Source organism: Rhizobium sophorae, assembly GCF_013087515.1.
Classification (GTDB): domain Bacteria; phylum Pseudomonadota; class Alphaproteobacteria; order Rhizobiales; family Rhizobiaceae; genus Rhizobium; species Rhizobium sophorae.
In genome coordinates, this window is record NZ_JABFCN010000002.1 from 1 (window position 1) to 56647 (window position 56647).

A 56647-nucleotide genomic window follows, 5' to 3' on the forward strand; every position below is an offset into this window, starting at 1 on the left:
ATGCAGCAACTACTTCGCCAATGCCGGATACGCTTCCGTCAAAACCTGAAAGGCTCTAGGGCCGTAGCCATCACTGTTGCGGGCACGCGCCGTTGCACCCGACACTTTCGCGAGCACGGCTACATCCTTTAGAGTCGGCAATTTCCGAACCACTTCACCTTCACACTCCAAAGAATGACGCCCCGTCCCATACGATCTCAAGACAAAATCGAAGTCTCTGACGTTTTCAGTCAGCACGCTCGCGCCCATCGGCTTGCCTGCGGGAAAACAAGAGCGGCATTGCCGAAACAGCGCTTATGTCCTCCCCTTGGCATTTCGAGGTCGAGACCTGAAGCCCTTTCGAGGCCGGATCCTATATGCTTGATCCAAGGCTCTGAACTGCAGTCAGTGTTCGGGCAATCCGGCTTGCCGCAATCCCTCGGCCGTTCGATCTGCCCATTGCGGTACCCCTTGAAACACGGGCCGCGCCAGATAGCGCTGGATCGTGAAGCCTGGCTCGAATGCCAGCACCTTCCTTGCGGCCCATCGAGCCGTCGTCAGATCACCACTCATCGCCGCCCAGGCAGTCATCATTCGGTAGGGCCACGTTACCTCTGGATGTTTGTTGACTACCTCCCGGGCAATGGCAACAGCGTCGGAAAGGCAGCCTGCCATGGCCAATGAAAGGGCGAACCCCATCCTCATGTTGAACGCAAGCGGGTCAGCCGGACTGAGCGTCAACGCGCGCTCGAACCGATCCCTGGCGCGATCAGGCTCACCTTTGTAGCTTGCAACCCAGCCAAATCTCGCCCATGCCCAGGCATTGTTCGGATCGAGCGCCAGCGCGCTTTCAAGGTAAGCCGAAGCACGCTCCTGATCGCCGCAGTGGCTCAACGCTCCACCTGCCGCTGTCAGGGCAGCCGGATCATCGTCGATGGAGCCCGCCGCAGCCTCGATAGCCCTAAGGGCGCGTTCCAGGTCCCGCTCCGGTTCTTCGGTCCAGATATAGCCGAGGTTCTGCGCATGACACCATGCGAGAAATGCATGGGCCCGGCCGTAAGCAGAGTCGATCGCGATGGCATCCTCTAGTAGCGGTATTGCCCGCCTGACAGCATCTTTGTTGTGACCCCAGAGGTGCGGGTAGGCGCGCATAACGAGGTCATAGGCGCGCAGATTGCTAGGCGGCTTGCGCTTCGACAGCTCGATTTCCGCGGTTCGAATGGCTGGATGGATTGCGCCCGCGACCTGCGCTGCGATCCTGTCCTGGAACTCGAAGATATCCTCAGTCGCGCCTTCATAACGCTCGGACCAAAGCTGGGTCCGCATCTCCGCATCGACCAGTTGCACGGAAATACGCAGCCGATCCCCTCCCCTGCGGACAGTCCCTTCGACGACGTAAGTAACTCCAAGTTCCCTGCCAACGTCACGCACGTCGACGAAACGTCCCTTGTAGGTGAAGGCGGACTGGCGGGCGATCACAAAAAAATCCCGAACACGGGAGAGGGCGGCGGTGATTTCCTCCACGACGCCGTCCACAAAGTACCCGTCGCTCTGACCACTGAGGTTGTCGAAGGGCATGACCACGATCGACGGCTGGTCCCTGCCGAAGCGGATCGCAAGTGATGGCCCGGATCCCACGTCACGCCCCTCAGGCGTCGCTTGCGGCCAGTCGACCCGAAACACAGAAATCGGTCTCGGGATGTTCTTCAAGGCCCGATCGCCAAGGCTGGTCAGCGTGAACGGTACCTTGCCGTCGAGATGTTCGCGTACCGACCCGGATATGCAGATGCCTGACGGCGCGGCCATCTCCTGCAAGCGCGCCGCGATGTTGACGCCATCGCCTAGCAGATCGTCGCCTGACACAACCACGTCACCAAGATTGACGCCGATGCGAAATTTCAAGCGCCGATCGATCGGGAGGTCTTCCGAGACGCTGACCACGCTACGCTGGATTTCAACCGCGCACCGGACCGCCTGGACAGCACTCAGGAACTCCGCGACAAGGCCGTCACCTGCGCTGCCGAAGATACGGCCACCATGCTCGCGCACCAACTCGGCGATCCGACTGTGGCACAAATTGAGTGCACGGACCGTGCTCTCCTCGTCCAGCGCCGTAAGGCGGCTGAAGCCGGCAACATCGGTGGAAAGGATGGCTGCAAGCTTTCGATCCACAGCGGTGACACTCCTGCGACGAGCAATATCGTTGCGTAAATATGCGCGCGTTGAGCAAGCAATTACATTGAGAACGGCGGTTTTTGCCACCGAATGCAGACGTCCCAACCGCCCCGTCAAGCCGCCATTGACGTTCACACTTCTCCGATGTGGCGACACGAATCAGGCCTGGCCGGCTCGCACCGGTCGACGAAGAAGCTACGTGCGAGACGTAGCAGCTAATAGCCGGTCATTTCAAGATATCCGACACCTGACGCGGAGCCTGTGAAGTTAATCGGCCCCTCCCAATAAGGCGTAGAGGTCGCCATCCAGGACTGCTCGTTCAGCGGTTTCGTCGTGATATCGAGCGACTTACCCGGCACGCGTATACGCCACTCTACCGGCATCCGGCGCCCATCGACCGTTGCCTTCCGCGTCGGCTCCAGTTGAACGTCGTCTTTCGACAAAGGTGTCGTTCGGCCATCCGCGGATATCCAGTTCGCGGAGATGAACCCGTCCTTGTCATCACGCAGGCGAAAAGCCATCAGCTTGTCACCCGAATCCAGATGCAGTGAGAACCAGTCCCATCCGGTCTGATTGGACGCGAGCGGCTGCGACGACCACTCTCGATCCAGCCAGGCTTTGCCGGTGACTTCGACCGGCGCTCCGGACATCGAGATTGTCCCCGCCACCTCATAGAAGGGCTGCGAGTAGTAGTAGCTCGCCTGTCCGTTCGCGGACTTCACGGAAAAGCCGTTGTCACCCTGAAGAACGAGCGGCCCGTTGGCCCTGAGGTCTAAGGAATAGCTGAAGTCTGTCCCGCCGGCGGAGACTGAAAGGTTGCCAAAGGCGTCAGAGCCGGTTCGCGCGCTACCCTCCATCAGCCAGTCGTCTATCCACGCCCGAAATGGCGTTGCGGCAACGCCCGCCTGCCCGACCCCTCCCCGGCCCAAGCGCTCCGCAACATACTGATGGCCTTGAGTGGTGATCGCTGCGTGCCCGATCCAGATCTGCGGATCCGCAAAACCTGCCTTGTCTCCCGGAGCCAGCGCAGAGCGAAAGAGCGTCCACTGCGCTCCATATTGCTTGCCGTCGTCACCGGTGAGATTGGCGGTCACATACCACCACTCGATGCGATAATCAGGATGAGCGCCGTGATCGGCGGGGAAAGAAAGAAAAGAGCCCCGCGCAGGGACCGCAAAACCTTGCGCATCCGATCCCAATCCGGCGAAGCCTTGCGCAAATGTCTGACCGCTTACGCTGATCATAGCCGCCGCTATCAGGACAGAGACCGACTTCCTACCGTTCATTGGCGAAAACCCTCAGCAGGTCGGCAGGATTGATCGAGGCCAAACGCCGAACCGGCACCAGCACCGACAGCAATGCAGCGACGAGAGCAATTGCACCCAGCCAAAGCCAATCCATTGGAAACACCATCATTGGCAATCGCCAACCAAAGGCCTCCACGTTCACGATCGCAAGCAGGACCCATGCCAGGGCAAGACCGACGGGGATCGCAGCCACAAATGTTGCCAGCCAGAGTGCAAGTGTCCGGGCAACCTCATAGAGCGCAAGATCCCGTCGCCGCACACCCATTGCCCACACCGGAGCGAGCTGAGGAAGCCGAATGCCAGACAGCGTCAGGAGACTTGAGAACATCGCAAATCCTGCCACAGCAAGGGTAAGGACGTTCAACGCGCCCGTCACCTTGAATGTCTGATCGAAGATGGCTCTCGATTGCCGCTTAAGCGACGCCTGGTCAACGATTGCGCTATCTGGCAGACCAAACTCTTCGACCAACTGGCGCTTGAGATCCTGGGCTCGCTCGGGAGCCACTCGGACACCGTAGCGAAGTTTCGGGACATCGGGGTAGTGGTCGACCAGGCTATTGATGCCGACGATCACTTGTCCATTCGGGTTCCCATAGTCCGAGTACACGCCGACCACGGTTGTGCTCCAGCCTCCAGGCATGAACAACGGCTGCCCGATCTTTGCTTCGACGCGACGCCACATCTGTTCATTGATGAGAGCACCCTGCCCGGCGGCGATCTTATCCCAAACGTCATTGTCGGAAGCGATCAAGGGCCAGTGCTCCCGGTAGGTCGAATCGTCTGCGACACCAAAGATCTGGATCTGTTCGCCATGCACCTCGCCGTCGACACTCCAGATGGGAAGGAGCGCCGTAGAGCGTTGCGGAAGCCATCCCCTAAGCCGCGCAGCTTCCTCCTCATCCTTGGCGGTCACGTAAAGCTCGGCGGCTAGGCGCTGATCCAGCCATCCGACGAACGTCAGCCGGAAACTGGATACCATCGTGCCAACACCGATGTTCGCCGACAATGCCAGCAGCAGAGCCATCAAAGCCAGCGACAGGCCGGGAAGCTGTATGCGGGTGTCGGCCCAGAACCATTCCATGAGGACGCTCCGTGCCAATTGCTGCGCTTTGGTCAGGATGACGGCAAGAAGTCCAGGTAGCACCAGAGCTGTTCCAAGAAGCAGGCAGCCAAGTACCGCAAAACCCGCCACCAGCCCGGACGCGGTAATCGCCAGGATAGCAGCCAAGATCAGCAGGATTCCACCCGCGCCGGCTTGAAAGGCAAGCGATCTGGCCGACTCTCTTGCCCAGGCTCGCGGCTGGGCGGCGGCCAAAATCGGCAGCTTCCAAACCCGCCACAGGCTCTGAGCTGACGAGACAGCGGTTCCTCCGAGAGCAATCGCCAATCCAGCCAGCCACCACTCCGGCCGAATGGATAGCGAGCCTGACACATTTGCGCCGTAGAGGCCCCTGAGGGTCGCGGCGACGCCCGGCATCAGGAGCAATGCAATGACGTAGCCGAGTATGACGCCGATCAAACCGGATATCAGCGCCAGCACCGAAAGCTCGATCAGGAGTATCGTGGTCAATGCTCGAAGCGAGAGACCAAGCGACCTGAGTGTACGAAAAGTGCCTCGACGCTGTTCAAAGGTCAGGCCCGTGGCCGAATACACGATGAAGAGCCCGACGATGAACGAAAGGAAGCCGAAGGCGGTCAAGTTGAGGTGGAAGCTGTCTGTGAGGCGATCGACGTCCGGTTGTTCAGCCGGTTCGCGGATCGTCAATCCCGCCTGATCTATTGCTTCGGCGGAAATCTCTTGATCGGCTGCGACCACCAAGCGGTCGATCTTCCCGCGGTTGTCGAGTAATCGATCAGCGACCGCTATGTCGACGAAGGCAGCACCGTCGGGAACCTTGCCATCGACTTTGATGTTCATGTCCGTGGCGCCACGGAGCCGCTCGGCAGTGGCGCTCGACACAAGCAACTGTCCGCGGCCTGAAAAGAAGGCCGATAGGTCCGGGTTGCTGGTGAGGGTCTCGTTCCGGTTGTCCCTTGGCATGGTCAGAGGTTCGATACCAACCAATCTTATCCTTGTGCTTCCAAACCGGTAGTTGCCCTCAATCACCGGCGAAACATTCAGACCCGCTCGACGTAGGCTGCCATAGACCTCAGTCGCTATGCCGTCACCGTCCTTGCCGACGATCTGCCGGAGGTTGCCTTGCTCCAGAACCGAAGCCGCTCGGGCATAGCTCGCCTTAGCCTCGGCGTTGATCGCCTGAACGCCGGACCAGAGAGCCGTCGCAAGCGCAATCCCCATGACCAGCGTCAGAAGCTGGACAGGTCTCCGACGCCAGTGCGACAGCAGGGCAACGAATGCAACGAAGTTCATTCGGCAATCTTCCCACCGCGAAGGACCACCGTTCGGTCAAGACGAGCTGCTAGCCTCGTGGAGTGAGTGACGAGAAGCAGAGCCGATCCCACTGTCCGGGCGAGGCTGAGCATCAGATCGAGGACCGTATCGCCTGTTTGCTCATCCAGGTTGCCCGTTGGCTCGTCCGCAAGGATGAGAGGAGGTCGAGCAGCCAAGGTTCGCCCGATTGCAACGCGTTGCTGTTGGCCTCCGGAAAGCTGCTCGGGATATCGGGCGGTATATTCTTCCAGCCCCAGTTTCTCGACCAGCTGCGCTTCCCAAGCGTGATCGTACCGGTTTGCAAGCTTGGCGTGTAGAGAGATGTTGGCCGCGACGCTCAGGGATGGAATGAGGTTAAACTGTTGAAAAACAAGGCCGACCCTGGTTCTCCGGTATCGGGCCCGTTCGTTTTCTGCAAATAGCGCCAGATCGCTGCCATCCATCACGACCGAGCCGGTGTCTGCACGGTCGAGCCCGCCTGCCAGATGCAGCAATGTGCTTTTGCCACTGCCGGACTCTCCAGTGAGCGCAACACTTTCGCCCGCAGCGACTTCCAGATCGACACCCTTCAGGATTTCGATCGGTCCCTCGGCAGTGGGATAGGACTTTCTAACGCCTGCGAGGGTGAGGATCATGTCGGTCTTCTCGAACACGGAGTTTGCAGAATGCAAAGACCACCGGTGACCTAAGAACTTTCGAGGGGGATCGCAAGATCCGTGCCAGAATTGGGCGACCGGCGACCAGGGTCGGGCTTGAGAGAACCGAGGATGTCATGGATAACACTGGGCGATCCTCCTCGGCGCGCTTGCCCTCGCATCGTCGAAGGTAGCCGGCTTGGTCGCCAAGATTCACAGTGATCGTTGGCGTTCATGCCGCCGCGGCGACATTTGCTCCCATACGGCGAAGCTTAGCGGCGGCATCGTTGATCTCGTCCTCGTCGGCGGCGATGATCAAATCGTAACCCTTTGAAGCAGCGATCTTGGCGAGTTCAAGGCCGATACCGCTCGATGCGCCTGTGACAACGGCGAGCCGATCTTCTTTTCTGTGCTTCCCATTTCATCCTCTTCTTCCCTTATGGTTTGAGAACGACCTTGATGCAGCCGTCCTGCTTGTCACGGAAGGTCTTGTAGAGATCCGGTCCCTCTTCTAGCGATGCGCGATGGGTGATGATGAAGGATGGATCAATCTCCCCATTTTGAATTCGCTCCATCAGCAGTGGCAGATAATGCTGGACAGGCGTCTGGGCCATGCGGAAGGTCAGGCCGCGATTGATTGCCGAGCCCATCGGAATCTTGTCGAGAAAGCCGCCATACACACCGACGATGGATACGGTGCCGAAATTGCGGCAGCAGTGGATCGCCTGGCGAAGCACGTGTGGACGGTCCGTTCCCATGAAGGTCGCGACCTTGATGCGGTCGATGCGCGAATCCCAGCTTGCCGAGGGCTCGGCCTCGGTCCCAACGGCGTCGATACAGGCGTCTGCGCCGCGGCCGTTGGTCAGCTCCATGATCCGGTCGTAGATGTCCTTGTCCATGAAATCGAGTGTGGTCGCCCCAGACCTTTCGGCGAGCGCAAGCCTCTCAGCGACAGTGTCGATCGCGATCACGCGTTCGGCTCCGAGGATGAAGGCCGATTTGATCGCCATTTGTCCGACCGGTCCACAGCCCCAGACGGCGATGGTATCGCCAGGCTGGATATTGCAGAAATCCGCCGCCATGTAGCCAGTTGGGAAGATGTCAGAAAGGAACAGAACCTGCTCGTCGGAAAGATCATTCGGGACCTTGATTGGTCCGACGTCAGCGAAGGGAACGCGCAGGTATTCGGCCTGACCGCCACTGTAGCCGCCGAGCAAGTGCGTGTAGCCGAACAGGCCGGCGGGGGCACTACCCCACAGTTTCTTTGCTTTTGATGGATCGGGATTGCTGCGCTCGCAGCCCGAGAAATATCCCCTTATACAAAAGAAGCATTCGCCGCAGGAGATAGTGAAGGGAACGACGACACGGTCGCCGACTTTGAGTTTCCGATTGTCCTTTCCGACCTCGACGACCTCACCCATGGTCTCGTGTCCCATGATATCGCCGCTACGCATGTCGGGCATGATGCCATTGTACAGATGCAGGTCGGAGCCGCAGATGGCGCAGGCAGTGACCTTGATTATCGCGTCGCGACCATCCTCGATGTGCGGATCAGGCACGCTTTCGCATCGGATGTCGTGCTTGCCGTGCCATGTAAGTGCCTTCATGTCGTCCTCCCGATCAAGTGTTTCGGCGGCGCCTGAGCGCCGGCCTTCGGACGACAACCATGTTATGCAGAAGTTGTTCCAGAATCGGGGAACGGTCGGATGGCGGCGGCGCCATCGGCAACACCACATCGAGGCCAATTTCGCGCCGGGTCAGCAATTGGCATCACATGGACCGTGATGGTAACATCGGGCAACGATTCCGTGGTTCCTGCCGGTGAGAATCCGGCTGCAGTGGTTCGGCGGCATCTTTTCCCCGTTCGTGCTACAAATGGTCCTCATAAAATCGTGTCGTAGGGGGTCCCGATCGTTCAAGGGCCGTCAGACAAATCCCCTTGGCGATCACCGGGCTCCACCGTTTGCGCCGCCAAGGCACCGTTATACAGAGGTAGAGGGGCAGATGGGACCTCAATGTCGATAAGGAGCCCTTCATCCGACCAGGTTTTCTCGAGATGCCCTTTAAGCTGCTTTTCGACCATTGCGCCGACGATCACCGTGCCAAAACCTCGTTTGGCTGATTTAGGCGGAGCGTCGACGCCCACCTCTTGCCATCGGATGCTAAAGCCCGCCCCGGACGGTCCGGGCTTCCAACTGATTGAAAGTCTGCCTTGCGCAACGGCAAGTGCACCGTGATGGGCTGCGTTGACGGCGAGCTCATGGAACACGAGCGCGAGGGGCTGGACGAATGGCGCAGGCATTTTGATATCCGGCCCGCTAAAGAAGGTGCGAGTGGTCGCGAACGGTGTCACCTGTTGGCGAATGAGTTCCTCAAGAGAAATGCTTGTCCATCTCCGTGCAGCAAGCAAGGTATGGGCACGGGCGAGCGCCTGCACGCGATGTTGGATAGCGGCGGCGTAAAGGGCGGGGTCATCGGCGTTGCTCAAGCGGACGATGCTATCGACGATCGCCAGGACGTTCTTGGATCGGTGGTCGACTTCCATCAGCAGGCGGTGCTCGGAGGCTTCCAATGCCTCGATACGCCGGTATTCCGTCATGTCGATTTGAGATCCAAAGAAATACAGGATCCTTCCGTCATCCCCATGGATAGGACTTAGATGCAAGCGATTCCAGAACTGCTCACCGCTCTTCTTATAATTGAGGATCTCGACGCTGACCTCGCGCTCGCCGGCTATAGCCGCATGAATTTCGGCCACAGCAATCGGAGACGTCGCGGGACCCTGCAGGAAACGACAGTTGCGGCCTAGCACTTCTTGGGATTCGTAACCTGTCAGTTCAAGGAATGCCTTGTTTGCAAGGGCGATTGGCAGATCGGGCTTACGGGCGTCAGTGACAACCATTGGCATCCTGGTGCGTTCAAATGCGATCGCTGCCAACTCCTTCCGATCGGCTGAAGCTGCTTTTGAAGATGCGGAAGGCAAATCCCCGTGAAGTTTTTCTCTCGAATGGCCTGTCATGCTTCCACGCTCACTGTAAGACGTCGGCTGATAACGTGGCTTGCGTATCTTTGTTTCCGAGAAGGTTGTGTGGCTTAAGCGATTGCTCCTCCGGGACTTGCCGGACAACGTGTCACGGCTTCGGCCTTTGCCAACGCGACGGCGTCCGGTATAAAATCAGGATGAGGCCTTTCAGCCTTGCAGGCCCTGAAAGGATCGAGCGCACCATATGATCATGAAACTCTTTTCCAGCTCCAGCCGCTCCCGAGAGCGTTTTCTCGAAGCGATCCTGCAGAGTGCGATTGAGTATGCGATCATCTCGACAGATCTGGATGGCCTGGTGACCACTTGGAATGAGGGCGCGCGACGGATCCTCGGATGGGACGAGGCTGAGATTATCGGCAAGCCCGCCGCCGTAATTTTCACGCAGGAAGACCTGCAGGCGGGGATTCTCCAACGGGAGATGACCACGGCTTTAGCGGAGGGCCATGGCAATGACGAGCGCTGGCACGTTCGCAAGGACGGATCGTTGTTCTGGGCGTCCGGCCAGATGATGGCGTTGACGTCGGACGACGGCGAAGTCGAGGGCTTTGTAAAGATTCTGAGGGATCGCACCGAGCAGCGAGAGAATGAGGAGCGACAGCGCGTCCTCATGCATGAACTCTCGCACCGCATGAAGAATACGCTGGCCGTCGTCTATCACCAGCCAATCCTTCCGAAACGCTAGTTCTCTGGAAGATGCAGAGCAGTCGATCTCGGCACGTATCAATGCTTACTCGAAAGCGCACGACATTTTACTTCAGCAGAACTGGCTGGGCACGAGCATGGCGACGATCGTCGAAGCTACCGCGATTAATCTCGGATTTGGGACGTCAGGGCGCTTCAAAGCGAGCGGTCCTGCAGTTGAATTGGGTCCACAGGCGGCCCTTTGCTTCTCCCTCGTGCTACACGAGCTCGTCACCAACGCCAGCAAGTATGGTGCGCTGTCGGTAGATACAGGAACGGTCGAAATCGAATGGTCCGTGCGAGACGAGGTGGGCGCTCCGAGCCTGAACTTCACTTGGCAGGAGGTTGGAGGTCCGGCGGTGAAAGCTCCTAGCAAGAAGGGGTTCGGCACACGGCTCGTCAGCTCCAGCCTGTCTGCTTTCGGAGAGGTTTCTGTTGATTACGCCCCGGCCGGGCTCATCCTGAGGCTGGAAGCGCCGCTTCAAAAACTGCAAAATAAGAACTATTCCGACGCCGAGGAATAATTTGATTGCAAAGCTAGGAAGGCCGGCGCTCGAGAAATCAAAGACATCGATGATGTCACCGCGAGGCGGTTGAATCTTCTTGGTCCAGGCAACAGCGAGCCCATGGCCGATGTTTGTTCAGGCTTTCAGCCTGATTTTTTGCTTCGTCGCAGAATAGGGACTAACGCGAAAACCGCAACGTCAGGCGTCGGTGCATAGTTGTCGTGGCGATCATGGCCGCGATCTTGACGTCGAATTCAAGATCTACTGTCAGTTACGAATTGCAAATCGCCTACACCGTTTTGCTTCAGCTCATCGAAATCGAAGGCCGCCAGAACCAGGATGTCACATAGATTCCAGGCCCACAGGTTGTCCTCGAGGCCCTTGTAGCGAGCGGAATTCCTGGGCGTTCGACCCTGCTCCGTCGATCCAGACGGGTGTCATATCCCGGTTGCTCGCCCGCCAGGTTTTACGTCGATTGCCCTCCGTCCGAAGCGCTGTGTTCGCGTGGAACGAATAGCAGCATCAAGACGTTCGGTAGCGCGAATTAGAGGAGAATATTGGGAAGTACTGCAGACAAGATTAAGGGTAGGACGAACGAAGTTGCCGGCAAGGCACGGCAGGCAGCGGGAAAAGCGCTCGACAATCATGTGGAGCAGGCCAAGGGCGCCGGCCAGGAAGTCACAGGTAAGGCCCTGGCTGCCAAGGCCGACGCCAAAGATACCGTGAAGAAGGTTGTCGATAAGGCCTAGCGCGCCTTTCAGCATAGTTTCCCCTTAAGCCCGCGCTGGTCGCGGGCTTTTTTACGAAAGAGATTTCCCATGAAGCTCGTAGCAATCGCCGCAGCAGCCGTCCTTACCGGTCTTCTGACAGAAAACGCCTCCGCGCAGGCGGTCGAGGACCCCGCTGTCAATGCCTGTAAGAATACCGGCCTGCTCGCCCTCCGTGAGCGTTCTCCGGATATCACCGATCTCGTCATGGACATGGAAAGCCTTGCCATCAGCAAAGCCGACACCAAGGTCGAGGACGTGGCGATAAAGACCGTGCTCCTCGGAGAAGCCTATATCGCCCGAAAGGAAAAGACCGGAAAGCCGGACAGGTTCGTATGCTTACTCGGCGACAAAGGAAAAGTCCTGCTGACGTTTTTTACCGCACAGTAGCTTCGGCAACGATATCCCCTTAGGACATATTTGGCGCGTTAGGACCCGGAGTTGAAATACCGGGCGGGGCGCACCAGAAGGCGCATTTTAAGTGAGGGCTTCACGGCAATGAGATGCAAACTTAGATCGACTTCAAACGCGGGCCTTCAACGGAAATGGTTGCGCTGCAAGCACCAAACACACCACGCCGAATAGTCGTGATCAGCGACTTCCAGGACGGCGATTGGCGTGACGCCCAATTCGAGACGGTAGCCTGGTTTCGGCAGCAGTGGTTGTCGGGCAATCGCGGACCTGTTCCGGCGATGACCGTCGACCCGAAACAGAATGTCGAGGTCGTGGGTGGCTACATCGAGCGGCTCCCTCTTGCAGCCCTCAAAGGAGGCCTTGCCGACCGCGCGGAGATTTGGACTCACCGCCGCGGTGCATCGCCACAGATCCATCGGCCCGATGGCAGCCCATTCTTGCTGCGCCGGTCGTTTCAGATGAATGGGCCTGACGCGCCATTCGCATCTAATGATATGCTGGGCCATATCGAGGCTTTCGGACCACCGTCGATCTTGTGCGTATGGGGCCTTGGCGTCAGCGAAGACATATTGCTGGCGTGCCCCGACAGTTTCAAAATTTACAATTCGATCGACGCACCGGCGTTGCGCGTGCCATCTGAGGTGAGCCGCCATTTCGACCTTATTCTCACCGGCGCCGCGTGGCAGTCGGAAGCAGTGCGCGTTCTACATCCCGATATGCGCACCGCTGTCATGCCGATTGGACCGGAGTTTGCTTCGGAGGTAACGTTCAGGCCCCTGGGTCTGGAAAAGATCTATGACGTGATCTACGTCGCTGCTGCTCAGCCTTACAAGCGGCATGACATTCTGTTCGACGCGCTGAGCCAACTGCCCCGTTCGCTGCGTGCACTGTGCGTCTGCGGCTATGGCGAGATGATGGAAGCGCTACGCCGGCAAGCTGGAGCACTCGGCATCGACGTCGATTTCATCGATCCGCCCGGGGTACCATTTGCGGAGGTGAACAGGCTTATGAACCAGGCCCGGATCGGCGTCGTTTGCGGCGTCGATGACGGCGCACCGGCCATTTTGACGGAGTATATGCTGGCTGGAATACCCGTGCTTGCAAACAGTGAGCTGAGCTGCGGACTGCAATACATCACGCCGAAGACGGGCCGCGCTGTCTCCGCCGGGGAATTTCACGCGGGTATTCGCGACATGCTTGGACGGCTGCAAAGCTTTGATCCCCGTCAAGTCGTCTTGGATAACTGGACATGGCCGCATAGCCTTCGGAAGCTCAAGAACCTTATGGGAATAACTTAGCCAGATTAAATGGAACATTCGCCGCAATCGCAGGTTCGGGGGCCGTTGTGATTGCGAGGTGGTTGATGAATCTGCTGAATTCTGTGCCGTTGTCCGGCAGCGGTTTGCTGGAAGACGCTCCGCTCATTTGTTTCTCGCATCTTCGATGGGACTTTGTGCTCCAGAGGCCCCAGCATCTGATGCAGCGATTCTCGCGAGAGCGCCCAGTGTTCTTCTTCGAAGAATTCATCCCGACCGACCATCCTCTTGCCTATCTGGAGATCCATCCGTTCGAGGGTACAAGCGTCAAGGCGGTCCGTCCGCGCATTCCAAATGGGTGGAGCGAGGCCGACCGTGAAGCCGCTCTTGGCAAGCTGCTTGACGAACTCATCACGCTTTACGGTGGAAAGCGCCCGATACTTTGGTTCTACACCCCGTTGATGTTTGCCTTCGCCCGGCATGTCGATGCGCTGGCGGTGGTCTACGACTGCATGGACGAGCTGGCAAACTTCAAGTTTGCGCCCGCCAATCTCAAGGCATCCGAACAGACGTTGATTGCTGCCGCCGACGTCGTCTTCACCGGTGGCATAAGCCTGTTTGAAGCGAAACGGGAGCAACACGACAACATCCACCCATTTCCATCCGGTGTCGACAGTCATCACTTCCGCGCAGCGCGGAACGTTTTGCCGGAACCCTGGGACCAGGTCGATATTCCTCATCCTCGCCTTGGCTATTACGGCGTGATCGACGAGCGGCTCGATCTGGATCTGATCGAAAGCGCCGCTGCGGCGCGGCCCGGCTATTCCTTCATCTTCCTTGGGCCGGTTGTGAAGATTTCGCCGGATGATTTGCCGCGCGCAGCCAATATCCATTATCTCGGTCAGAAAACCTATGGCGATCTGCCGGCCTACCTTTCGGGTTGGGAGGCGACGCTTATGCCATTTGCGCTGAACGATGCCACACGATTCATTAGTCCGACTAAAACTCCTGAATACCTCGCCGCAGGCCGGCCGATCGCCGGAACCAAAATAGTCGATGTGGTCCGCGGGTATGGCGATGTGCCAGGCGTCTTCCTGGCCAATGACCCACAAACCTTTGCGGAGGCCTGCGATGCTGCCCTTCATATTTCCCGCAATGATGAGACGTGGCTGCAAGCCGTCGACGATATTTTGGCCCGATCATCCTGGGAGAGCACCTTTCGTAAGATGTCGGCACTTGTCGAAGAGGCTGCAGCGCAGAAAGTCCTGTCCCGTGGCCTGCCCCAAAGATTTTCCGCTCACACCCAACGGCCAGCGCCGGGAAGCTACGACTATCTGATCGTCGGTGCGGGATTTGCCGGATCGGTGCTGGCTGAACGACTTGCTTCAGATGGTGGGAGGAAGGTGCTTGTTTGCGACAAGCGGCCTCATATAGGCGGAAACGCCTATGATCACTACGATGACGCGGGGATCCTCGTCCATAAATATGGCCCGCACATTTTTCACACCAACAGCGAGGATGTGGTTGCATACCTTTCGCGCTTCACGGCATGGCGTCCTTACGAGCATCGCGTGCTTGCACAGGTCGGCGCTCTGCGACTTCCCATCCCCATCAACCGCACGACCCTGAACGCGCTCTATGGCCTCGACCTTCAGGACGAATTAGCGGCCGCACGCTTCCTGGCCGACCGGGCGGAACCCTGCGATCCTGTGACTACATCGCGAGACGTCGTCATATCTCAAATCGGTTCCGGGCTTTATCGCACCTTCTTCGAAGGCTACACGCGCAAGCAATGGGGCCTTGATGCCTCGAAGCTCGACAAATCAGTCACCGCGCGGGTGCCTACCCGCACAGATACCGACGACCGCTATTTCCTGGACCGCTTCCAGGCCATGCCGCTTGCCGGATACACGCGCATGTTCGAACGCATGCTCGACCATGAAAACATAACGGTCATGGTCGGCACGGATTTCGCCGATCTGAAGCAGGAAGGGCTGGCGAGCCACACGATCTTTACCGGGCCCATAGACGAGTATTTCGGCCATTGTTTAGGCCGGCTGCCTTATCGCAGTCTGGAATTTCACCATGAAACGCACGATGCACGACGGCTACTGCCGGTCGGGGTTATCAATTTCCCATCCGAGGATGTGCGTTACACTCGCGTGACCGAATACAAGCATTTGACCGGCCAGGTTCATCCAAAGACGAGCATCAGCTATGAGTATGCCCGTGCCGAGGGCGATCCCTATTATCCGATCCCCCGTCCTGAGAACCAGGCACTTTATAGACAATACGAGTTCCTCGCCCGCGCACAGAGCGACGTAACCTTCGTCGGGCGGCTAGGAACTTACAAATATTACAATATGGACCAAGTCGTCGGTCAAGCACTGGCGACCTACCGGCGCCTGAAGCTCCGGCATGAGGCCGGCAAAGCGTTTGCCGGCGCCCGGCATGAGTAGAAGGCCTCATATCCTGCTGGCGACCGACAGTGCTGAACCGTCCGGCATGGGCGAGCATATGCTTGCTCTCGGGCGGGCGTTGAGCGAACGGTGGGAAGTCACAATAGCCCTGTTGAGCGAGGACAGGAGCGGTTTGTTGCCGCGTGCTGCGCGCCACGGAATCGGCATCAAGCTAAGCCAAGACGCGGCAGCGTTTCAGGAGTGGTTGGCGCGATCCAGTATTGATCTTCTGCACGTTCATGCCGGAATCGGATGGGAGGGACACGGCCTAGCCGCCGCTGCAGACGCCCTGGCAATGCCGATCATCCGCACGGACCATCTCCCCTATCTGCTCACCGACGCTGATCAGATCGAGCTTTACCGGCGCGAGACCGGGAGGCTGTCGCATCACATCGTGGTTTCCGAGGCCTCGCGCCAGAGCTTCTGCGAGGCAAACGTCGCACCGTCGCGTTTGACAGTCGTGCGCAACGGCATCTTTCCGCTATCGCCGGCGCGAGCAGCGGCTGAACTAAGGCAAGCGCTCGACCTGGTGGGTAAAACTGTGCTGCTGATGGTCGCCCGCTTCACCGAGCAGAAGGATCACGCGTCGCTTGTCCGCGCCTTGCCGAACATCCTTATAAATCACCCTCAAGCGGTTTTGCTTTTTGTCGGATCGGGTCCAGAAGAAGATCGTGTCAGCACCCTGGCAGGAGATTTGAAAGCCTCCGGTCATGTTCGCTTCCTGGGGCACCGCGCAGATATTGCGGAGATCATGGCCACCGCCGATCTCTTCGTGCTTCCTTCGCACTTCGAAGGTCTTCCACTCGCCGTTCTCGAGGCAATGTCGCTTGCCGTCCCGGTGGTTGCGACGAGGATTGGCGGAACGGTCGAGGCGCTAGGCGGTGAGCATCCCTATTTTGCGGAGCCCGGTAACCCGACGTCGATCGCCGCTGTCGTCAATCAGGCATTGAGCGATCCCCATCTTAAGGCCACCGGCAGAGCCGGCCACGCGCGTTTCGAGCGCAACTTTTCAGCCTATCGAATGGCTGATGAGACTGGCGCCGTCTACGAGCGGTTCCTCACCCAACATGCAGATCAAAAACAAAGGGATACCGAGATGCGAAAAACGCGGCTGGGCTTCATCGGCGTGGGCGGCATCGCCCATCGGCACCTGGATATCCTAGCCGGCTTCGACGATGTCGACCTCGTCGCCTTTGCCGATCCGGACCTTCCCCGTGCGGATGCAGCGGCAATGCGTTTTGGCGCCCGCTCTTTCGGCCATCACCGCGAAATGCTCGACGCGCAACGGCTCGACGCGGTCTACATCTGCATTCCGCCTTTTGCCCATGGCGAGCCGGAACGGGACCTCATTGACCGCAACACTCCATTCTTTGTCGAAAAGCCTGTGACGCTCGAACTGGCGCTGGCGGAAGAGATCGCAGCGGGCGTGTCGAAGGCCAGCCTGGTCACTGGCGTTGGCTATCACTGGCGTTATCTCGATATCGTCGATGAGGCCCGAAGCCTGCTGGCGGATAATCCAGCGCAACTGCTGTCGGGATACTGGCTGGATTCCACACCGCCTCCGCAGTGGTGGTGGAAGAAGGATCAATCCGGCGGCCAGATGGTTGAGCAGGCGACGCATCTCCTTGATCTCGCGCGCTTCCTCGTGGGGGAAGTCACCGACGTATATGGCCGGGCGGGATACACGGAAAGGGTGGAGTTTCCCGGCCTCGATGTGCCGACGGTCACGACCGCTAGCCTGACCTTTGAAACGGGCGTAGTTGCCAATATCGCCGCGAGCTGCCTTCTCGGCTGGAGCCACCGCGTCGGCCTGCACATTTTCGCCGACCGACTGGCGATAGAATTGACCGATCGCGACATCATGGTGGATGTTGGAAGAGGACGCCCAGTGCGTTGTGCCGATGGCGATCCGGTATGGCGCGAAGACCGCGATTTCATCGACGCCGTCCGTGGTGGTGAAAACCGCATCCGCTGCCCGTATGGTGATGCTCTCATCACCCACCGGCTGGCGGTGGCCGTCGTATCTTCGGCACGCAGCGGGAAGCCGATACACCTTGACTCCCCGGTTCTAAAGCGGCGCGAGCTATCGCCCTTGCTGGCACAACCACGTGCCGAGATCTCTCAAGAACTGCAGCCTGGGCACCGCAAAATTCGCTCGCTCGGCATCGAGGCGCCGGGCCGAGCCTATTTCTTCGAATACGAGGAAGGCCCGCCTGCCGATGGGCATGTGCGGCTCGACACGCTCTATACCGGTCTTTCCGCCGGGACGGAGCTGACGTTCCTAAAGAACACCAACCCCTATTTCCGCGCGCGCTTTGATGGCGAACGCGGCGTCTTCATCGAAAACGAGCCGGATCTTAGCTATCCCGTGCCTTTCCTCGGTTACATGGAGGTCGCACGCGTTTCGCAATCCCGCGTGCCCGGCTTTGCCGATGGCGAGGTGCTCGCAGCAAGCTACGGGCACAAAAGTGGGCACACTGCCGCCCCCTTTCACGATCTTCTTGTCAGTATGCCGCCGGAACTCGATCCGCTGCTCGGCGTCTTTGTCGCGCAGATGGGACCGATCGCTGCCAACGGCATCCTCCATGCCGACGCGGAAGCACTTGGCGCAACCGTGCCCGCACTCGGCGCCGGCGTCTGCGGGCGGACGGTAATCGTCCTCGGTGCAGGGACCGTTGGCTTAATGACGGCGCTTTTTGCCCGTTCGCTCGGCGCGTCGGACATTCTGATCGCAGATCCCTCCGAATTTCGCCGCGGCAAGGCGGAGGCGATGGGATTGATGGCGATGGACGAGGATCAAGCCTGGCAGCATGCCAAGGCGCGCTGGCACGACGGCGTCATGGGACGCGGCGCGGATGTGGCGTTCCAGACGCGAGCTCATGCAGCTAGCCTTCACACGGCGCTCAAGGCCTTGCGCCCACAGGGCACCGTGATCGATCTTGCCTTTTACCAGGACGGCGCCAACTCTTTGCGGCTGGGAGAAGAATTCCATCACAACGGCCTGAACATCCGTTGCGCGCAAATCAACCGCGTTCCCCGCGGGCTTGCGCCACGGTGGGACCGTCGACGGCTGGCACGCGTGACGCTCGACCTCTTAAAAACGGAGGGTGCGACGATCCGAGAGCACATGATCACTCACATCGTGCCTATGGACGAAGCGCCTGCCTTCCTCGCCGATCTGATCGAGAACCGGCCGGAATTCCTCCAGGTTATATTCAAGGCCGGCGAATGACGATTGAACCAGCGCCTCTGCGGATCCTCTTCGTCTTCGCCTGGCTGGTCGTCGGGGGCGAGGAAACGGAAGTCCGGCTACTTGCCAAGAATCTCGACCGCCGTCGCTATCGCCTCGACGTCGTGGCCTGCTTCCGAAAACCCGGCATGCCGGAGCAAACACACCGGCAGCTTCGAGGGCTGGGGATCGATGTCGATACGACGCCTTACGAATTGTCCTTCGAGGATACGGTAAAATATCTCGCCGGGAAAATCTCAGGTTACGACATTGTCGTTTCCTGCCAGAACGTAGCGGACATCTATCCGGCATTGGAGCGACTGCATCGTCGCCCGCCCCTCATTGAACATGGCGGGCTGGTCTCAGAGGCTTTGGCCGGCCCAAAACATCTGACGGCGCGTTATGTGGGCGTCTGCCGCTCGATCCGCGACGCGGCCGCGTCGCGAATGCCCGGGCGCGACCATCATGCCCTGGAAATCCCCTCTATGACCGATCTTTCTGCCTTCGACCCGTCACACCGCGACCGGGCGCGAGCGGGTCTCGGGATCGCGACAGATGAGGTTCTGATCGGTTGGGTCGGCCGGCTCGATCCCAAAAAGAATGTCGAGGACTTTATTGAGGCCGCCGCACTGGTTCATGCCACCACCAAAAGTGCACGGTTCGTTATTGTCGGCGGGCCGGACGCCTTCCTGCCGGAATATGCTGTGCAGCTCAAAGCCCTGGCCGCCCGGCGCGGGCTCGATGGTATGCTTCAGTTTCTCGGCGACCGGAACGATATCCCGTCCCTGCTCGCCGCATTTGATATATTCGTCTGGCTGTCATCCGGCGAAGGCATGCCGCACGTTATCGCGGAGGCCGGGGCGGCCTCCCTCCCGGTGATTGCGACCCCTGATAACGGTGCTATGCAGCAGATCGATGACGGGCTGTCCGGTGTCTTCGTGCCCCCTCGCAGTCCAGGCGTCGTTGCGAAAAATATCGTCGCGCTTATCGAGTCCCCTGCGCGCCGTCACGCACTCGGCACCGCCCTGCGACGGAAGGTCGAGATGGACTACTCCGTCGAGGCAGTGCTGCCGCAGTGGGAGCGGCTTCTGGCAGATGTCCATCGAGAGCGAAAGGCAGCGCGGCCTACAGGTCTGTTCCAATCATTCCTGCAAGGCGGTTTCGAATGTTCGAGCCATCGGCTCCGGCCAAAAATCGGTGAGACGCAGGGCGATCGACTCGACTTGATCGCCGCGACTGGTCACGATCACCATGCCGAGACCGACTATCGCCAACTTCAAGGCTTTGGTATCAGCACCGTGCGCGATGGCTTCCGATGGCACCTGATTGAAAAAGCTGGCCGATACGACTGGTCGAGCATTCGTCCGATGCTCCAGGCGGCCGAGGCAACAAAGACCCAAGTTGTCTGGGATCTCCTGCATTATGGCTGGCCGGACGATCTCGACATCTGGTCGCCTCGCTTCGTCGATCGCTTCGCGCGGTTTGCACGTGCATGCGCCGAGTTGGTCCGCGAGGAGAGCGACGGCATTCCGTTTTATTGCCCTGTCAACGAGATCTCGTTTTTCTCATGGGGCGGTGGTGACGTCGGCTATTTGAACCCGTTTGCCTATGGGCGCGGATTCGAACTCAAGGTGCAGATGGCACGCGCCGCCATCGCAGCGATGGATGCCATTATCGCCGTGGATGCCCGGGCCCGCTTCGTCCATTGCGAGCCGGTGATCAATGTCGTCGCGGATCCGTCGCGTCCTCACGATGCGCGTACCGCCGAAGGACATCGCCAATCGCAATTCCAGGCCTGGGACCTGATTGGCGGAAGGATGTGGCCACAGATCGGAGGCGGCGAACGCTATCTTGATATTCTCGGTGTGAATTATTATTCCAATAATCAGTGGATTCACGGCGGTCGGCCGATCGACCTTGATCATCCGCTTTATAAACCCCTCAGCCAAATTCTGGTCGAGACGTTCGCGCGCTACGGCAAGCCAATGCTTATTGCCGAGACCGGCATTGAGGATGATCGGCGCGCATCCTGGTTTGACTATGTTGCCGACCAGGCTCTGGATGCGATCCGGTCGGGGGTGCCCTTGGAAGGTTTGTGCCTCTATCCGATCGTCAATCATCCTGGTTGGGATGACGATCGGCCTTGCGCAAACGGCCTCCTCTCCGCCGATGTCCCTCCAGGAGGACGGGCGCCATTTGCTCCCCTGGGTGCTGCGATAAGCGAACGAGCAAAAGAGTTTGCAACCTTTGCACCCCATCATATTGGCGGCGCGGAAGCCGGCGAGACCTGAGCGCCGAAGATCGAAGCGCGCCAGGCCGCCTCATTCTGTGAACACGGCACTCCTCGACTGCATCTCAAAGAAAAGTTGGCTCCGGGAACCCTTGCCGCTTCGAGATGTTTGCCTTTCTCAACCACCAAGGAGATCATGACGATGACCGACGAAACGCGCCGCCCGACGCCACCCTATCCTGCCCAACAACAGGAGCCGCCGGGCCAGACAGCGGCCATGCAGCCCGTGCCCGACCATGGTGAGAAATCCTACAGGGGAAACGGAAAGCTCGAAGGCAAAACTGCTCTTATTACGGGTGCGGATTCGGGCATTGGCAAAGCTGTGGCAATCGCCTTTGCTCGAGAGGGCGCCGATGTGGTCATCTCGTATTTAAGCGAGGACGAGGACGCCAACGACACCGCAAAATGGGTAAAACAAGCAGGCCGCAAAGCCGTGGTCATCCCCGGCGACATCAAGTCGGAGGATCACTGCAAGATGCTCGTGCAGCGCACCGTCGATGAATTGGGCGGTATCGACATTTTGGTAAACAATGCCGCCTTTCAGCGCACTTATGCCGACATCGCCGATATCGATGCCGGAGAGTGGGACGAGACCTTTCGCACAAACATCTACGCACCGTTCTTTCTCGCAAAGGCGGCAATCCCACATATGGCGCGCGGCAGTGCCATCATCAACACCACGTCCATCCAGTCGCGCCAGCCGTCACCCGAGCTGCTAGCTTACGCCTCGACGAAAGGCGCCATTTCCAACTTTACGGCGGGACTTGCCGAGATGCTCGGTGAACGAGGCATTCGCGTCAATGCGGTCGCGCCCGGCCCCATCTGGACGCCGCTCATCCCTTCGACGATGCCGGCCAAAAAAGCTGCGAAGTTCGGAGGAAATACCCTGATCGGGCGGGCTGGACAGCCTGCGGAGCTTGCCGGCGCCTACGTGCTTCTCGCTTCGGATCTCGGCAGCTACATGACCGGAGCAATCATCCCGGTGACCGGCGGGGAAATCATGATCTGATCACAGCCGCAGACTATAGGAAAAGGCCGCCAACGATGACGGCCTTTTCTGCATGATCGTTTAGCCGGCTAGGCCGCCCTCTTGCCCTTGGCGTTTGCAGACGCCTGCGCAAGCTGGGTCAACTTCTTGTCCGTCGCTACTTCTTCGGCAAGGTTTGCCTGAAGCAGCGGAACCGCATCCTTGAGGCCGAGCTGGTTTGCCCAAGCGATGAGGGTGCCGTAGCGGGCGATCTCGTAGTGTTCGACGGCCTGAGCCGAAGAGATGAGACCGGCTTCAAGTGCCGGCGACCCCTTGAACTCCTCCATGATCTCTTCACCCTCGGCGATGATGCCCTGGATTGCCTCGCAGGTCTTGCCGCGTGCCGGCTTGCCTAAAAGCTCGAATACCTGATCCAGGCGTTCGATCTGCGCCTGAGTTTCGTCGCGGTGCTGCAGGAAACCTGCCTTGCCTTCCTCAGACTGGGCGGCGCGGGCCATTTTCGGCAGCGCCTTCAGGATCTGCTTTTCTGCGAAATAGATGTCCTTGAGCGTATCCAGGAAAAGGTCATCAAGGGTTTTCGTGGTGCTAGTCGCCATGGTTATTCCTCCTGTGGCATGGGCTTGCGCGGGGTTAAACGCCGCAGTTTTGATTGTTTCCTCTCCGAAATTAACCGGCGCTCCGTTGCCGGAGCGCCGTCTCTTTCCGGCCAAGGAAGAGAGGCCGATCAGCCAAACTGCCAGACATTCCGACGCCAGGGGGCGCCGGGCCGATCCGCAGGTGTGTAACCACGCGGGACCATCGTTGTTCCCTCAGACCTTGGCTTTTTCGCCGGCTTCGCGAAGTGAAAGGAACTTGGTTGTCACGGAGACAATGTTTTCATCAAGCCACTGTGCCATCGCCTTCTCTTCGGCAAGGTTTGCCTGGAGAGCAGCGCTGGCCGCTCCATAGCCGCCGGCTTCGGCGATGGTCAGCAGCGACTTGTACGCCGCCATTTCGAAATTCTCGAAGGCGAAGTTCGCGAACGCGTTCTTCAGGATTTCGTCTCCGGCCATGGTATGGCCCATCGCGGCCATCGACCCCGTCAGGGAAAGTGCCATGTCCTTAAGCGACGAGTGGTCTTCGTTCAGACTGTCGAGCACCTCTTTGATACGGACGATCTGGCCCTCGGTCTCTCGAATATGTTGGTCGAGCTTTGCTGCAATCTCCGGATAATTCTCAATACGCGAGAGCTGAGGTTTCATGATCGAAAGCGCCTGGTTTTCCATGGCGTGGGCATTCTTAAGGCCAGTGATAAAAATTTCTCGGGTTTCGTTCTCGGACATCGAAAATCTCCTTGTTGACCGGCTCGAACTTCGCACGCCCGGCGATGTTCCAAACTTTTCGGCAGAGTGACCAGCGGCGCCGTCTTTCCGATCGAGTGGCCCAGGCTCTGGACCGACAAGGCTCTCACGCTAGTTTCTTTTGTCGAACACGCGAAAACGAGCGCAAGACGTGCAACTTTCTGCCGAGGGAGCAGGGCCTAGATGATCCTGGAAGACCTTTACCGCTTGCTGAAAAGCGGACACGTACAGGCTCAGGGCATCGTCGACACGATGACCCAGCCGATTGTCGTACTGGACCACAATCTCTGCGTGACCAATACCAACAACGCGTTCGTCCGGACTTTCGAGGTCGAACGGGATGACATCCTGGGCCAAAGCTTTTTTGCTCTCGGCAACGGTCAATGGGAAATAGCCGAGCTCCACCAACTGATCGCGTCGGTGATCCCAAAAGCCGCCGCCGTTATCGGCTTTGAAGTGACACATGACTTTCCTGCAATCGGGCAGCGGACGTTTCTTGTCGATGCGCGCCGTCTCATCCATCCCGACAATAACAGCAGCAACATCCTCATTCTCTTCAATGACGTCACCGAGAGCCGGCGCCAGGACGCGGAGAGAGATTTCGTCGTTGCGGAGACACGCCACCGCCTGAAGAACCTGCTTGCGGTGACGCGCTCGATCGCCATGCAGACGCAAACCGAGGATCGCACTGCCGCCGAGTATCGCGACATCTTCCTCGGACGGTTTGAGGTCACGCTTCGTGCGCAGGAAATGGCAACTACCGACCAGACTATTGATTTTGAAGTACTGCTGCGGCAATCGGTCGGCGAGCCCGGCCTTGACCGTCTTCATTGCGATGGCCCTGCGGTGACCCTTGCCAGTTCCAAGGTTCTTGCGTTCGGCATGATATTCCATGAGCTCGGCACCAACGCCGTGAAGTACGGCGCCTTGTCCGTTCCTGATGGGCAGATCCACGTTACGTGGGCACTCGAGACTGGTCCGAGGGGCCGGGCATATCTTATCTGCGAGTGGCAGGAAAAGAACGGCTTACCTGTCACCCCGCCTAAACGGCGCGGCTACGGCACCGACCTGATCGAGGGGACATCCGCTCATCTCGGCGGAAAGGCGGAACTAAAATACGATCCGAATGGTTTGGCGGCCACAATCAAAATCCCGTTGTGAGGACAAATGGACGATCCTGCGGAAATCGATGTTGAAGGCAGACGATGCGTTCTGGTGGTAGAAGACGAGGTGCTGATTGCAATGGAACTCACGGCGGCCTTGATCGACGGAGGGTTCAGGGTGTTGGGGCCGGCTGCATCGGTCGATCATGCTCTTGATCTGGTCAGCGAGGAGCGTCCCCACGCAGCAGTCCTGGATTTCAATCTCGTTGGCGAGAAAGTCACGCCCGTCGCTCTTCAGTTGAAAGCGTTGGGTGTTCCATTCATCCTCGCCAGCGCGGTCCAGGCCTCTGAGCTTGCAGCCCACCCGGTGCTTGCCGGTGTCGCCAATATGGGAAAGCCGACGGACCTGAAACGGCTTATCGACGCGCTGAGGGGGTTTAAGGCCTGACCGCTTTTAGCGAACCGAATGCCGCCGAGCATCCCAGCATCTGTGCACCGTGCGTGACGCTGCTCAAGCAAAGACGCCTGCTGCAATGGCCGCGTCGATAAAGCGGCTTCGCGCAGTCTCTGCACTACCATGCTGAACGAGCGCCTTAAGACAGCGAAGCTTTGCTTCGCCGTAGATCTCGCTTTGGCATTCGGGCCAGCGATGGGCAAGCGCCTCGAGCGCGGCTTCTGGTCCATCCACCCGCTCCCGGTAGCCGTTGCCTATCCTCACGAAAACCGGTGCCAACCATGTCACCCTGAAATCTCCTTCGATCACCTTGTCCATGCCACTCTCCTTCCGATACCGGCTCCCCTGCCCGTTGCGCGCGTGCGCCGATGTCATTGGCGCGTCCTTAGCCTCGCGTCAGTCTCGATCGGCGCGGCTGCGAGGTGGAAACCCGGCCGCACGTCCTTGAACCAGACAGAATGTGGCCAAACCTTGCGCGCGATCGTGCGCTCGCCGGTCGTTATTCGCGCCACCGCATTTCGCCCTGGTCGTGTCGAGGTGACCGGCGACTACTCTCTAATCCGCCGCGATGCGTTGGCCTGGCGCTTAGCATTAGCGGATCTTCTCGGTACCGCTGGGCGTCGTGACCATGGTCGGACCGCCGCCATTGCCTTGAGGCGTCGGATCGCGATCGGTCGCTTCAGGCGGCTGGCTGCCGCCCCCAGCCGGGTTGTTGTCGAACGTTCCGGCGCCATGGGGCTGGGCGTTGATTGGATCGGGGACCGTCGATGCCGTGGGTTTCGTATCGGTGTCGATGCTTTCTCCCCAGATCTCAGCCGCGCCCCAGGCAACCATCGCCAGCAGGAGTGCACTGACGAGCACCGCAAGCACAGGCTTGCCGTATTGCCCCTGTCGCGCGTCCGTCGCGTTCTCGGTTACTTGTTCGGGCTGGCGCTTCGGCTGGTGGTTCGAATTCGTCATCATAAAAACTCCCTAGGGGTGGACCGCACCAACCGTGGCCCGTTGCGGAAGTTCCAAACTTTTCGCCGAAGGGCAGCGCGATTGCGCAAAAATCTCCGGAACATTTGCCGCGCGCTGAGGTTGGAGACGGCAATTCCTCTGATGGAGACCTCGATGAAAATCGTTCTCGCCCCCCTTCTAGTCTGCTTGACTGCATTTTCCGCCATGGCAGCAGACGACGCTGCCAAGCAGCACGCCACCGACTTCGCGGCGAAGGCCGCCATGTCGAACATGTTCGAGATCGAAGCCGCAAAGATCGAGATTGCGAGCGGAAAGGCTGACGACGCCAAACAGTTCGCGCAGGACATGATCAGGGATCACGGCAAGGCCGGGCCCGTCCTAAACAATGCCGCGAAACAGGACGGCATCGAACTGCCCGCCGCTCTTGACGCAGAGTATACTTCGAAGCTGGCCGCCCTCCGGCAAAGCGACGCCGCCAATCTCGATCAGGCCTATCTTTCCACTCAAGTGACCGCACATGAAGAAGCAGTGAACCTCTTCGACCGCTATTCAAAGCAGGGGCCGGATGGCCAACTCAAGCGCACGGCTGCAAAGATCCTGCCAGACCTTCGTATGCATTTGACGCGAATCCGCGGCCTGACATTGAAATGACGGTGGGGGTGATGCGGACGCTGGGTATTTTCATCAACGTAGCGCCATTGTCATACCAATACTATTGCCGCGACCATTGCGAAGGCTGAAACGAGGCCAAGCGCAGTCAGCCCGAGCTTGACGACTTCGGAGCCCTTCCGTGTTTCTTCATGCCGGGCTTCATATCTGGTATCGAGTATCACAGCAACAAGACCCGCTCCCATCCAGCACATGAGCGTCAGCGTCCCGAAAAGCATCGCCCACTCAGTTCCATTCATCGCCATTCTCCTGGTTTTCAAAGAGCCAACCTCACGGCTCTTCCAATGTTCCAACCCTCTTTGGAACCGCTGGGAACATTTGTCGCTGCGGCATGTTGGTTGGTTCAAACCCGATCAAGGAAACGTACGATGGCAAACGATCGGGAGCCCGGCGGCTAGCTTTCGCCAATGAAAACGGAGGGCGCGCCGGATGGACGATGGCAGAAAGCCGAAGCGGAATCGCAGGCGGACAGTCCACAACCTCAGCTGGCGATAAGTAGATGAGTACGGCCGTGCTCGCGGCAGGGTAACCCGGGTCAGGTTGGTGGTAGATCGCGTGGATGCGGTCGGCCCGGTTCAATCAAGACAGTTGAATTATTGCGTCTAGTTTCATAACCCCGCCATGCCTGCTACCACACTCGTCTGTCTGCGGACATACCATCCATATACCAGCCCGTCACAATGGGGCAGAGGAGCGAGGATTTGGAAAATTTGGCCATCGAGCTCTTTGCAGGAAAGCGCGTACTGATCGTCGAAGACGAATATTTTCTGGCGGATGAGACACGCCGGAAGCTTGAGAAAGCTGGTGCCACAGTTATCGGCCCGGTCGCTGGTGTGACTGCCGCTCTGGATCTTGTCGAGAATGAGGAGATCGACGCAGCAATCCTGGATGTTCACCTGGAAGGCGATTTCGTATTTCCGGTCGCTGACGAGCTTGAGCGCCGCGATATCCCATTTGTCTTCGCCACAGCCTTCGACCCGTCGGTAATTCCGACGAGGTTCACAGGCTTTGCGCTTTGCGCAAAGCCGACCGAATTGGGAAAGATCGCGGAAGCTTTGTTCGGCCAGAGGCCCGCCGAATACCACTAGATCATTCGCTGTCGAGGGCCTTTGTCAGATGAGAGCGAGCCCGGTTGACCCGGCTCTTGATTGTCCCGATCGGAACGCCGCACCGATCTGCAGCGTCCTCGTAGCTGACACCCTGAACAAATATGAGGACGATGGCGGTTCGATAGTTAATGGGCAAGGACGATATCGCAACCTCTAGCTCGCGGCCGCGCAATTCCCAGATCTGCGAGGGCGGCGACGACGCCCAAGCGGCGGAATCTTCGATCCCACCGACCTGTTCTCGTTTGGATATTTTGAATTTGGTGCAGAATGTATTGCGCATGATCGTAAACAGCCAGGAGCGCAGCTGAGTGCCGCGCTGATAATTCCCGGAATGCGCGATCGCCTTGGCAAGCGTTTCCTGAACAAGATCATCGATGTCGCTCGACGAATGATTGAAGCGTTTGGCGAAAGATCTAAGAGCCGGCATATTTTCAAGCAGTTCGGCGTCCGTAAAACCTGGACGATCATCAATGGACATTGGGGGTTCTCCTCTGATGAGTGAACTTCGCCTCACCTGTTCCGTTCCACTCGGATCGCTGATTCTTATAGCCACGCCCCACGCTTTGCCGACGACGCGATCCGAACCCTGAATTGGCGAAGTTACATCGTCAGTCTGGTCGCATGGCGCGCTGCCCTCGGCATCGTTTCGGTGTCTGGCAATATGGCGGCTTTCTTGACGAGCGCGCATCAGTAGGTACGCAGCTTTCCTTGCACGCGACCACTGCGCGATACGAGCCGGCGCCTTCCCAAAGTTGTCAGGCAACCGAACTTCAGTCGGCTTGGACCGCCCGGAACTTGCGCACTCTTGCATTTGATCCGCAGGTTTTGTCCGAGCACCATCGCCTGTGACCGCCACGAGAATGGTCCAGGAAAAGCCAGCCGCAATTTCGGCCTTGGCACGCGCGCACAGGACGGCGTTCGTCTCGCGACGTCAGCAACTCGGCCGCCAACACCGCGATACGATTGCTGATCGCATCCAAGTCTTTGGCGTCCGAGCGACGCCACTCGATGATGCCTCCAACCTGACCCAATGTTTGTTGCGATAGGCCACGTCTGGCCATGTCGGCAACAAGCTTGAGATCATTCGGACTAATTTGGCTTTCATCAAACTCGGACAGGAACAGTCGGCAAAGCGCCTCCCGCAGGTCCTTTGCGTGGCCGAGTTCTTTTTCAGCGTGGGACCGCGATCTGTTAGCCTTGGCCAGCAAGGCGTCGCGATCCTTCTCGTCAATCACATCGAGACGACAGGCCCAGGCCACGAGGTCATCGTAGCTTTTCAGGAAATCCGGCCCCCAACGTCCACCGCGACTATCGACCGTGTTGACGAAGTCGAGGGCCGGATGACCGCCAAGAAGGCTGATGTCATAGATCGTTTTTTGCGTGTCCATGACTTGAATATTGTTCTGCGGAACGATTTGAACAAGAGCCGGTTGTAACGAGATAAATAAATTTTACTCGTTACAATGATCGGAGCCCTCATGCTTACCGGCGTCAACAAAAATCAGCTGCGCTTTCTAATGCTATGCATAATCTGGGGAAGCACCTGGATCGGAACGAAGGCGGGCATCGAGGCCGTTCCGCCTCTCCTGTTTGCCGGCACGCGTTTCACCGCGGCCGGGATTTTGCTTCTTCTCTATACACTGGCCAAAGGCGAGACTGCGAGGTTCAAGGTGCAAGACGGCATTCGCTTCGTGGTCGTCAGCATCCTGATGATCACGCTCTGCTATGGCCCGCTGTTCTGGGGAATGCAATATATCGATTCCGGGACTGCCGCCGTTCTGGAAATGTCGCTCACCCCCATCGCGCTCCTGGTGTTCGCTCTCCTCCTCAACGAAGAGACGCTGGATGGCCGTCGCATCCTTGCGATCGCTCTGGGAGTCTGTGGACTGGTCGTCCTGTTCTGGCCGGCCTCCGCCTACGTAAGTCTGCCCGCTGCTGAAGCCTTCTCAGGCGCGAGCCTATGGGGCGGATTGGCGGTAGCATCAGCAGCCTTCACCTACGGCTACGGCTCGGTGCTGGCCCGTCCACTTCTACGAACCTATCCGGCCTTGTTCGTTTCAGGCGTGACAACCTTGGTCGGAGGCATCGCGCTGCTGATTGCAGCCGTGGCTTTCGAACCGGGGGCAGTTACCGCCCTCTCCGGCGACTGGGGGACAGTCGCCTGGCTCGGCTGGTTCTTCCTGGTGATCTTCGGCTCGCTGATCGGCTACACGACTTTCATGCGCCTGCTGAGGGATACTGGGGCCTCTCGCGCAGGCAGCTATGCCTTCGTGTCACCGGTGATCGCTGTAGCCCTTGGCGCCGCCGTCTTCGCTGAGCAGATCACCGCACTGGATGTGGTTGGCATGTTCGTGATGCTGAGTGGCGCCTATCTTGCCATGTCGGGAGTGCCGGCGACCGATGCAACCGCTCTCGAAAGTGAAGCTAATCGGAAACGGCCTCACGAAGATCTCGACAACGACCCAAAATGCCAAATCCCGCGCATTCATCAAACAAAACCAGCAATGCGTGGGCGACTATGGCGAGGCTGAAAATCGCGCCGGCGAGGGGGAGGTGGGAACAAAGCCGGCCACTCGAAGTTCGTGGGTGCGGCAGTAGCCGTTCGTTCAGTCATGGGAGGCTTCAGTGTCAAACGAGTTCACAGAAATCGATGGCAGGCCACGGCCGTCATCCGAGACATCATTGCAATCTGGGGATGCGACGTCGTCACCGCAACCTGCCGCGTCACTCGCGGGATTGAAGGAGAAGTTGGCTGATGACGTGACCGCCGCCAAGGACACCATAAAAGAAGGCGCCGATACCGCAGTCGAGAAGGTCAAAGAGGTGGTTTCCGATCAAGCGAACTTCACTGCCCGCCAGGTTGGCGGCGTGGCAACGGCGCTTGAGAAGGTTGGCGCTGAACTGGAAGCATCCGACCAACCGGAGGTCGGACGCTATGCCAGGCAGATCGGACGAAGCGTCCAGGGCTTCGCCACGCAGATGAAAGACAAAGACATCGGCGAAATCGCGGCGATGGCTGAAGAATTCGGCCGCAAGCAGCCGCTGGCATTTCTTGGGATTGCAGCGCTTGCGGGATTGACCGCGAGCAGGTTTTTGACTGCTTCCGCCAAGCGACCGCCAACACAAGCAACGAGGCGGACATCCTTGGCTACGCCCAGGGAGCCATCTGCAGCAGGAGGCTACACCAATGGCTAAATCTCCCGACAGTGTTCCCCTTTCAGAGCTGATTGGCGGTCTTGTTGCCGATGTCACGGGCCTGTTGCGCAAGGAAATCGATCTCGCAAAGACGGAGGCGTCCGAAAAGTTCTCGCAAGCGCTCAATGGCGTAGAAGTGGTTATTTTTGGGCTTGTCCTTGCAGTGGGCGCTGTAGGCGTCCTGTTGAGCGCCTTGGTTGCTGCGGTTGCGGCCTTCCTGGTCACTCAAGGTTTCACCGAAACAAGCGCCGGTGCGCTCGCCTCCCTTATCGTCGGCGTGGTCATCGCTCTCATCGCGTGGGCGATGGTCTCTCGAGGCCTCACGGCACTTCGTAGCAGCAACATGAAACTGGATCGAACCGCGACCTCGCTACGCCGCGACGTCGACGTTGTGAAGGAAAAGATCTAATGGAAACTTCAACCGAAAAAACATCCGCCGAACTTCAGCGAGAGATCGATCAGGATCGCCAGCGCATCGGAGATCGCATCGACGCCATTCAGGAACGGATGTCGCCAGGCCAGTTGGTCGATGAGGTCCTTGCCTATGCAAAGGGCAGCGGCGGGGAGAGTATGTTAGCAACCTCGGCCAAGCGCTGAAGGCAAATCCACTGCCCGTCGCGTTGATGGGCGTGAGCCTTGCGTGGCTGATGGCCAAGGGGACCTCCGCAAGCCCGCCTGCCAGCCATCAGCCCGAACCTGAATATCCGCTTTATCCAGCCAACGGCGCGGTCCGCCGTCTTGGCCCCCCGGAGACCGAAAACGGAACTCGCTACAGTCATTTCGCAGACAGCTCTGGCAAGAGGCTTAAGGCGCTGACGGATGAAACCGGCCATCGTGCGGGTCACTTCGTCGATGAGGCAGGTAAGACATATCGCGGGTTTGCGGATGCCACCGGCAGACACGTCGATCAGATCACCGACGAGACGGGTGCAATGTTCGACGCGGCAACTGGCTGGGCGGCGGAGAGATGGGAGCAGGCAAAAAGCGCTGCAGGCGAGATGAGTGCGCGTGCGTCGGCGGCCGCGAGTTCGCTGTCTACCCAATCGTCTTCAGCGGCGACAAGTCTCCAAGAGCAAACCGGCAAGCTCAACCAGATAATCCTCACGCAGTTCCGCGATCAGCCGCTGGTTGGGGGCGCTCTGGCTTTCGCCGTCGGAGCCGCTATCGGCGCAGCGTTGCCGCACACCGACACTGAAGACGAGTTGCTCGGCGAGGTTTCCGATTCCACAACAGACAAGCTTAGCGCTCGGGCACTGGACGTGGTCGAACAAAGCAAAGAAGTGGCGACTGACCTCTACGAAAAGGCCGCTTCGGTGGCGTCAGATGCCCACGACGCCGTTAAGGAGCGAGTCGCAACTGAGGTCAACGCGTTCAAGGCGGATACTCAAGGCAGTGATCGCCAATCGAATTGAAAATGGAATCAGCGACGCGCGAAATCGCTACAGTGCTGTGCGAGTCGAGTTCATTCCAATTCTATCATCGTAACAAGAAAGGCCGGGGTGACCGCGCCGACCTTTCTCACATCGCCGCGCGCTTACCTGCTTTCAATGCGCCAGTGTACTGATGTTTCCGAAGGTTAACGACGCACCAGGGGTACTTGATCGCCAAGGTCGTTGCGGATAGTCGTAGCAGCAACCCCTGCCTGCCCCATGGCGTGGCTGATCTGGTCAAGACCGGCGACCACGTCTCCTGCGGCGTAAAATCCTGGCACTGTGGTCCTCTGGTGACCATCGACGGTAACACACCCTTCTTCCGATAGCCTTGCGCCAACTTGTGATGCCAGTTCCGAACATATGTCAGATCCGAGAGCCGCATATAAGGAAGCGAATGAATAGGTTTCCGTGGGCGTCGTGATGAGGATCACATCATTGCCCAGATAGGTCGAGGCTATGGGGCCGACCTCCATTCTTATTCCGAGATGGGTCAAGGACGACGTCTCGACTTCGGACAGCTCATGTACGCCCTCGGGCGATATCAGAGTGAGATCCTTCGTGTAACTTCGAAGGAAAACGGCTTCCTTGAACCCTTTCGTTCCAGTTCCGAGAACACCAACGGGCTTGTCTGTCACCTCAAAACCGTCACAGACGGGGCAGTAGCGCAGAAGGCCATGAGCCACAGCTTCATCATGAGTTGCCTGTGGCATCGCAGGCGGTCGGTTGACGACTCCGGTAGCCAAGAGTACGGCCCGAGAGCGGATGCTGCCGTTCTCGAATTCTGCCACGAACAGGTTGTCGACTCTATGCAGCTTCCTGATCTTGCGGCATCGAATTGCTGCCCCGTAGCGCTGAGCCTGGGCATTCATCCTCGCCAGCAGCTCAGTGCCGCTGACGCCGCACGGGAATCCGGCGTGGTTGTGCGACATAGGGATGATGGAAGCCCGGCTTGAGTTATCGTGGAAGACCGTCACCGAAAGATGGTAGCGCGCCAGATAAATCGCCGCGGTGAGGCCAGCCGGACCGCCCCCGATGACCAAGCAGTCTTTTACTTCGTCTTCAAATGCGATGGTCATCATTCCATTCTCATTCTATTGGCCCCGACGGGATTACTCGAATTTTGGACGTCATTGCCAACCTCGGGAAACGACGATGGTTCCATTCTCCGCTCACACTATTCGCGATGCCGTTGACATCCACGCGATGCTGTCGAGGACAACCCTCAGCGCCATCTCGTTGGTTTCATACCGCGGATGGATTTCCGGCGCTTTTGTATCGGCTGAAGCGATCAAGATTCCCGGGAACAAATGGGCGGACAACAGGTTGGGCGACAATGAGCCACGTCCCCTCAGCTTACTGGGCTCAGTTCACGGAAAGTTATCGAATAACGCAGCTCGGCGACTGGCAGGATAGAATGCTCCCACAGGATTCTGGCTTCGCCCGCCATCACATAGGCCGATCGCGGTTCGAGCGTGATCGAGCTACGCTGCCACTTGCTGCCCTGCCGCCGTCTTAGCCGGAAAGTGCATGCAGATAGCAGCGAGACTCCGACGACCCGACCGAAGACGAATTTATCCCTGTGCCAGCCGATCGGAGCTCCGGGACTATATTGGGTTACCAAAGTCTGTTCCAACCGATCGGGGTCAATGCCAGCAAATGCAGATACGCTTTTGCGAAGCGGCAAAAGAAATAGCGGAATATCTTCGCTCTTTCGGACACGCTGTGTATCGAAGTCGTATTTCCAGCCGTAGGAGACCGTCCTGCGTTTGCCTTCGAATCCGTGGAAATCGAAAGCCTTGAACGGCAGCTGTAGCATCTCTTCCAGGATGGACTGCTGCAGATCGTCGGGGACCACATCCGGCGAATAGCGAAATCCGTCGGGCAGGGTCGGTTGGACTGCACCAAAGAGGTCATGCTGTTTCATCGTGCTCATGTAAAGTTCTCGTATTTGCCTACCGCCGCTGTGACCTCACGAATTTTAGCGTCGCGATGTCGCTGACAGTGGTTCACACAACGATCCAGATCTTCCGACGGCGGAATCGAGCATGCTCCGGACTCAAGGAACGCCGGGCGGCGTAGTGTGTTCCTCGTAGTGGAGAGGCGTGGTCCGCCTGCGCCCTCCGAAGAATGTCCATGGTTCATTTAAAAGCCGCGCGCGATCAACGGATGGCGCATCGCAATTGGGTGACCGGTCCGGAACAATCCGGGCCGCTCAGAGTTCGCGCGACATGCCCTACGTGATCGAACTTCTTCTTCCAGTCCCGCGCGAGCGCCCTAGCTTGGTGAGCCTTGACACTGTCCGTGATGAACTCACCGAAAAATTTGGCGGCGTCACCTTATATGTGAATTCACCCGCGGAAGGCTTGTGGGAAGTTGATGGAATGGTTGAGCATGACGTCATCGTTGTTGCCGAAGTCATGACTGAAAGTCTCGACCTAACTTGGTGGGCGGCATACCGAAAACAGCTTGAGGCTCGTTTCGATCAGGAGGAAATCGTGATCCGAGCCACGCAAGTCCAGCGTCTTTGAATCCATGTCCCGCGGGAGGCCCATGATCTTGAAACGCATTTAACGATTTAAGCATCAGTCCAACCGATCTGGTGGCTGCTCGGCGGTTTAATTCCTCCCTCGCAGCAGTTCCTCGGTTTCATACAGGCCATCGCTGGAACGCTCGCCTGGTCCGCGCCACGCTGAGGCTGCACTGCGCAATGCCCGACCTGCGACGATGGCGCACCAAAATTTCTCGCCATTTCAACCTAAGCGAGGTCGGTGTCCGGGCTTGATTTCGTAGAGGGCGGCAGCATGACAGCGATGACGCGGTATTTACGCGACTGTCATCACATAACAAGTAGCGATCTTGAGAGGGGCCATCAGGCCGATGCGTCGATCATCTGTAAAAGCCGCTTGGCGTTCTTGATCGAATAGCCATCGCGATCGTTGTTGAAATAGGCCCACACGATCTTAGCGCCAGACAGCTTGATTCGCTCCACCCACACCGTCAATTCGGCATCGCTGTAGTCATGGCGGTACCATTGTTTGATCCCATGGAAGCGGATGTAGATGTCGTCGGCTGTCCGAACAAGCTCATCCGGCAACCGGGGACCACTGCATGAACAGAAGATCGCGCCTGCAGCTTTAAACGCACTATAAACATCCTCATTCCACCAGCTCTTGTGACGGAATTCGACGACGTTCTTGCGACGGGGATCCAGCTGCGACAAGATCATTTGCAACATGTCTGGGGAGTAGCGCACGCTCGGTGGAAGCTGAAACAGAAAACATCCCATCTGCACTCCAAGAACGTCTGCGATGTATCCGAAATCCTCAATGAGGGCGTGGGTATCTTCGAAGCGTTTGATATGCGTGATGAGCTCGCACACCTTGATTGTATAGACGAAGCTCGGCTCGGCCTGACGTTTCCATGTCTTGACAGTTGCCGCCGTCGGCCAGGAATAGAATGGGGCATTGAGCTCGACGGTCTTGAAATTGTCCTGGTAGATCGAAAACAATTGATTGGAGGGAGCGTCGGTCGGGTAAAAATGGCCCTTCCAGTGCCAGTAATACCACCCGGAGCAGCCAATATGGACCCGCCAGGCTACATTGTCACCGGAGGTGATCACAGTCAGCGGATCGCTCGCCAGACGGGCTAGATGCATTTTAGCGGCGCGCACAATGTTGGCATCGCGCTGTTTTTGGCGGCGCTCGGCGCGCCGTGCCCGCCGACTTTCAATCTCTTCAGCAGTGCGCTTTATCATTTGGTATCCGTGCGAAGCGCTTCGGCGCAAGACAATGGGAAAATCTGATCAAATCCTCGACATTTTTGCACGACCCAAGCGGTCCGGATCATCCTGTATCAACATTGTTATTTGATGTCGTAACGCAGCCGCCGCATCGGTGTTCAAAATGGGTGTTGACTCGTTCATGCGCATTCGAGCGCTGGAATAGCCTGGCGGAGCGCTAGCTTTTGAATCGGAGCGCCTCGACGAGCAGCGCGAACGCAGCCGTATGCTGGCGTCGGCTCGGGTAATAGAGATTATAGCCGGAGAACGGCTGACACCAATCGTCAAGAACTATAGGCGAGCGCCAAGCCGTCCAAGGCAGCGGCTCCAGCATTTCGCCGTCGTTAATGATCAAAGGGCCGTTCACCCTGACCTGGAGTTCTTCCCCGTCGCGTTCGAGCTCCCAGGCATAAAGCCCTCCGCCGGTAGTCTGCCGATAGCTTACGCCCCGATGCTCACCGAGATTGCGAGGGTTTGCAGGATTTTGCGCTTCGCGAAATAGGATGGCGATCCGACAACGGCGCCAACGCGGATACCCGCGTCGAACCGGCTGCCCAGACCGTTGCAAACCTCACCCTTCGGCGGGCCCAAACGCAACCTTGGCGACGATGCCTTCAAGGTCATGTCTGATCGCCAATATCGCCCTTGCGGCAGATCACGGCACCTGCGGCGAGTTCCACTGGATGGTCGGGTGTCGCCACGGTGACCCGCCCCTCGACAATGAAGAACATCGGTGCCGGAAACTTCATTGGCGAGATGGCGCTAATCAATGGCGAACCGCGCTCCGCAGCAACCGAGGTATCGCAGCTGCCGCTCTACGCCGTGGATTTCCAGATGTTGTCGAACAGTAGTCCGGAGATCGCGGAGACCCATCCGCAAGACGGCGCTGGAGCGGCGGGGCGGGCCGCCGAAGGAAATCCAAGCCTGGTGGCTGCGGCCTGGGTTACGCATTGACCGACTCATAGCGCAGGATAACTGCGCGGGCGGAGAGCGTCGGCCGGCTCATGATGCTCCCTGCGAGATTAATCTTCAGCCCCGTATGCTGGACTTCGTCGAGGTAAGACAGGGGGCGAAGGAATGATCAAGGCGTCCCGCCCGAAACCGGTTGTTCTCCGATCCGACGACAGTAGGAACTTTCATGTCGCGGCCGTGTTGTCGTTACGGCGCTGGCAGATCTGCCGCGTAACACCAAACTATTGGAGCTGACTGATGAGTGATACGGAGCAACCGGACCAACAGACGCCTCCTACCCCGGGGTGCCCAGCTCCCGCCGCGACACCAACCTCAACCGGGCCGATCTCGTCCACACCAGATGAGCCGACGGTAGAGGCGTCGGTAGACAGCGCGCCGGCATTATCAGCCGACAGCCAGACCCTGCAGGAGCGTCCAAAAACCAAAGGCGTGGCTGATATTGTCTTCCTCGTCGACGTTACCGGCAGCATGGAATCCTGCATCGACGCACTGCGGCGAAATATCGAAGCCTTTATTGACTCTTTGAGCCAAGGCGACCCGAACAACGCCGCCCCTGTCAAAGATTGGCGCGGCAAGGTTGTCGGCTATCGTGACATTGAGGCAGCCGAAGCCGAAGGCCTGCCATGGATCGTCGACAATGACTTCGTGCGCGATGCCAGCGCGCTCAAGGCGCAGCTTGGCACACTACAGGCAAACGGCGGCGGGGACGAGCCGGAGTCGCTTCTCGATGCTCTTTATAAGGTTGCCTCTATGGAGGCTGTGCCGAAGGGTTCTCAGACGGAGGATCCGGCGAAATGGCGCTATAGAAGCGATGCGGCGCGTGTTGTCATCGTGTTCACCGATGCTTCATTCAAGGAGACCATGAGCATTGCCGAGGCAAAGGGCGGTTCGTTGCAGGACGTGGCTAACCTTGTCATGGCCAACCGAATTATTCTCAGCCTCTTTGCCCCGAATTTCGAGGGCTACGATAGACTGAGCCAGATCGACAAGTCGGAATGGGAGGTGGTGGAATACGAAGGGCTGAACCCGCAGGAGGCGCTCCAGAAATTTACCTCCGACCCGGTTAACTTCCGTAACACCTTGAAGCAGTTGGCCGCCAGCGTATCCCGGTCGGCAGCGACCGTGGCGCTTTAGCCCGATTGTCCCGAAAGCCATGGCCAAGAAACTGAAAATCGGCGACCGCATCCGGCAGTATCGCGTCACGAAAGTCTTCGGACCGGGAATGATGGCTATTTCCTATGGAGCTGAGACTTCTACCGGTGAGAAGGTTTTTCTCAAGCAGTACAAGTCCCCTGCTCCGACGGTTGTCTGGTATAGGGATTTCATCGCTTATCAGAACGAGCTCGGTGCACGCGTCCGGAATGGCCGCGCTGCTCAATTTGCGGTGCGCCAGGTCGATGCATTCGAAGAGATCTGGGGCGGGCCTTGCTACTTTCAGGCATTCGAGTTCGTCGAGAATGGTGCAGACCTGCAGCAAAAGCTCGATGAGGAGCGGGAGCAGCATCGTCGCACCGAGGAGGCCGCAACTCGTGCCACGGTTTGGGCACGTCACCTCACATGGTCCAAGGTGTTCATGACGGGTATTGCGGCATTGCACGAATCCAAGGTCGTCCACGCAGATCTCAAGCCGGCGAACGCATATTTGATCACAGACCCGTCGATCAGCTCCGGCTACCAGCTTAAGCTGATCGATATGGACTTCTCCTTGTTGGCTGACCGCCGCGCGCCCTGGCACGGGCATCAGGGTTATGTTGGCACTGACAACTATCGATCTCCCGAACATATGACGCGCGGTGCTATTCCGGGACTGGCTTCGGATATTTTCACCTGCGGCCTGATGCTTTACGAACTTCTCGCCGGCCATCATCCGTACTGGACCGAGGACCAGGCTGATTATGCAAAGCTCGTGCAAAGCTATGCCGCCAAACCTCCGGCACTTGCCGGGTTGATGCCGGCACCTGCGAGCAATGCCGAGGTCAGTTCCGTCCTCCACCGATGCCTGTCTCCAGATCCAGCTGCGAGACCGACGGCCGCGGAAGTTCGGGCTGCTTTGAGTGGACGCGGCGCAGGCTCTGCCGTCTCCGGACAGAAAGCTCCTGCATCGACAACAAAAGGCATCACTCCTCCCGCTTCGGCAGAGCTGATCATCTCCGAGAGGATCGAATTGCTTGATGCGGACGGACGCTCGCTTCATATCGGGGTGATGACGGAACTTGGCAAACCCCTGTTGCGGCAGTTCGGGCCGGAAAGCGAGTTCTGGGATAATCGCCAATGTGTCCTGGAACGAAATCCTGCACGGCAATGGGTGGTATCTCCCGTGGCGGGTGCGACCAATGAAACACTCGTGAACGGCCTGACCCTGACAGCTCCCCGTCCGCTCAGGCAAGGTGATCGAATTGCGGTCGGCCGCCAAGCCAAAGGCATCGCCAAGATGCCCCTTACGGTGCGGGCGCTCAACAAATGACCTCGGCCGGCGGACGTGAAGTGCCCGAGTCCGATCCTCCCTGCGAGCAGCCGGCGCTAGCAGAGGCTCATCCGGTGATGACCGATGTGCCCAAAGATGAACCAGGAGCGCCGGGTCCTTCCAGTTCCCTCGGCGCGCTTGCCGCAGATGTTCCAGCTGCAGGACCCGAACCTCCTGCGCCGTTGGATGGAGAGCCTGCGTCCAGGTCGGAAAGCCTGCCGTCTGACCAGGATCTTTCAAAGGTGGCGGCCTTTGCTCCATTAGAAATCGTCGAGGTGAATGACCTTGATTGGAACGCTGTCCTCAACCGGGCCAGCCCGTCTTCCGTCCGCTCCGAAATTCGGTCGACGGTTGAAAGAATGGAGGGTCTGCTTGACCTTGCCGATGGGCCTGGCATGTTGTTCGACAAATTCCGCGCCGATCCCACCGACAAAGTCATCAAGATTTCTGACTTCGATGCCGAAATCCCGCTGTGGATCATCGGCGACTTGCATGGTGATCTTCTGGCGCTCGAGGCTGCACTTGCGGCAATGCGGCAGCCGGACCTGCAGCCCGGAGAAGGTCCACCTCGGATCCTGTTTCTTGGCGATCTCTTCGATGACGAGGGTTTTAGCCTCGAAATCCTTCTCCGCGTATTTGAACTGATCGTAGACGCGCCCGACCGCGTGTGCGCCATCGCCGGCAATCACGACGAAGCACTGTCTTACGATGGCGTCCGATTTTCCTCGAGCGTGACGCCATCGGACTTTGCCGACTTCCTCAACGCCAACCTCACCCACGAATGGATCGAGCGGGCCGGTAAGCTTGCCGTGCGCCTGTTTACGAACGCTCCGCGCGCACTCTTCTTTCCCGACGGATTGCTTGCCGCCCACGGAGGCTTTCCGCTGGTTGACTTGCATCCCGGCCTCGCTGAATCGGGGGATTGGAACAACCCGATGTCCCTGTCTGATTTTGTATGGACAAGGGCCCATCCGAAAGCCCGCAGGAAGCTGCCAAACCGCTTCTCCCGCGGGAGCCAGTTCGGCTACGAGGACTTCGCTGCTTTCTGCTCTTTGAGTTCCGGTCTCGGACGGCCCGTCACACATATGGTACGCGGCCATGATCACGTGGAAGAAAGGTATGCGAGCTTCCCCGCCTATCGGGCTAATCCGCTGCTCACGACCGTCGCCCTTTCGCGTCGGTTGAGCCGCGAGGCATTCGGGCCCTACGAGCGGGTTCCAACTATGGCGCGATATGTCGAAGGAGCCCTGCCGAGCGTGTATCGGTTGCACATTCCCGCGGAAATGATCCGTGCCTGTTATCCTCAGCCGGCCGCCGACAGCATCGACTATCCCCCGAGCCAGGAGCCTCAACCATGACAGGGGTCATCCTGCGTTGTCCAAACTGCGGCACCTCCACTGCGACTTCCGGTGAGTGCGAGGCCTGCCACGAGGCACAAGTCCGCTTCTACTGTACGAACCATAACCCGGGGCATTGGTTAGATGCACCCGCATGTCCGCAATGCGGCGCAAAGTTTGGCGATCCGCGTCCTGCGGCACCGTCGGTGCCCCCTCCCGTTCGCCCACGTCCCCGCGCGGAACCACCACCACCGCTGGATACGAGTCCCGGGCCATGGGGTCGGAGAGAGCGACGGAGGTCTGCCCGCCCTGAAGCGGAGACCGACCGCGCCTCAGCGGGCGACATCCGCACGACAAAAATGCTGGAGATGCTTCGAGCCCTCTCCCGCGCCGGTCGTATCACTCGAAGGTCAACCTATCCGGTTCCGGAAGCGCCACCTGCAAGGGCAGCAGCGGCGGGGTGCCTGATGCGCTTTATGCTCCTCGTGATGTTCCTGTTCATCATCTTGCCGCTGATATTTTCCCTGATAGGAGGCTCTCTACTTGGCGTACTCGACGGCTATTACTTCTGAGGATCGACGACCACGCACGCTCCAAGCGGCTGAGGCCGGATGTCCGCGCCACCCGATCTGTTTTTTTACCTTATACGTGCCGCTCCAGCCGCGGCCGTGCGGATGGCTAACACGATCCCGCCAATCCTTGCTCCACGAGAGCAGGAGCTGAGCGTCAAAGAGCTAAGGCCGTGATGATGCAGTTGACCGCATACGGAACCCGCGGTGGAGGCAGTAGCCTTAACTCATACGATGCCGTTTGCAACGGCAATTTCGACGACGACGAGCCGCTTCTGGACACCCGACATTAGCCGCATATGGATCAAGATTCGTCTGCAAAGATACTGCCTGCGGATCGCGCATCATGAGGCATGTTCATTTATAAGAATTCTGATATCTTCCGCGATCGAACGGGAGTGGGTGTTATGTTTACCGCAAGTTTGGTACCGGAAGCCTATTACTGGGCGCGTTCATCAAAGCACTTCGACGGGAAGCTCACCGTCGTGCAGGTCTCGACTGTCTTCGGGGAAGAGCCCAATTACTGGACACTTGCACTGCCTGGCACTGACCAGCACGCTATGCCGTCCGATTTTGAGATCATCGGGCCGGTGGTACCCCCGGAGAAATACCCGATGCGGCAGGCCGCCGAATAGTTCTTACGGACGCAAGCGTTCTCAGATCCCCGCAATAAAAAATAGCTCTCCTGAACAAGAGGGGTTTCGCGCATCTAAGTGCGATCCGGCGCTGAGATGTTCGTGGACATCTATACTCTTCGTGTCTTGTCCAGATTGGCGAAATGGAGCATCGATCGTAACCGGTGTTCCACTCCCTCGTTGTCCTTCATGACCTGATCTGTGATCGGTTTTCCATGGACGAGCAACGGGAGTTTCTCCATGGAGAGTACATTGGAGTTTCTCACAACCAGGAAGTCTGGACGCGAGTTTCACCGGCATTGGCCTGATGAGGTCAAGGCACAGATCGTGTCGGAGAGCCTCCGGCCCGGCGCGAAGGTGAATGAGGTCACCGAACGCTTTGGATTGCGGGCGAATCGCCTTTCGACTTGGCGGACAATGGCGCGGCAGGGCAAGCTGGTTCTGCCTGCACCCGAAGATGCGGTGGAGTTCGCAGCGGTAGTCGTCGATCCGCCCGTGGTGGAGCCGCTGATCAATCGGCAGGATAAGACTAGCCGCCCCGAGATCATTGTCGGTTCGGTCACGATCCGCCTGGAAGAGGGCGCGTCTGTCGCCCGTATCGCCGCCGTAGCCCGTGCCTGCGCGGTCCCGGCATGATCTTTCCGTCGAACCGGGTTCGGATCATGGTGGCGACCAAACCGGTCGACTTCCGCAAGGGCCACGATGGCCTGGCGGCGCTGGTCAAAAACGAGCTGCACAGCAGGTTTGCTTTCACTTCCGCGCAGCGGGGAGTATCCTGATAGGGCCAATTTTGACCCGCCTTCCCATGTGCCTCCACGCATCACGGTGATGGCCCTTCAGGCGCAGGTTGGTAGCAAAAACAACTAATCGAGGTATCGGAAAAAATCGCGCGTTCTTGGTAATCAGTGCGCAACCTCCCGGCGTTTTTCGAGGGGCCGCCTCTAAGGAGGTATGCTATGACACTCGCCACATCAACAGTATCCCTGATCATACTTGGGGCGATCTCTGTCTCCACTATCGTTCGAACCGACGCCCATGAAGCGAAGAGCGGCTGGACCTACCCTCCGGCGTGCTGCAAGGCTCAGTGTTTGCTTGGAGATTGTGAGTCCATTCCCACTCAGGGCATCAGTCGAGGGCCTCACGGCTTTTCCGTCTTTCTGCATGCGGGCGACCACCACCTCGTGACAAAACCACACCTGTTCTTCATTCCGTATGGGGACGAAATCCCCTCCGGCGATGGGCGGTATCATATCTGCCTTCATCCCACGGAAGACGACGTGAACTGTTTCTTCTCGCCGCCTGACAGTACCTAACCACCTTTGAAGCTGCCGCCCCTTCGTAGCGGCGTCCTCGAAACCGCAGAAAGCATAGTGGTCAAGGTGCGGGAGGGACTGCGCTTACTGATGACCGACCGTGGGGCGATGGCGCTCCACTAGGTGTCGCCTTCACCTCTCGACAAAAGCTTCACCAGGGAGGTTCTGACTGGAGACGGCAACATTGCTTAAACCTCCCTGGTGTCCTTTTAACAAGGATCAGGAAAATCTAAGCTGGATCGCGCCGAGGGGAAGACGGACCTAAGTCGGACTGGCGATCCCAGAACCCGCTTCTCATACCAAGCGGCGTCGATATGTGCGCTATCGGCCGGCATCGCGATTAAACCGCCCCATTCAACAAGCGCTGGCCGATTCAAACGCGGAAGATCGAGATAGCATTCTATCGCAGCCGCTCGCCCGTTTATGTCGGACCCGACGTCGCCTGTCGGTCCCCGAGTAGCGAACTCAGGGAGGTCAGGTAGACGACAAACCCGATAGCTCTCACGAAGGTAAAGCTGCGCCGTCTTCGCACTGGGTTGCGACACCCTCGGCGTCATTGTCAAAAACGGCCACAACATTGATCTGTTTTCGCAGCGCGACAAGGCCTGGAACAACTTCTGAAGATTGCCTGTGCCACTAAATGGATAGCCATCTTCCATGTCGACATATCGAAAAAAGTCAGCGATTTCGGGCCGAAGTAGGCCAGCCGCGTGGCGTAGGATCGGAGGTATCCGAAGTGTTCCGGCCAGTGGTGCAGGCGCGAATCCAGAGTTGTTTACCAGCAAGGATTGATTTATGCTGCAGCGCAGCGTCAGCCTCGGGGGCGGATATGCAGTCAATTCTTGCCCATTTGCAGATGGAGCGAACTGCGGCGTTGCCGGCCAAGTTCGCGGACAATCCCTTTCGGACGTTGGCGCTCGACACGCTTCAGCGCCGCAATGCTATTCTGGATGCCGTCTTCTACGACGTGAACGCCGTGACGAAAGAGGAGACGCCCGCTCTTGCCTTTTGGTTGGCACGGGAGGGCGCGATCGTTTTCGTACCACCAACCGGCGGCGGCGCGTTGCGTGTCTTCCTGACACCGGAGGAATTTCTGAAGGAGGGCGTCGCCGTCGCCGCTCTTGCCATCGCCGGCGTCGGCAGTTCTGCTCTCGGTGCGGCTGCCTTTGCGCGCAATGTCGCCGACAGTCTCGGCGAGCCGGTTGTCGCGGTGGTTTCCGGCTACGGTCTTGCGGACGTGCTGACGGAAGCGCTCGGCGGATTCTTCTGGTTTGGGGCGCTCAACAGTATACGCCACGCCTTCGAGCCACTCGACGCCTTCACGAAGCTGTTCACTCGCACCGAACAGCTCGAGAGCGGATACCCGTGGACGCGAACCAGCAAAGACACGGAGACTGTCATTGCGCTTCTTGAAGACGCGCGCTTTTCTCCCCGCCTCCTCGTGGGTCATTCCAAGGGAAATCTGGTCCTATCCGAAGCTCTCTATGCGATTGCGGAGGAAGGGCCGGAGGCGCTGAAAAACGTTGCAACTCGGTCCCGCATCATCACGATCAGCGCCAAGGTAGGCATGCCGCCCGTCTTCGCCGATGTCATCGATATCATGGGCGAATGGGACTGGTTCGGTGCTCTTAACTCGCGCCCGGACATCCCAGCCGACCTCATAGTGCCGCATGCGTGGCACAGCACCAATCTCGAATTCCCGATGGGCATGGGCATCGATGTCACCCAGTCGATCAAGCACGTCATGGCCGAGTTCGAACCGGCCTCGAGGCCCAAGCGTCCCACCCGCCTTTCGGCCATCCTCGACGCCCCACAGCGGGCGGTCGCAGCGGTACGTTCGCGATAGAGGCTTGTTGCCCCGACAAGGCTACGCCCTCCTCGCGCAAGTGCATGCCGGATAAAGCAAAGACCTATTTCAGAGGAGATCCTGAGCATGCCCGTGGAGGCGCGGATAACGGATATCGATCTTTCAGCTCTGACAGTCGCCCGCAGCTATCACCCCTCGCCTACCGCATGGGAGGACGAGATCCTCTATTTCATGATGCTAGACCGTTTCTCGGACGGGCGCGAAAGCGACTACATCGCCAATGATGGGACGCCGCAGGCGGCCGGGCCGCTACGACGCCGGTATTCACGGACGCTGACCGCGACAACGCAATCGCTTCCGATGCCGACGCCGCTCGCTGGCGCGACGCCGGGGCTGGGTGGTGCGGCGGAACGCTGAAAGGGTTGACGAGCAAGCTCGGATATCTCAAGCGCCTCGGGATCACAGCGATCTGGGTCAGCCCCATCTTCAAGCAGGTCGCCTTCCAGGAGACCTATCACGGCTACGGGATCCAGGACTTTCTGGATGTTGACCCGCATTTCGGCACGCGCGAGGATCTTCGGGCGCTGGTTTCAACGGCGCATGCGATGGGCATTCGGGTGATCCTCGACATTATTCTGAACCATAGTGGCAACGTGTTTTCCTATGATGCCGACCGGTATCCGGCAGATAGGCCGGATGTCTTTGACCCGCGCTGGGATGGTCGGCCCTATCGCGTCGAAGGTTTCAATGACCGCGACGGCCGGCCCTTGATCCCATTTGACATACTGCCGGCGGAGATCCCGGACGAACCGACGGATGACGCGATCTGGCCGCGGGAGTTCCAGGATCCCGCCACATTCACGGCGCGCGGACGGATAAGCGGCTGGGATAATTATCCGGAATATCTGGAGGGAGACTTCTTCGATCTCAAGGACATCCGGCTTGGCGAAGGCGTTATCGACAGTTATCAGCCGTCGGCGGCACTCAAGGCTTTGTGCGACGTCTACCGGTTCTGGATCGCATTTGCCGATGTTGACGGGTTCCGAGTCGATACGGTCAAGCACATGGACCCGGGTGCAGCACGCTATTTGGCTCGGTCATCCACGAATTTGCGCAGACCTTGGGGAAACACAAATTCTACTTGATTGCTGAGATCGCTGGGGGGCGTGACCGTGCCTACGACACGCTCGAGACGACAGGGCTCAACACGGCGCTCGGCATCGACGATATTCCCGCCAAACTCGAACTGATCCCGAAGGGGCGTTGCAACCCATCCGAATATTTCGACCTATTCCGCAATTCGATCCTGATTGGCAAGGAATCGCATACGTGGTTCAGAGACCGGGTAGTAACCGTTCTTGACGATCATGATCAGGTGCGCAATCCCGGCAGGAAGGCTCGCTTCGCGGCCACCAATCCGCCGCTCAGCCTGGCGCTCGCGGCGTTTGCGCTGAACGCCACGACACTCGGTATCCCCTGCATCTACTACGGAAGCGAACAGTCCTTCGACGGGGCCGGCGATAGCGACAGATACCTCCGGGAATGTATGTTCGGCGGTACATTTGGCGCCTTCCGCAGCCGAGAGCGGCATTTCTTCCGCGAGGACACTTGGCTGTTCCAAGAGCTCGCAAAAGTCTTCAAAGTCCGCCGTGAGCAACTAGCGTTGCGTCGCGGCCGACAATACCTTCGCGAAATTTCCGGCAACGGGGTGGATTACGGCTTGCCCCATATGATCGGGGACGAGATGCGCTCAATCGTGCCATGGTCACGCATCCTCGATCGCACCGAAATCCTCCTGGCGGTCAACACGGACGCTGATATGGTCAGGACCACATCGGTGATCGTCGATCACGATCTGCATCAGCCGGGGTCAACGCTGCGGTGCCTCTATTCCAGCGATCCGGCAGTCCTTGGTCAGACCATTGCAGTTACCGAGAAGCCAGACGGCAAGCACGTCGTCGAGCTGACGGTTCCCGCCGCTGGCTTTGTGATTTTCCGGTGACGTATTGTCTCGAGTGAACTCGCATCGATGCCCCGTCAGATCGAGGGGAGCTCAATGCACTCAGCGGCTCGGAATCCCTGATGGTATGCGGGTCGGCTCGATGCGCACGCATCATCAATGAGGACCGAGAAATGAGCGGCGATTCCATCGAGAGCCCGAGGTGCGGCGCGGAGCGCCAGGATCTGAGTTGCGACGCTTCTGTCGACATACCGCCGCAACGCCGAGAGATAGAGTTGCCACTTGTCGCCGAAGGTGTCGTAGAGGCTCTGGCGACCAATGCACATTTCCGCGGTCAGCGCCGCTGCCGAGGTCCCCTCATATCCGTGCTGCGAGAAAATCGCGATCGCCTCATCAAGGGCAGCGTCGGGATCGAACACTTTTGGTCTTGCCATTGCCGAACGCTACGAATTTTGGAACGATCAGTCAAGTAAGATCTAAAGCTCGCTCTCATTGAGCGTGGCGTCGCCAGGAAGCGCTCGATTGCGGCTGGCCTCGGCCGGTTAGTTGGCCTTCGCTTCGAAATATTCGACGACGAGGCCATCGGGGTTGCGGACAGTCATGTTCCGGCCGAAGGGGATGGTCACCGGATCATGCAGGATCTCTGCGCCATTGTCCTTGAGCCAAGGAATAAACGCATCGAGCGAGTCCACATAGAAGATCGCGGAAATGTCGTTGACCGTCGCCAGATCTTCCTTGGCGCCGGCGAGGATCAGAACCTTGCCGATTTTGGCGCCCTTGATACGCTTTTCGGTGTTTTCGAACTTCAGCTCGCACGGGAGTGCCTGGGCCGTCTCATAGAATGCGATCGTGCTTTCGAACTTTTCCGTCTCCACGTAAAGACGGAATACCATGTCAGCGACTTTCATCGCGTTCTCCTTTCAGAATTTGGGTAGAGGTATTGTTCCCGGCCAAGATCAGCCGAGATCGTTTCGAACGACAACGCATTCGAGACTGTCGGCCTTTCGGGCGATTTCCATTGCGTTGGGCAGGTCGCTCATCGGATAGACCTTTGCTTTGATTGGGCTCAGGTCGAGGCGGCCGATGCGGAGGAGGTTGAGGAGCTTGAGATGGGCGTCGGCCTCGTACATGAAGTGACCGATGATCTCCAGATTATTGCCCATCATCTGCATGTAGTTGACGGGCACCGGCACCGTCATGCTTCCCATGAGCACAAGCCTGCCATTGCGGCGAAGGCTGCCGAGGGCCGAAAGTGTCGTGCTCGGATCGTTTGCCTGGCCGACCATGTCGAAGGCGAGCTCTGCACCGCCGCCGCTGGCTGCCCTCAGGGCCTCCGCATCCGCCTTGACGTCGCCTGTCATCGCAACAGTCGTCACGCGGCCGCCCGTGGCCTTGGAAATCGCCTCGAGCTTGGCGGCGTTGCGTCCGGATCCAACGACCTTGCCGGCACCCATGGCGAGGGCAACCAGTGCTGCTGCTGTCCCATAAGCACCCGTGATGCCGTTGATGACGACCGTTTCGCCGGCCGACAGGCGGCCGCGCACCAGGCCACCGTAAGGCACGACGCAGCGGCTGAAGATCGAGAAGTCCTCGGCGGGAATATGGTCGAGACCATCCGCGGGGGTCACGGCCGAGACCGGCCAGAGCGCGTATTCAGCCAGTGTGCCGTCGGGCCAGTCGGCCATCTGCGCTTCGCCAGCCCCGCCGAAATTGGTCACACCGATCAGAATCTGCGTCTTGTCGGCCACGTTCTCGCTGGTAACGAGATGGGAGGACAGCACGACGCGCTGCCCGGACTTCAGATGCCAAACGTCGCGACCGACGGCCTCGATGGTGCCAAATCCATTGCCGCCGGGCGTGAACGCGCCGTGGGGTGGCCGGTATGTGGGGAGCTTGCCCTCTACATACTCCTTCAAATAGGACATCAGCGATGACGTCTCGATCTTGACGAGGACGCTGCCCGGCCGGACTTCCGGCATGGGCACTTCACGAAGTTGAAACGGGGTTCCGAACCCGTCGATCTGCCAGGCTTTCACGGTCATCTCCTTGATCTGTTCGTCTTGTTGAGAAATCAGACAGGCGCGTCGCCCGGTCCCCAGCTCGGACCAGCAAACCGGTGGCCTTGCGGCACGCGCGAATTCGCCCGGTAAGTCTGTATCCACCCGGGATAGGACGGTGGCAGTCGGCTCGCCTCGTCGAGCCGTTGTAGGTCGTCCTCGTCGAGAGAGACGCCGGTCGCACCAAGATTGTCGTCAAGCTGTTCGACACGCTTGACGCCAACGATGACGCTCGTCACCGCTTTTCGCGACAGGAGCCATGCCAAAGCGATCTGAGCCGGTGTCGCAGCGTGCTTCGGAGCAAGGTCCCGGAGAACATCGACGACTTCAAAAGCGCGCTCGGTGTCAACAGGAGGGAACTGAAGCTTGACTCGGCGCGACTCCTTGTCCTCGGTGCCGTTGCGGTCGAATTTGCCCGAGAGCAAGCCCCCTGCCAGTGGGCTCCAGCACAACAATCCAAGCCCCTGATCAGTAACCGCCGGAACGAGTTCACGCTCGATGTCGCGCCCAGCCAGTGAGTAATAGGACTGGACAGAGACAAAGCGTGCCGACCGGTTCAGATCGGATATGCCAAGCGCCTTCAGGACCTGCCAGGCCATGTAGTTCGAGCAACCGATGTAGCGGACCTTTCCTTGCCGGACCGCATCGTCGAGGGCGCGAAGTGTCTCTTCCATCGGCGTGACACGATCGAAATTGTGGAGCTGGTAGAGATCGACATAGTCGGTCTTCAACCGCCCCAGGCTTGCCTCAAGACCGGCCATGATATGGGTCCGGGACTGCCCGACATCGTTCGGGCCGGGTCCAACGCGGCTACTGACCTTGGTAGCCAGAACCAGGTTCTGGCGGCGACCGGTCAGCGCGTCTCCAAGTACAGTTTCTGAACCGCCGCCCGTGTAGACGTCCGCAGTATCGATTAAATTAATACCGGCATCGATCGCCCTGCCGACAATCTGGTCTGCCTCTTGCAACGACAGATTGCCGATGGGATTGGCATTACCTCCAAACGTCATCGTTCCGAGGCAGAGCCGTGAAACGAATGTGCCTGTCGTACCGAGCTGACTGTATTGCATCTGTCTCTCCTGCAGTGGTGATAGACAGATAACACCGCCTGGGACCTTGCGCTATGGACGATACGTCTTCTATAGTCCGTCATGAGTATCCAATCGTCCGAAGGTGCAAGATGGATCCCCTCTCCGATATTTTGACAATGTTCACCGTCCAGCGGGTTGCCACGATCCGGTTCGAGTCCTCCGGCCCCTACGCTCTCAGGTTCGGGGGATACGACCATATCAAATTCGGGGCGATACTATCCGGCAGTCTCAGACTGTGGGTCGAGGGGAACCCGATACCGATCGAGCTTGGTCCCGGTGACTGCTATCTGCTGACGGATGGACGGCCCTACAGGACTTCGAACTCTGAGGACGCGCAGGAAATCGACGGGAATGTCTATTTTGCTGGCGCGAGAGGCGAGGATGGAACGATCAAGCTCGGCGAAGGTCCAATCGACAAGGTGGCGATTGGCGGACGGTTCGTATTCGATGAAGAAGGCGCGGCCTGGCTGAGGAGCGCCCTACCTACGATCATTCACATAAAAGCCTCGTCGCCGGCGGCCGGCCCGCTGCGTAGGACGCTGGAACTTCTTGGCCTTGAAGCGGGTGGGGGCGCACCCGGCGAGAATGTGATCGTCGATCGCCTTGCGGATATCCTTCTCGTGCAGGCGTTGCGCGCCTACCTTGCTGAGAGCGGTCCGGGCCAGGCGAGTTGGCTTGCTGGCCTCGCTGACCCAAAGCTCGCGCGCGCCATGCGAAGCTTTCACAACGACGTGGCCGCAGATTGGTCAGTTGCATCAATGGCATCGGTTGCCGGCATGTCACGGTCGTCGTTCGCGGAAAAATTCAAATCCGTCGTGGGTGTTACACCTCTCGACTACGTGACGCGGTGGCGAATGCAGCGCGTGCGTCGAGCGTTGATCGAGACGGATCTCGCCTTCGCGACAATCGCAGAGGACAATGGATACCGATCGCGGACGTCATGCAGCCAGACGTTCAAGCGCGTGTTCGGTCATCCTCCGCAGGATCTGAGGACCTACACCGATCCGCATTTCGGCGACCGGTATGAAGACGGGTCCATCCGGGCGGCGTGATAAGGCAAATCGCGCCGGCGGCAAAGCGGGTGACTTCGCATCCTCGGTCTCGCCGTCAAACGAGTTGGGGGCAGAACAAGAACAGTCCGAAATCGATGGGATGGAAGACACATTCGTCGAGGATATCGATGATCTCGAACGCGCGACGGCTGAACTGAGGCCGCTCGCCGAGAAGGTCTCGCGCTACTCCGAGGCTCAAGGGATCAGCGGCAAGACGGTCACCGTGAAAATCAAATACTCGGACTTCACCCAGGCGATGCGCAGTCGGACCGGCACTGTGGCGTCCGCAAACATGGCTGATGTTTTCGACGCGGCATCAGGACTTTTGGCAACCGTCTATCCCTTCAAACGGTCCGTGCGACTGTTGGGTGTGATGCTATCGTCCCTGACCAGCGATCAGCCCAGCGACGCGACCGAGGGGCAGCCGCAACTCGATCTCAACCTCTAGCAGGAACAAGGTTCCGAAAACGAAAAAGCCTGAGTCGTCCATGGACGCGCTCAACGATTCTGGGCCCTCTCGTTTGAAAATGAAGGCCATTTGCAGGAAATTGCTGAAGAACACGAAGCGGTTCTCAAAGCGATGAACCAGAGAGCGCCGGATGCAGCGGCTGAGGCAATCAGGACGCATATCAATTCGTTTCGAAGCTCGATGATGAACAGCAATCCCCGCTGAGCGTCAGAAGGGGCCGACGCGCTTGCCGCTCGCACTGGATCTAACGCGCTACCGCTTCGAGAAACATTTTCCGAAACCGCGCGCGGTCGATATCAAGAACGACGGTGATCTTGCCGACCTTTGCAGGCGCCGATTTTTCGTCGAAGACGATGAACTGGCCGCGTTGGCGACCTTCGCCGATATCGACGTCAGCGAACACCTCGGTGGTTTTCGTTGCAAGCGTTGGATCAATAGCGATCGCCGTGGTGATCTCATCCCACATCGGTAAATCTTTCCAGGCGTTGTTCACGAGATAATCCGTCAGTGCCGGCGCTTTTGCCTTCATGTCCTTGATTAGCGCGTCATCGACGGACACGGCATCTGTCACTAGGCCGGTTGCCACAATTGATGGAAACCCCGCTGTCATGACGATATGGGCAGCTTCCGGATCGAAGATGGAATTGAAGGCATCCGCCGACAGGACCTTACCTGATGTGGGATCGAAAGCCGCCTTCGGTGCCCCAGTGACCAGCAAGGTTTTGACCAGTGAGGCAAATCCCGGATCGGTTCTGACAGCCAGCGCAATATTGGTCAAGGGCCCAGCGGCGACGATCGTTACCTGGCCCGGATATTTGTGAACCTGATCGATCATGAAATCGACGGCCGATTGCGTTTGAGCCTTCGTCGTCGGCATGCCTTCTTTGAGCTCAGGCACCTTCATTGGATCGAAGTTCTGCGTCGTGCCATCGGTCTCCGGCTTATTCCACGCTCCCTTCCAGCTCAGCTTCCCGTATTGCGCCTCCCAGGCGGTCAAACGATCAGGCGTATTGATAAGCGGCATCAATGCGCCCTTGTAGACAGGAATCTGTGGATGCTGCGCGATCTCCAGAAAACGAAGCGTCTGGGCAACGCCCTTGGGCATCCACTCATCGCCTGTTACGCCCGTCAACCCAAGGAGCTCGGCTTTCGGATTGTCGAGAAAGAAAAGTATCGGCTGCAGGTCAGATCCGCCGGGTCCCGCGAAATCCTGGTCGAGGATGAATTTGGGAGGTGTGGTCTGGGCATGGCCGACGGTCGAAAGGCACATACCCAGAGCAAGTGAAGCTGCGAGCTGGTGAACAAAGGATCGCATGCGGTGTCTTTTCATCCGGGTTTCTCCTGTCGCCCAATCCTACGAACGGGATTGATCAAAGATGGCCATGGTCAGCGGTGGCGTCGTCGCCGACTCTTATTGACGCTTGACCTGCTGTCATCCCTTTGAGATGCAAACAACCGTCCAAGATTTTGAACGAGCGGTATTATGCAACTGGATGACATTCGCGCCTTCGAACGGATCGCCTCGAGCGGTTCGCTTTCCGACGCAGCACGCAGGCACGGCATTCCGAAAAGCAGCCTCAGCCATGGGCTCAGACGGCTGGAGTCCGAACTGGGGGCCGCGCTGTTCGAACGAAAGGGAAGCCGGCTTATCCTAACCGATGAGGGCCATGCGTTTCTCAACCATGCTCAGGATGTCGTTCGCGCCTGCCAGCGGGCTGAAGATGCCGTTCGAACGACGCGTCTTGGCAGTGTCGTCAAACTGCGCATCGGAACGACGGACGAACTGGGGACCAACCTTATGGCGCCGATGTGTCTGCAATATATCAGGCGCAATGGCGATGTTTCTTTTGACCTTGCTGTCCTCAACAAGGTGGACTTGTTTCACCGCGACGCGAGCCTTGATTGCATCATATTCGCTGGTCCACCGCCGGAAGAAGAGGCCAAGAATTTGATCCACCGCCGTATCGCGCGCTATGTCAGTGGTCTCTACGCCTCGCCGACTTATCTTCGCGAGAATGGCACTCCAGCGAATATCGACGAATTGCGCCGTCATCCGCTCGTCGAGAATCGCGCCGCGGGCGGGACTGGAGCCTGGTCGATAGCCAGCGAGCATGAACGTGTGGTGATACATCCCAGTGGAAGAACATCGACCAACGACAACTGGCTCGCAAAGCTATCCGTGATTCAGGGGATGGGCATCGGCTTTTTCCCTGAGTGGTTTGCCATTGAAGAGGTTCGCGCCGGGATCCTGGTTCCTGTCTTACCGGAATGGAGTTCCGACGCGATCTCCGTTGGCATCTACTATCATGCCCATCGGTTTTCCAATCCGCAGATCAAAGCATTCGTCACGTTTCTGGCGACCCAGTTTCACGGGTTCTATCGGTTTCCGTACCGCGAGGAGGATTTCGACATGGGCGGAATAAAGCTGGCTTGAGACGATGGGTAGAATACCTCTCGGCGTCCGAGATTCATGGCGCAGCTCTTGATGGGAGCGGAACCGACGACCACGTTATTTCTAAGCCAAAGGCCTAGATAGGACGTGAACCAGAGTTTCCGGTTGAAAAGATGTTACATCGCACTTTCTCTCTAATTTCACACACACGAAAACATGATGCATGCAGCGCGCAGCAAACATGGCCCCGATCCACATTCGCCTCTTAGCTGTAGCCGATGTCGCCCCGTGCGCGCCATCCGCAGATGCTATTTCAATCGGGCCAGTAGCTCTCTGGCGACGGCCGGGGCGGAGGCGGGGTTCTGGCCAGTAATAAGTTCCCGATCGGTCACTATATGTGCCGAGAAAGCTACCTCTGCCTGACTGAATTGGGCGCCTGCCTGGGTGAGTGCATCCTGCGGATAGAACTTCATCTCGCCGCCACCCAGCAGTCCCTTTGCCATTTCCTCTTCCTGGTTACTGAAGACGGTGAACCTGTAGCCGGCATAGACCCAGCCCGCTTGCGCCTTTGCCGTTCCCGCCGTTTCGAACTGGGTCACGAAACCTTGTGCGTCCGGCAGCGTAGAAAGCAGCGCGATCGGGCCATGGCAGGCCAACGCGGTCGTTCTGCCATTCTCATGAAACCAGGTGAGCAGCTTGCCGAGTTCTGAACTCACCAGAAGATCTTGCATGGGTGCGTGACCGCCAGGCACATAGACCGCGTCGAAATGCTCGTAACCGATCTGCTCGACCCGCGCGAGGCTGATGACAGGCGACCTGTCGCTCGACATCAGGCCCAGTTCCGACAACTGCGCCTCGCTGGCTTTCATCGCCGCTTCATCACCACCGAAATACATCTTGTCGATGGAGGTCGTCCACGGAAGGCGCAGTGCCTTCCGGCGTGGCGAAAGTGATCTCATGGCCGGCATCGAGCAGCGCCTGCACCGGCTGCATCAGTTCATTGAGGTAGAAACCGGTCTTGAACACCTTGCCGTCCTTGAGGTCGAGGCGGTCGGAATCGGAAAGCACGATCAGGACGTTTCCGGCATGGGCGCTCAGAGTGCTGGTGCCGAGTGCAAGAGCGATGGCGAGGCCTCGCATAAGATTCATGGTTTAGCTCCAAAAGTTTGGGAAGGCAAAGGCAGTTGCTTCTCAGCCAGCGAGCTTGGTCAGCCGGTACAGGGCGAAGTCGGCGAAATAGTCACCCACGCCGCTCGCCTGAAAACACTGCATGGCGGCACCCTGCATATGAGCGCGCCATTGGGCTTCACTTTGCCAGGTTTCGACGAAGATGCGGACCCGCCCATCATCGAGCGACTGATGCAACTCGTAACGAAGGCAGCCATCTTCGGCCAAGGTCTCGGCAACGAGCTTTTCCTGAGCGGCGCCAAGCGCCGCTTCCTTACCGGGCCTTGCCGTGGTGATGGCGATGATGGTCAGCGGTGTGTTTGGCATGGCCGATATCCTTCAGGCGATGGTGTTGACGAGACCGCCTTCGGCACGAAGGGCTGCGCCGTTCGTGGCGGATGAGCGGGGGCTGGCGAGATAGGCAACGAGGTTTGCCACCTCTTCCGCTTCCACCATGCGCTGAAGGATCGAGGCCGAGCGAGCGGTGGCGAAGAATTCGGCCTCGATTTCTTTGATCGGTGCGGACGGGTCGCTTGCCTGGCTGCGCAGGAAGGCCTCGATGCCCTCCGAGCGGGTCGGCCCCGGCAGCACGGCATTGACGGTGACATTGGTGCCGCGGGTCAGTTGCGCCAAGCCGCGTGAGACCGAAAGCTGTGCCGTCTTGGTCGTTGCGTAGTGGATCATATCCTGCGGAATGGCGAGGCCTGACTCACTGGAGATAAAGACGATACGGCCCCAGTTGCGCTCCAGCATACCGGGAAGATAGGTTCGGGACAGGCGCACGCCGCTCATGACATTGACGTCGAACAGATGGCTCCAGTCGGCGTCGGTGATGTCGCCAAAAGCCTTGCTCTCGTAGATGCCGAGATTGTTGACGAGGATATCGACCGAAGGTTCGGCCCTTGTGATGATCGCGGCGCCTTGGGCGCTGGCAGCGTCTGCCAGAACGCCAGTGATACCCGATCCACCGGATGCCTTGACGGAAGCGATTGCGCTGTCGAGCTTGGCGCGGTCGCGGCCCGTGACGACAACCCGCGCGCCTTCCGTGGCGAGAGAGCGGGCGATTTCGAAACCTATGCCGGCGGTGGCGCCGGTCACAAGCACGATCTTTCCGTTGAGTTGCAAATCCATGTCGTGTCTCCAGATTGATGCTGAAGACAATTTATGATTTGAAAGCCGGAGGTACTATTGCCCACAGAG

49 protein-coding genes and 9 pseudogenes are annotated in these 56647 nt (G+C 58.6%); 32 read left to right on the top strand and 26 right to left on the bottom strand.

Annotated features, from left to right (window positions below; all coding sequences use genetic code 11):
* Nucleotides 1-384: 384 nt before the first annotated feature.
* The 7 genes and pseudogenes from G9X64_RS01070 to lov form a co-directional block, all read right to left on the bottom strand.
* A complete protein-coding gene (locus G9X64_RS01070; RefSeq protein ID WP_171375861.1) occupies nucleotides 385-2151 on the bottom strand; it encodes an adenylate/guanylate cyclase domain-containing protein in 1767 nt (588 codons plus the stop codon).
* Between the two features lie 218 nt (nucleotides 2152-2369).
* Entirely contained in the window at nucleotides 2370-3440 is a 1071-nt protein-coding gene (locus tag G9X64_RS01075; protein ID WP_171375779.1) for a lipocalin-like domain-containing protein, read from the bottom strand.
* Complete coding sequence (locus G9X64_RS01080) at nucleotides 3430-5832, bottom strand: FtsX-like permease family protein (RefSeq protein ID WP_171375780.1); 2403 nt, start codon at nucleotides 5830-5832, stop codon at nucleotides 3430-3432. The genes G9X64_RS01075 and G9X64_RS01080 overlap by 11 nt, the downstream gene beginning before the upstream one ends.
* Nucleotides 5829-6488, bottom strand: a complete 660-nt coding sequence (locus tag G9X64_RS01085) for an ABC transporter ATP-binding protein (RefSeq protein ID WP_168317154.1) — start codon at nucleotides 6486-6488, stop codon at nucleotides 5829-5831. Before G9X64_RS01085 ends, G9X64_RS01080 begins: the two co-directional genes overlap by 4 nt.
* A 241-nt stretch (nucleotides 6489-6729) precedes the next feature.
* A pseudogene (locus tag G9X64_RS01090) lies at nucleotides 6730-6882 on the bottom strand (SDR family NAD(P)-dependent oxidoreductase); the annotation flags it as partial.
* A gap of 43 nt (nucleotides 6883-6925) precedes the next feature.
* Nucleotides 6926-8095, bottom strand: coding sequence for a zinc-dependent alcohol dehydrogenase (locus G9X64_RS01095; RefSeq protein WP_168317155.1), 1170 nt, complete (start codon nucleotides 8093-8095; stop codon nucleotides 6926-6928).
* Nucleotides 8096-8403: 308 nt separating this feature from the next.
* A complete protein-coding gene (gene lov / locus G9X64_RS01100) occupies nucleotides 8404-9507 on the bottom strand; it encodes a blue-light-activated histidine kinase (RefSeq protein ID WP_171375781.1) in 1104 nt (367 codons plus the stop codon).
* A 208-nt stretch (nucleotides 9508-9715) separates the two neighbouring features.
* Between lov and G9X64_RS01105 the strand changes: the two are divergent.
* The 8 genes and pseudogenes from G9X64_RS01105 (at nucleotide 9716) to G9X64_RS01140 (ending at nucleotide 22142) form a co-directional block, all read left to right on the top strand.
* Nucleotides 9716-10736: pseudogene (locus tag G9X64_RS01105) on the top strand (sensor histidine kinase).
* A gap of 539 nt (nucleotides 10737-11275) precedes the next feature.
* Complete coding sequence (locus tag G9X64_RS01110) at nucleotides 11276-11467, top strand: CsbD family protein (RefSeq protein ID WP_168317158.1); 192 nt, start codon at nucleotides 11276-11278, stop codon at nucleotides 11465-11467.
* A gap of 69 nt (nucleotides 11468-11536) precedes the next feature.
* Complete coding sequence (locus tag G9X64_RS01115) at nucleotides 11537-11875, top strand: hypothetical protein (protein ID WP_168317159.1); 339 nt, start codon at nucleotides 11537-11539, stop codon at nucleotides 11873-11875.
* Between the two features lie 155 nt (nucleotides 11876-12030).
* Nucleotides 12031-13197, top strand: coding sequence for a glycosyltransferase (locus G9X64_RS01120; protein WP_168317160.1), 1167 nt, complete (start codon nucleotides 12031-12033; stop codon nucleotides 13195-13197).
* A 65-nt stretch (nucleotides 13198-13262) separates the two neighbouring features.
* On the top strand, nucleotides 13263-15614 hold the full coding sequence (gene glf / locus G9X64_RS01125) for a UDP-galactopyranose mutase (protein WP_171375782.1): 2352 nt from the start codon (nucleotides 13263-13265) through the stop codon (nucleotides 15612-15614).
* Nucleotides 15607-18846, top strand: a complete 3240-nt coding sequence (locus G9X64_RS01130; protein ID WP_171375783.1) for a glycosyltransferase — start codon at nucleotides 15607-15609, stop codon at nucleotides 18844-18846. The genes glf and G9X64_RS01130 overlap by 8 nt, the downstream gene beginning before the upstream one ends.
* Nucleotides 18843-21134 (top strand): glycosyltransferase family 4 protein, encoded by a 2292-nt coding sequence (locus G9X64_RS01135; RefSeq protein ID WP_171375784.1) that lies wholly within the window; start codon nucleotides 18843-18845, stop codon nucleotides 21132-21134. Before G9X64_RS01130 ends, G9X64_RS01135 begins: the two co-directional genes overlap by 4 nt.
* 141 nt (nucleotides 21135-21275) lie before the next feature.
* On the top strand, nucleotides 21276-22142 hold the full coding sequence (locus G9X64_RS01140; RefSeq protein ID WP_171375785.1) for an SDR family oxidoreductase: 867 nt from the start codon (nucleotides 21276-21278) through the stop codon (nucleotides 22140-22142).
* 68 nt (nucleotides 22143-22210) lie between these two features.
* Here G9X64_RS01140 and G9X64_RS01145 read toward each other — a convergent pair whose 3' ends face one another.
* A complete protein-coding gene (locus G9X64_RS01145) occupies nucleotides 22211-22717 on the bottom strand; it encodes a YciE/YciF ferroxidase family protein (protein ID WP_171375786.1) in 507 nt (168 codons plus the stop codon).
* 213 nt (nucleotides 22718-22930) lie between these two features.
* Nucleotides 22931-23443 (bottom strand): ferritin-like domain-containing protein, encoded by a 513-nt coding sequence (locus tag G9X64_RS01150; RefSeq protein ID WP_171375787.1) that lies wholly within the window; start codon nucleotides 23441-23443, stop codon nucleotides 22931-22933.
* Between the two features lie 201 nt (nucleotides 23444-23644).
* On the opposite strand from G9X64_RS01150, the gene G9X64_RS01155 reads away from it, so the two are divergent.
* Complete coding sequence (locus G9X64_RS01155; RefSeq protein ID WP_171375788.1) at nucleotides 23645-24622, top strand: PAS domain-containing protein; 978 nt, start codon at nucleotides 23645-23647, stop codon at nucleotides 24620-24622.
* A gap of 6 nt (nucleotides 24623-24628) precedes the next feature.
* The gene (locus G9X64_RS01160) at nucleotides 24629-25012 is read left to right on the top strand and encodes a response regulator (protein ID WP_171375789.1); all 384 of its coding nucleotides are present in this window, start codon (nucleotides 24629-24631) and stop codon (nucleotides 25010-25012) included.
* A 63-nt stretch (nucleotides 25013-25075) separates the two neighbouring features.
* Here the strand turns inward: G9X64_RS01160 and G9X64_RS01165 are convergent, their stop codons facing one another.
* Nucleotides 25076-25336, bottom strand: a complete 261-nt coding sequence (locus tag G9X64_RS01165; RefSeq protein WP_171375790.1) for a DUF982 domain-containing protein — start codon at nucleotides 25334-25336, stop codon at nucleotides 25076-25078.
* A gap of 273 nt (nucleotides 25337-25609) precedes the next feature.
* Nucleotides 25610-25978 carry a hypothetical protein gene (locus G9X64_RS01170; RefSeq protein ID WP_171375791.1) on the bottom strand — a complete coding sequence of 123 codons (369 nt, stop codon included), beginning with the start codon at nucleotides 25976-25978 and terminating at the stop codon, nucleotides 25610-25612.
* Between the two features lie 153 nt (nucleotides 25979-26131).
* On the opposite strand from G9X64_RS01170, the gene G9X64_RS01175 reads away from it, so the two are divergent.
* Nucleotides 26132-26629: a DUF4142 domain-containing protein gene (locus G9X64_RS01175; RefSeq protein ID WP_168317211.1), complete on the top strand. Its 498-nt coding sequence runs from the start codon at nucleotides 26132-26134 to the stop codon at nucleotides 26627-26629.
* A gap of 50 nt (nucleotides 26630-26679) precedes the next feature.
* Here the strand turns inward: G9X64_RS01175 and G9X64_RS01180 are convergent, their stop codons facing one another.
* The gene (locus tag G9X64_RS01180) at nucleotides 26680-26886 is read right to left on the bottom strand and encodes a hypothetical protein (RefSeq protein WP_168317169.1); all 207 of its coding nucleotides are present in this window, start codon (nucleotides 26884-26886) and stop codon (nucleotides 26680-26682) included.
* A 441-nt stretch (nucleotides 26887-27327) separates the two neighbouring features.
* On the opposite strand from G9X64_RS01180, the gene G9X64_RS01185 reads away from it, so the two are divergent.
* Complete coding sequence (locus G9X64_RS01185; protein WP_168317170.1) at nucleotides 27328-27735, top strand: response regulator; 408 nt, start codon at nucleotides 27328-27330, stop codon at nucleotides 27733-27735.
* Between the two features lies 1 nt (nucleotide 27736).
* On the opposite strand, the gene G9X64_RS01190 is transcribed toward G9X64_RS01185, so the two are convergent.
* Both G9X64_RS01190 and G9X64_RS01195 read right to left on the bottom strand, forming a co-directional pair.
* On the bottom strand, nucleotides 27737-28234 hold the full coding sequence (locus tag G9X64_RS01190; RefSeq protein WP_168317171.1) for a sigma-70 family RNA polymerase sigma factor: 498 nt from the start codon (nucleotides 28232-28234) through the stop codon (nucleotides 27737-27739).
* A 292-nt stretch (nucleotides 28235-28526) separates the two neighbouring features.
* Nucleotides 28527-29144 carry a CGNR zinc finger domain-containing protein gene (locus G9X64_RS01195; protein ID WP_171375792.1) on the bottom strand — a complete coding sequence of 206 codons (618 nt, stop codon included), beginning with the start codon at nucleotides 29142-29144 and terminating at the stop codon, nucleotides 28527-28529.
* Nucleotides 29145-29234: 90 nt separating this feature from the next.
* On the opposite strand from G9X64_RS01195, the gene G9X64_RS01200 reads away from it, so the two are divergent.
* The 4 genes and pseudogenes from G9X64_RS01200 (at nucleotide 29235) to G9X64_RS01215 (ending at nucleotide 32363) form a co-directional block, all read left to right on the top strand.
* Entirely contained in the window at nucleotides 29235-30287 is a 1053-nt protein-coding gene (locus tag G9X64_RS01200) for a DMT family transporter (RefSeq protein ID WP_246270860.1), read from the top strand.
* 94 nt (nucleotides 30288-30381) lie between these two features.
* Nucleotides 30382-30951 carry a nutrient deprivation-induced protein gene (locus tag G9X64_RS01205; RefSeq protein ID WP_171375793.1) on the top strand — a complete coding sequence of 190 codons (570 nt, stop codon included), beginning with the start codon at nucleotides 30382-30384 and terminating at the stop codon, nucleotides 30949-30951.
* Entirely contained in the window at nucleotides 30944-31360 is a 417-nt protein-coding gene (locus tag G9X64_RS01210; protein ID WP_171375794.1) for a phage holin family protein, read from the top strand. The genes G9X64_RS01205 and G9X64_RS01210 overlap by 8 nt, the downstream gene beginning before the upstream one ends.
* A pseudogene (locus G9X64_RS01215) lies at nucleotides 31360-32363 on the top strand (DUF3618 domain-containing protein). The gene G9X64_RS01210 and the pseudogene G9X64_RS01215 overlap by 1 nt, the downstream one beginning before the upstream one ends.
* 164 nt (nucleotides 32364-32527) lie before the next feature.
* On the opposite strand, the gene G9X64_RS01220 reads toward G9X64_RS01215, so the two are convergent.
* Together G9X64_RS01220 and G9X64_RS01225 are read right to left on the bottom strand one after the other, a co-directional pair.
* A complete protein-coding gene (locus G9X64_RS01220; protein WP_171375862.1) occupies nucleotides 32528-33460 on the bottom strand; it encodes an NAD(P)/FAD-dependent oxidoreductase in 933 nt (310 codons plus the stop codon).
* A 272-nt stretch (nucleotides 33461-33732) separates the two neighbouring features.
* Nucleotides 33733-34317 (bottom strand): alpha-ketoglutarate-dependent dioxygenase AlkB, encoded by a 585-nt coding sequence (locus G9X64_RS01225; protein WP_171375795.1) that lies wholly within the window; start codon nucleotides 34315-34317, stop codon nucleotides 33733-33735.
* A 295-nt stretch (nucleotides 34318-34612) separates the two neighbouring features.
* On the opposite strand from G9X64_RS01225, the gene G9X64_RS01230 reads away from it, so the two are divergent.
* Complete coding sequence (locus G9X64_RS01230) at nucleotides 34613-34912, top strand: hypothetical protein (protein WP_171375796.1); 300 nt, start codon at nucleotides 34613-34615, stop codon at nucleotides 34910-34912.
* Between the two features lie 341 nt (nucleotides 34913-35253).
* Here the strand turns inward: G9X64_RS01230 and G9X64_RS01235 are convergent, their stop codons facing one another.
* Entirely contained in the window at nucleotides 35254-36138 is an 885-nt protein-coding gene (locus G9X64_RS01235) for a DUF72 domain-containing protein (protein WP_171375797.1), read from the bottom strand.
* Nucleotides 36139-36340: 202 nt separating this feature from the next.
* A pseudogene (locus tag G9X64_RS37345) lies at nucleotides 36341-36720 on the bottom strand (type 2 periplasmic-binding domain-containing protein); the annotation flags it as partial.
* 132 nt (nucleotides 36721-36852) lie between these two features.
* Between G9X64_RS37345 and G9X64_RS01240 the strand changes: the two are divergent.
* The 11 genes and pseudogenes from G9X64_RS01240 to G9X64_RS36940 all read left to right on the top strand — a co-directional run.
* Nucleotides 36853-37078 (top strand): annotated as a pseudogene (locus G9X64_RS01240) (hypothetical protein); the annotation flags it as partial.
* A 293-nt stretch (nucleotides 37079-37371) separates the two neighbouring features.
* A complete protein-coding gene (locus G9X64_RS01245) occupies nucleotides 37372-38268 on the top strand; it encodes a vWA domain-containing protein (RefSeq protein WP_171375798.1) in 897 nt (298 codons plus the stop codon).
* Between the two features lie 19 nt (nucleotides 38269-38287).
* On the top strand, nucleotides 38288-39598 hold the full coding sequence (locus tag G9X64_RS01250; protein WP_171375799.1) for a protein kinase domain-containing protein: 1311 nt from the start codon (nucleotides 38288-38290) through the stop codon (nucleotides 39596-39598).
* Nucleotides 39595-40956, top strand: coding sequence for a metallophosphoesterase (locus G9X64_RS01255; RefSeq protein WP_171375800.1), 1362 nt, complete (start codon nucleotides 39595-39597; stop codon nucleotides 40954-40956). The genes G9X64_RS01250 and G9X64_RS01255 overlap by 4 nt, the downstream gene beginning before the upstream one ends.
* Before the next feature lie 955 nt (nucleotides 40957-41911).
* A complete protein-coding gene (locus tag G9X64_RS01260; protein WP_168317182.1) occupies nucleotides 41912-42139 on the top strand; it encodes a hypothetical protein in 228 nt (75 codons plus the stop codon).
* 252 nt (nucleotides 42140-42391) lie between these two features.
* Entirely contained in the window at nucleotides 42392-42775 is a 384-nt protein-coding gene (locus tag G9X64_RS01265) for a transposase (RefSeq protein WP_246270861.1), read from the top strand.
* Nucleotides 42772-42873, top strand: a pseudogene (tnpB, locus tag G9X64_RS01270) (IS66 family insertion sequence element accessory protein TnpB); the annotation flags it as partial. The gene G9X64_RS01265 and the pseudogene tnpB, both read left to right, overlap by 4 nt.
* A gap of 1408 nt (nucleotides 42874-44281) precedes the next feature.
* Nucleotides 44282-45298 (top strand): hypothetical protein, encoded by a 1017-nt coding sequence (locus G9X64_RS01275; RefSeq protein ID WP_171375803.1) that lies wholly within the window; start codon nucleotides 44282-44284, stop codon nucleotides 45296-45298.
* A gap of 87 nt (nucleotides 45299-45385) precedes the next feature.
* Nucleotides 45386-45676: a hypothetical protein gene (locus G9X64_RS36145; RefSeq protein ID WP_210259594.1), complete on the top strand. Its 291-nt coding sequence runs from the start codon at nucleotides 45386-45388 to the stop codon at nucleotides 45674-45676.
* Nucleotides 45610-46404 (top strand): alpha-amylase family glycosyl hydrolase, encoded by a 795-nt coding sequence (locus G9X64_RS36935; protein ID WP_446689146.1) that lies wholly within the window; start codon nucleotides 45610-45612, stop codon nucleotides 46402-46404. The genes G9X64_RS36145 and G9X64_RS36935 overlap by 67 nt, the downstream gene beginning before the upstream one ends.
* Nucleotides 46401-47261: an alpha-amylase family protein gene (locus G9X64_RS36940; protein WP_281360110.1), complete on the top strand. Its 861-nt coding sequence runs from the start codon at nucleotides 46401-46403 to the stop codon at nucleotides 47259-47261. Before G9X64_RS36935 ends, G9X64_RS36940 begins: the two co-directional genes overlap by 4 nt.
* A gap of 35 nt (nucleotides 47262-47296) precedes the next feature.
* On the opposite strand, the gene G9X64_RS01285 is transcribed toward G9X64_RS36940, so the two are convergent.
* The 4 genes from G9X64_RS01285 to G9X64_RS01300 form a co-directional block, all read right to left on the bottom strand.
* Nucleotides 47297-47638: a TetR/AcrR family transcriptional regulator gene (locus G9X64_RS01285; RefSeq protein WP_312864011.1), complete on the bottom strand. Its 342-nt coding sequence runs from the start codon at nucleotides 47636-47638 to the stop codon at nucleotides 47297-47299.
* A 123-nt stretch (nucleotides 47639-47761) separates the two neighbouring features.
* Complete coding sequence (locus G9X64_RS01290) at nucleotides 47762-48127, bottom strand: VOC family protein (RefSeq protein WP_171375805.1); 366 nt, start codon at nucleotides 48125-48127, stop codon at nucleotides 47762-47764.
* Nucleotides 48128-48175: 48 nt separating this feature from the next.
* The gene (locus G9X64_RS01295) at nucleotides 48176-49255 is read right to left on the bottom strand and encodes a zinc-binding dehydrogenase (protein ID WP_171375806.1); all 1080 of its coding nucleotides are present in this window, start codon (nucleotides 49253-49255) and stop codon (nucleotides 48176-48178) included.
* A 35-nt stretch (nucleotides 49256-49290) separates the two neighbouring features.
* Nucleotides 49291-50346, bottom strand: a complete 1056-nt coding sequence (locus G9X64_RS01300) for an aldo/keto reductase (protein WP_171375807.1) — start codon at nucleotides 50344-50346, stop codon at nucleotides 49291-49293.
* A gap of 110 nt (nucleotides 50347-50456) precedes the next feature.
* Between G9X64_RS01300 and G9X64_RS01305 the strand changes: the two genes are divergently transcribed.
* From G9X64_RS01305 to G9X64_RS37210, 3 genes and pseudogenes are all read left to right on the top strand, one after another.
* Nucleotides 50457-51419 (top strand): AraC family transcriptional regulator, encoded by a 963-nt coding sequence (locus tag G9X64_RS01305; RefSeq protein WP_171375808.1) that lies wholly within the window; start codon nucleotides 50457-50459, stop codon nucleotides 51417-51419.
* 97 nt (nucleotides 51420-51516) lie between these two features.
* Nucleotides 51517-51867: pseudogene (locus G9X64_RS01310) on the top strand (DinB/UmuC family translesion DNA polymerase); the annotation flags it as partial.
* A 48-nt stretch (nucleotides 51868-51915) separates the two neighbouring features.
* A pseudogene (locus tag G9X64_RS37210) lies at nucleotides 51916-52092 on the top strand (FCD domain-containing protein); the annotation flags it as partial.
* A gap of 40 nt (nucleotides 52093-52132) precedes the next feature.
* Here G9X64_RS37210 and G9X64_RS01320 read toward each other — a convergent pair.
* A complete protein-coding gene (locus G9X64_RS01320; protein WP_171375809.1) occupies nucleotides 52133-53218 on the bottom strand; it encodes a nucleoside hydrolase in 1086 nt (361 codons plus the stop codon).
* Nucleotides 53219-53371: 153 nt separating this feature from the next.
* On the opposite strand from G9X64_RS01320, the gene G9X64_RS01325 reads away from it, so the two are divergent.
* On the top strand, nucleotides 53372-54322 hold the full coding sequence (locus G9X64_RS01325) for a LysR family transcriptional regulator (RefSeq protein ID WP_171375810.1): 951 nt from the start codon (nucleotides 53372-53374) through the stop codon (nucleotides 54320-54322).
* A 266-nt stretch (nucleotides 54323-54588) separates the two neighbouring features.
* Here G9X64_RS01325 and G9X64_RS01330 read toward each other — a convergent pair.
* The 3 genes and pseudogenes from G9X64_RS01330 to G9X64_RS01340 form a co-directional block, all read right to left on the bottom strand.
* Nucleotides 54589-55429 (bottom strand): annotated as a pseudogene (locus tag G9X64_RS01330) (type 1 glutamine amidotransferase domain-containing protein).
* A 42-nt stretch (nucleotides 55430-55471) separates the two neighbouring features.
* Nucleotides 55472-55774, bottom strand: a complete 303-nt coding sequence (locus tag G9X64_RS01335) for a putative quinol monooxygenase (RefSeq protein ID WP_171375811.1) — start codon at nucleotides 55772-55774, stop codon at nucleotides 55472-55474.
* A 12-nt stretch (nucleotides 55775-55786) separates the two neighbouring features.
* Nucleotides 55787-56578 carry an SDR family NAD(P)-dependent oxidoreductase gene (locus tag G9X64_RS01340; protein WP_171375812.1) on the bottom strand — a complete coding sequence of 264 codons (792 nt, stop codon included), beginning with the start codon at nucleotides 56576-56578 and terminating at the stop codon, nucleotides 55787-55789.
* Between the last annotated feature and the right edge of the window lie 69 nt (nucleotides 56579-56647).

What these genes read in the sequence shown, in the direction of transcription:
- G9X64_RS01075 (WP_171375779.1), bottom strand. Translation starts at nt 3,440, where the DNA reads ATGAACGGTAGGAAGTCGGTCTCTGTCCTGATAGCGGCGGCTATGATC.
- G9X64_RS01080 (WP_171375780.1), bottom strand. Translation starts at nt 5,832, where the DNA reads ATGAACTTCGTTGCATTCGTTGCCCTGCTGTCGCACTGGCGTCGGAGA.
- G9X64_RS01085 (WP_168317154.1), bottom strand. Translation starts at nt 6,488, where the DNA reads ATGATCCTCACCCTCGCAGGCGTTAGAAAGTCCTATCCCACTGCCGAG.
- G9X64_RS01095 (WP_168317155.1), bottom strand. Translation starts at nt 8,095, where the DNA reads ATGAAGGCACTTACATGGCACGGCAAGCACGACATCCGATGCGAAAGC.
- lov (WP_171375781.1), bottom strand. Translation starts at nt 9,507, where the DNA reads ATGACAGGCCATTCGAGAGAAAAACTTCACGGGGATTTGCCTTCCGCA.
- G9X64_RS01115 (WP_168317159.1), top strand. Translation starts at nt 11,537, where the DNA reads ATGAAGCTCGTAGCAATCGCCGCAGCAGCCGTCCTTACCGGTCTTCTG.
- G9X64_RS01120 (WP_168317160.1), top strand. Translation starts at nt 12,031, where the DNA reads ATGGTTGCGCTGCAAGCACCAAACACACCACGCCGAATAGTCGTGATC.
- glf (WP_171375782.1), top strand. Translation starts at nt 13,263, where the DNA reads ATGAATCTGCTGAATTCTGTGCCGTTGTCCGGCAGCGGTTTGCTGGAA.
- G9X64_RS01130 (WP_171375783.1), top strand. Translation starts at nt 15,607, where the DNA reads ATGAGTAGAAGGCCTCATATCCTGCTGGCGACCGACAGTGCTGAACCG.
- G9X64_RS01135 (WP_171375784.1), top strand. Translation starts at nt 18,843, where the DNA reads ATGACGATTGAACCAGCGCCTCTGCGGATCCTCTTCGTCTTCGCCTGG.
- G9X64_RS01140 (WP_171375785.1), top strand. Translation starts at nt 21,276, where the DNA reads ATGACCGACGAAACGCGCCGCCCGACGCCACCCTATCCTGCCCAACAA.
- G9X64_RS01145 (WP_171375786.1), bottom strand. Translation starts at nt 22,717, where the DNA reads ATGGCGACTAGCACCACGAAAACCCTTGATGACCTTTTCCTGGATACG.
- G9X64_RS01150 (WP_171375787.1), bottom strand. Translation starts at nt 23,443, where the DNA reads ATGTCCGAGAACGAAACCCGAGAAATTTTTATCACTGGCCTTAAGAAT.
- G9X64_RS01155 (WP_171375788.1), top strand. Translation starts at nt 23,645, where the DNA reads ATGATCCTGGAAGACCTTTACCGCTTGCTGAAAAGCGGACACGTACAG.
- G9X64_RS01160 (WP_171375789.1), top strand. Translation starts at nt 24,629, where the DNA reads ATGGACGATCCTGCGGAAATCGATGTTGAAGGCAGACGATGCGTTCTG.
- G9X64_RS01165 (WP_171375790.1), bottom strand. Translation starts at nt 25,336, where the DNA reads ATGGACAAGGTGATCGAAGGAGATTTCAGGGTGACATGGTTGGCACCG.
- G9X64_RS01170 (WP_171375791.1), bottom strand. Translation starts at nt 25,978, where the DNA reads ATGACGAATTCGAACCACCAGCCGAAGCGCCAGCCCGAACAAGTAACC.
- G9X64_RS01175 (WP_168317211.1), top strand. Translation starts at nt 26,132, where the DNA reads ATGAAAATCGTTCTCGCCCCCCTTCTAGTCTGCTTGACTGCATTTTCC.
- G9X64_RS01180 (WP_168317169.1), bottom strand. Translation starts at nt 26,886, where the DNA reads ATGAATGGAACTGAGTGGGCGATGCTTTTCGGGACGCTGACGCTCATG.
- G9X64_RS01185 (WP_168317170.1), top strand. Translation starts at nt 27,328, where the DNA reads ATGGGGCAGAGGAGCGAGGATTTGGAAAATTTGGCCATCGAGCTCTTT.
- G9X64_RS01190 (WP_168317171.1), bottom strand. Translation starts at nt 28,234, where the DNA reads ATGTCCATTGATGATCGTCCAGGTTTTACGGACGCCGAACTGCTTGAA.
- G9X64_RS01195 (WP_171375792.1), bottom strand. Translation starts at nt 29,144, where the DNA reads ATGGACACGCAAAAAACGATCTATGACATCAGCCTTCTTGGCGGTCAT.
- G9X64_RS01200 (WP_246270860.1), top strand. Translation starts at nt 29,235, where the DNA reads ATGCTTACCGGCGTCAACAAAAATCAGCTGCGCTTTCTAATGCTATGC.
- G9X64_RS01210 (WP_171375794.1), top strand. Translation starts at nt 30,944, where the DNA reads ATGGCTAAATCTCCCGACAGTGTTCCCCTTTCAGAGCTGATTGGCGGT.
- G9X64_RS01220 (WP_171375862.1), bottom strand. Translation starts at nt 33,460, where the DNA reads ATGACCATCGCATTTGAAGACGAAGTAAAAGACTGCTTGGTCATCGGG.
- G9X64_RS01225 (WP_171375795.1), bottom strand. Translation starts at nt 34,317, where the DNA reads ATGAGCACGATGAAACAGCATGACCTCTTTGGTGCAGTCCAACCGACC.
- G9X64_RS01230 (WP_171375796.1), top strand. Translation starts at nt 34,613, where the DNA reads ATGCCCTACGTGATCGAACTTCTTCTTCCAGTCCCGCGCGAGCGCCCT.
- G9X64_RS01235 (WP_171375797.1), bottom strand. Translation starts at nt 36,138, where the DNA reads ATGATAAAGCGCACTGCTGAAGAGATTGAAAGTCGGCGGGCACGGCGC.
- G9X64_RS01245 (WP_171375798.1), top strand. Translation starts at nt 37,372, where the DNA reads ATGAGTGATACGGAGCAACCGGACCAACAGACGCCTCCTACCCCGGGG.
- G9X64_RS01250 (WP_171375799.1), top strand. Translation starts at nt 38,288, where the DNA reads ATGGCCAAGAAACTGAAAATCGGCGACCGCATCCGGCAGTATCGCGTC.
- G9X64_RS01255 (WP_171375800.1), top strand. Translation starts at nt 39,595, where the DNA reads ATGACCTCGGCCGGCGGACGTGAAGTGCCCGAGTCCGATCCTCCCTGC.
- G9X64_RS01260 (WP_168317182.1), top strand. Translation starts at nt 41,912, where the DNA reads ATGTTTACCGCAAGTTTGGTACCGGAAGCCTATTACTGGGCGCGTTCA.
- G9X64_RS01275 (WP_171375803.1), top strand. Translation starts at nt 44,282, where the DNA reads ATGCAGTCAATTCTTGCCCATTTGCAGATGGAGCGAACTGCGGCGTTG.
- G9X64_RS36145 (WP_210259594.1), top strand. Translation starts at nt 45,386, where the DNA reads ATGCCCGTGGAGGCGCGGATAACGGATATCGATCTTTCAGCTCTGACA.
- G9X64_RS01290 (WP_171375805.1), bottom strand. Translation starts at nt 48,127, where the DNA reads ATGAAAGTCGCTGACATGGTATTCCGTCTTTACGTGGAGACGGAAAAG.
- G9X64_RS01300 (WP_171375807.1), bottom strand. Translation starts at nt 50,346, where the DNA reads ATGCAATACAGTCAGCTCGGTACGACAGGCACATTCGTTTCACGGCTC.
- G9X64_RS01305 (WP_171375808.1), top strand. Translation starts at nt 50,457, where the DNA reads ATGGATCCCCTCTCCGATATTTTGACAATGTTCACCGTCCAGCGGGTT.
- G9X64_RS01320 (WP_171375809.1), bottom strand. Translation starts at nt 53,218, where the DNA reads ATGAAAAGACACCGCATGCGATCCTTTGTTCACCAGCTCGCAGCTTCA.
- G9X64_RS01325 (WP_171375810.1), top strand. Translation starts at nt 53,372, where the DNA reads ATGCAACTGGATGACATTCGCGCCTTCGAACGGATCGCCTCGAGCGGT.
- G9X64_RS01335 (WP_171375811.1), bottom strand. Translation starts at nt 55,774, where the DNA reads ATGCCAAACACACCGCTGACCATCATCGCCATCACCACGGCAAGGCCC.
- G9X64_RS01340 (WP_171375812.1), bottom strand. Translation starts at nt 56,578, where the DNA reads ATGGATTTGCAACTCAACGGAAAGATCGTGCTTGTGACCGGCGCCACC.